The sequence below is a fragment of the Luteibacter yeojuensis genome, assembly GCF_000964085.1.
Lineage (GTDB): Bacteria > Pseudomonadota > Gammaproteobacteria > Xanthomonadales > Rhodanobacteraceae > Luteibacter > Luteibacter yeojuensis_A.
On record NZ_JZRB01000017.1, the window covers coordinates 1 to 56,742 of the forward strand.

The following is a 56,742-nucleotide window of genomic DNA, read 5'->3' on the forward strand; positions in this document are numbered from 1 at the left end:
CGCTCATGTCGGCCCCAAGGGCCTGCCCGCCCCCGAGTCGATACGCCTCGTATCGTGTGGCACAAGCCTGTGCCTCGTGGCGCTTCGCTACTTCGGCCTCCCGGCGTGCCCATGCGTGCATCTAGCCAGCCACGACGGATCACGGGCGCCCGGGATTCGTCGTGGCGCGGCGTCCGGGTCAGCCAAAGACGAGCTGCCGTTGGCGGTGGAGTAGTTTGGTTTGCTCATCTACGAAGCGCGAGGGAAGGCTCGCCTCGTCCCCTAGCTTCTGCTGCACGAAACGAGACGTGTGGACTCGGTGGCGGGTGGGCCCCTGGGGCCGACATGAGCGGAGGGCCGCGCAGCGTCAGGTCATTGCGATTGCGGAGCTACGGCCCGGTCCGAAGGTCCGCGACTGGCGGCCCCAGGGGCCCACCCGCCGCCGACCGCCGACACCCCACCAGCCTAAGGCGGCGCAAGCCGCTCAACGCATGCATTCGCGATAGCGAATGAACCGGTGCAAGTGCATCGCGCGCAAGCGCGCTCCCACAATAGTGCGGGGGTTAGGGATATACGGGGGCCCGCAAATCGGCCCTGCGTTGCAAGGCGCCACGCGCCTCACGCTCTTCATCCGGCGACAGCTCACCCAACAACACGAACTTCCCCGCCACCATCGCCGCCAACGGAATGCCATCGCGGATCGCGATGCGGTTGCCGATCACCGACGGCACCTTCGTCCCCGCGATGATGCCGCCGGTGAGGTTCAGCGGATCCGTGCCCGCGATGCAGGTGATTTCGCCATCGTGCTCGCGGTGGCGCACCTGCCGCAGGGCGGCCAGTGCCTCCGGCAGGGCGAACTGCTCGCCGACCAGGCCGTCGACGAAACGGCCGCCGCGGATTTCGCCGCGGGCTTCCAGGCGGTGGTACACGCGGCGCAAGTCGCGCCACGTCGGGAGCCAGTGGGCTTCGCGCTCGAGGATGCGCCAGCTGACCACGCCGTAGCGGCGTAGCAGCGTGCGGGCGATGTGGTCCAGGCCGTCGGCATCGTTGCGTTCCTCGCGCGGGCGGCGGGCGAGGGCCCAGCGGCCGGCGTCTTCGATGCCGCTGAGCATGTGCCGGCGCGTGCGGCGCGCGCGGCCGTTGTTGCGCTTGGCCGAGGGCAGCAGCAGGGCGCGCAGGCCGGCGAAGCTGTCGGCGGTGACACGGCCGGCGGCGACGAGTTCGCCGAGGGCGTCTTCGAGTTCCGTGCGCAGCAGGTGCGTGATCGATGCGAGCTCGTCAAAGAACAGGGCGCCTTCGTCGCGTAGCGCGTCTTCCACGGCCTGTGCGCGCGAGGAGAGCTTCATCTCGTCGGTTGCGGCGGGTGCCGCGGCGGACCACACGGGCAACTGCCGGCGTGGCAGCAGCACGATGGGCGTGGCGCGCACGGGGCCACCGCTGCCGGTGCCCAGGCGCAGGCGGCTCCAGACGATGCGGCCAGCGCGGCAGAGGTCGTCGAGCCAGCCGATGCTGTAGTCGTTGACACGCGATGGCAGCAGTTCGGATTCCCACGCGCCTGCCGCGGACTCGAAGCCCTCGAGCTGGCCGATGACACCTGCGAGGGCATCGGGGCCAGCGACCTGCGTGGCGCGCGTGACGTGCTGCCAGTCGAGGAGGAAGCGGAGGAAGTCGCGTGGCGCGACGGGTTCGATCTCCCGACGGAGGCGGCCGATGGTGTAGCGGTGGATGCGTGCCAGCAGGTGGCGTTCACACCACTCGGCCTCGGTGGCGCCGGGCGAGAACGGGCCACGCATGACGTAGCCTTCGCTTTCCAGCGCGACGAGCGCAAGGGTGGCATCGGACGCATCGACCCCGAGCAGCGGTGCGATATCGCGTTCGAGGACGACGCCGAGGCCACCGAGGCGACCGCGCACCACGTCGACCAGGGCAGCCTCGCGCGTCCACGCTTGCACCGCGTACTCGGCAGGTGCGGCGATTGCCGGCTGCATGCGTGCATCGGCGTGGATGGCCTGCCAGGTCGGCAGGCGCTCGGCGGCGACCCACAGCGAGGCGGAACCCGCTGTCAGCAGCGTGGCGCGGGCATCCTTCGCCAGCGCCTGCACGAGCTTCGCCCAGCCGTTGTCGCGCACTTCATCCGGCGTGACGGCACCCAGCAGCATCAGCGCCTCGTGCATCTCGTCGGCGCTGCGCGCTTCGGGCCATGCTTCGTCGCGGACACTGGCGATGGCGTCCGGATCGAGCCGGCCGAGATCGTCCGCGCTTTCGGCATCGTTCCAGCGGCGCGACTGCACGGCCTGCGTGCGCCGCTCTTCAAGGGGCGCGTCGTCGAGGAACGCGTAAGGCGCGGCGCTCATCACTTCGGCGGCCAGCGGCGACGGCGCGGCGAGGTCGCGGGCCACGACGCGGATGCTGCCGCTTTCCATGCCACGCAGCACCGCCAGCCAGCCTTCGGTATCCATCGCCTCGTGCAGGCAATCGTCCAGCGTCTGGTTCACGAGCGGGTGGTCGGGCACGTCGCGCTCGCCCACGATGTTCTCCAGGCAAGCCACCTGGTCGGGGAATACCGTGGCGAGCAGGTCCTCGCTCTTCATCCGTTGCAGCTGCGGCGCCACCTTCCTGCCGCCCGTGAAGCGCGGCAACGCCAGGGCCGTGGTGGCGTTCCAGCGCCAGCGCACGCCAAACAGCGGTGCGTCCAGCAGCGCCTGCACCAGCACGTGCTCCGCGCTGGCCGAGTGCAGGTAGCGTGCCACTTCTTCCAGCGGGAAGCTGTGGCTCGTCGACAGCGACAGCACGATGGCGTCTTCCGTGGCCGCGGCCTGGAGCTCGAAATTGAACTTACGGCAGAAGCGCTTGCGCAGCGCCAGGCCCCATGCCTTGTTGATGCGGCTGCCGAACGGCGTGTGGATGATGAGCTGGGTGCCGCCGCTCTCGTCGAAGAAGCGCTCCAGCACCAGCGTATCGCGCGTAGGCAGCGCACCCAGCGCGGCACGCGCGCGGAAGAGATAGTCAACGACCTGCTCGGCCGCGGCCTTCGCCACGCCCAGCTCGGCGCCGAGCCACGCCATGGCGGCATCGCGGCCGCCTTCGTCGAAACGCGCGGATACCTCGCTGCGCAGGCGCGCCACGCCGATCGACAGTTCATCGGTACGGCCCGGGGCCTCGCCCAGCCAGAACGGGATGTTCGGCGGCGCGCCCTGCGCGTCTTCCACGCGCAGGCGGCCCATCTCCACGCGCAGGATGCGGTAAGAGCGGTTGCCCAGCTGGAACACATCGCCCGCCAGGCTCTCGATGGCGAAGTCTTCGTTCACCGTGCCGACGGTGGTGGCTTGCGGTTCGAGCAGGACGTTGTAGTCGCCGGTTTCGGGGATGGTGCCGCCGGAGGTGACCGCGGTGAGCCGCGCGCCGCGCCGCTCGCGCAGGCGTTTGTTCACGGCATCGCGGTGGATGTACGAACCGCGTGGCCCCACGCGCGTGGTGAAGCCATCGGCCAGCATGCGCACCACTTCGTCGAAGGTCTCGCGCTGCAAAGCCTGGAACGGGTAGGCGCGACGGATGAGGTCGTAAAGGGCGTCCTCGTCCCACTCCTGGCAGGCTACTTCCGCGACGATCTGTTGCGCCAGCACATCCAGCGGCTGCGTGGGCATGACCAGCGCATCGAGCTCGCCGCGGCGCACGCAATCGAGCAGCGCGGTGCATTCCACCAGGTCGTCGCGCGAGGTGGGGAACAGCCTCGCCTTCGGCGTGCCGCCCACGGCATGGCCGGCGCGGCCGGCACGTTGCAGGAAGGCGGCGATGGAGCGCGGTGATGCGATCTGGCAGACAAGATCGACATCGCCAATGTCGATGCCGAGTTCAAGCGACGCCGTGGCCACCAGCGCGCGCAACGAGCCCGCCTTCAGCCGTTGCTCGGCATCCAGCCGCTGCTCGCGCGAAAGGCTGCCATGGTGCGCGGTGACGGCCTCGGCGCCCAGCCGCTCGGAGAGGTGCCGCGACATGCGTTCGGCCATGCGCCGCGTGTTCACGAACACCAGCGTGGTGCGGTGTTGCTCGATGAGGTTGCCGAGGCGGTTGTAGACCAGCTCCCACATATCGTTCGACATCACCGCCTCGAGCGGCACCGGGGGAACCTCCAGCGCGAGGTCGCGCTTGCGCGCGTGGCCGATATCGACGATGGCGCAGTCGTCGCCACCCGTGAGGAAGGCGGCGACCGTCTCGATGGGTTTCTGCGTGGCCGAGAGCCCGATGCGCAAGAGCCGGCGCTGCGCCAGCGCTTCAAGCCGCTCGAGCGACACCGCCATGTGGCTGCCGCGCTTGCTGGTGGCCACGGCGTGGATCTCGTCGATGATCACTTCGCGCACATCGCGCAACATGGCGCGCCCCGATTCGGAGCCGAGCATGACGTAGAGCGATTCGGGCGTGGTGACGAGGATATGCGGCGGCCGCTTGCGCATGCGGTTGCGATCGGCCGATGGGGTGTCGCCCGTGCGCACCGCGGTGCGGATCTCTACATCGGGCAGGCCCTGCTTGCGCAGTTCCTCGCGGATGCCGGCCAGTGGCGCTTCGAGGTTGATACGGATGTCGTTCGACAACGCCTTCAGCGGCGAGACGTAGAGGATGGTGGTGCGATCGCGCAGGCCGCCCGCTTCCACCCCCTCGCGCACCAGGCCATCGATGGCCGAGAGGAATGCGGTGAGCGTCTTGCCCGAACCCGTGGGCGCGGCCACCAGCGTGTGGCGGCCGGAACGGATCGCCGGCCACGCGGCCACCTGCGCCTCGGTGGGCGCCGGGAAGGTGGCTTCGAACCACGCGGAAACGGCGGGATGGAAGGCGCTGAGCGGCATCGACGTTTGTGAATTCATTCAACGACATAGATGGGGGCGCAGGGCGCCGCCGACAAGCGCTGACGGTACAACGGAAGCGTCTCGCGGGTTGCGATGAAAACGTTACTGGAACATCGTGGGCCGTTTTCATTTCCCCAGGAAGCTGATCATGGCCGATACCCTGCGCCGCACCGCCCTCGCCCTTGCCACCACCGCGGGCCTCGCCGGCCTTGCCGGCGCGGCCACGGCGGCCACCCCGGCGGCCCACCCGTGGATGGATCGCTCGCTGTCGGCGGATAAACGCGCCGAGCTGCTCGTCGCCGCCATGACCGACGATGAGAAATTCCGCCTTATCCGCACCGACTTCGGCATGAAGAGCGACAAGCACCCGCAGCCCGAGGGCGCGCTGGGCAATGCCGGCTTCATCCCCGCCAACCCGCGCCTGGGGCTGCCGGCCATCCAGGAGACCGACGCCGGCCTTGGCGTCACCAAGCCGGGCGTCGACAACAAGGGCGCCATCTCGCTGCCCGCCAGCCTCAGCGCGGCGGCCAGCTTCGACCCGGCCGTGGCCCATGCTGGCGGCCGCATGATCGGTAGCGAGGCGCGCGCGAAGGGCTACAACGTGCTGCTTTCCGGCGGCACCAACCTGCTGCGCGACCCGCGCAACGGCCGCAACTTCGAATACGCCGGCGAAGACCCGGTGCTGGCCGGCACCATCGTCGGTGCCACGATCAAGGGCGTGCAGGAGAACAAGGTGGTCGCCACCATCAAGCACTTCGCCGCCAACGACATCGAATCGGGCCGCAACACCATCAGCTCGCAGATCGACCCGGTGGCGCTGCGTGAATCCGACCTCATCGCCTTCCAGATCGGCATCGCCCATGGCGACCCGGGCTCGGTCATGTCGGCCTACAACCGCGTCAACGGCACGTACTCCGGCGAGCACGAGTGGCTGCTCAACGAGGTGCTGAAGAAGGAATGGGGCTTCAAGGGCTGGGTCATGTCCGACTGGGGCGGCGCGCACAGCGCGGCCAAGGCCGCCAACGCGGGCCTCGACCAGCAGTCCGCGGGCGAGGTGTTCGACGCCGAGCTCTTCTTCGACAAGCCGCTGCGCGAGGCCGTGGCCAAGGGCGAGGTGAGCAAGGCCCGCCTCGACGACATGGTGAAGCGCATCCTGCGCAGCTTCTTCGTGCACGGCGTACTCGACAACCCGGTGCCGGTGAAGGCCGGCAGCGTGCCGTACGAGACCGACCGCATGGTGGCCCGTAACGCGCTCGAAGCGGGCGCGGTGCTCCTGCGCAACGAGAACGCGCTGCTGCCGCTGGCCAAGGGCAAGTCGGTCGCCGTCATCGGCGGCCACGCCGACAAGGGCGTCATGGCGGGCGGCGGTTCGTCGTCGGTCACCGACGTCAACGGCAACGCGATGGAGGGCGCCGAGCCCACCGGCTGGCCGGGCCCGTTCAACTACCACCCGTCGGCGCCGCTCACCTTCATCGGCAAGCGCGCCAGCAAGGTCACGTTCGATGCCGGTACCGACCCGGCCGCTGCCGCGAAGGCCGCGGCCGGCGCCGACGTGGCCGTGGTGTTCGTCACCAAATGGGCCGCCGAATCGTACGATGCACCGGACATGTCGCTGCCCGACAACCAGGATGCCGTGGTCGCCGCGGTGGCGAAGGCCAACCCGCATACCGTGGTGGTGCTCGAAACCAACGGCGCGGTGAAGATGCCGTGGCTCGACCAGGTCGGCGCGGTGATGCAGGCGTGGTACCCGGGCTCGGCCGGTGGCGATGCCATCACCCGCCTGCTCTACGGCGACGTGGCCCCGAGCGGCCGCCTGCCGCTGAGCTGGCCCACGGACGAATCGCAGCTGCCGCGCGCCACCATCCAGGGCGCGGGCCTCAACAGCAAGGAAAAGCCCGCCGACACCATCGACTACAACATCGAAGGCGCCGACGTCGGCTACCGCTGGTTCGAGAAGACGAAGCGCAAGCCGCTGTTCGCCTTCGGCTACGGCCTCACCTACACGTCGTTCGACTACAGCGGCTTCGAAGTCGGCAAGGGCAAGGACGGCCGCCCCGTCGTGCACCTCACGGTGAAGAACACCGGCAAGGTCGCCGGCGCCGACGTGCCACAGGTCTACGCCACCGGGCCGCAGGGTGGCACCCGCCGCCTCGCCGGCTGGGCAAAGGTGACGCTGAAGCCGGGCGCCAGCCAGCGCGTCGACATCCCCCTGGAGCCACTGGCACTGGCCCGCTGGGACGATGCCGGCAAGCGCTGGCACATCGCCGCGGGCACGTACCAGTTGAAGCTTGGGCGCACGGCGGAAGACTTCGCCGGCGACGCCAAGCTTGAGTTGCCGGAGAGCTTCCCGGTCGTCAAAGCCCCCTGAGTGCCTGGGGGTGGGAGATGGGAAGTGGGGGCGCGATCCGGCTGTGCCGCCCCCACTTCCCGCCCCCCACCTCCCGTTGTTCACGCTCACAAACCCCGCACGCGTGCGTTGGCCACAATGCCCGCATGAACCTGCGCCCCGCCCTCACCGCCGCCCTGCTCCTCCTCGCCCCCGCCGTGGCCCTTGCCGATCCGCCGGACTTCGACCGCCCCGGCGCGGGCTTCGCCACCAGCGTGCTGCCCGCGGGCACCTTTGCCCTTGAGCAAGGCGTGCCCACGTACGAGCGCGAGCGTGCCGATGGCTTCCTCGACCGCACGTATACCGCCGACAGCGTGATTCGCATCGGCACGGGTGGCCCCGTGGAACTGCAGGTGGGGGGTTCGGCCTGGAACCGGCTGGAGGAACGTGGCCAGGGTTCGCGCCGCCATGCGGTGGGCCATGGCGATACCAGCGTGGCGATGAAATACGCGCCTGCCGGCAGTGACGCCGATGGGGCGTTCTCGTGGGCCGCGCTCGGCCAGGTCACGTTCGCCAACGGCGACGAGGATTTCGGCAACGGCGCCAGGCAGTACAGCCTTGGCACCACGATGCAGTGGAAGCCGAACGACACCCAGCAGAACACCCTCTATGCCAACGTCGACCGCCTCAAGGGCCGCGATACGTGGACGCTGGCGCCGACGTTCGGCCGCAAGTTCGGCGAGAACTGGATGGCCTACGTGGAAGCCGATGCCATCCACGACGCGGACGAGGGCAACGAGTTCCAGGCCGGCGGTGGCGTGGCCTACAGCATCGGCGACCACCTCCAGCTCGACGCGTACGCGCTACACCGGGTGGCAGGCCACGGCCCGTCGTTCATCGCGGGCCTTGGTGTCTCGGTGTTCCTGGGCCACGCGCAGTAACGCGCGCGGCTAGCGATTGCCGCGGCGCATGGCGCGGAACAGGAAGAAGGTAAGCACCAGGCCCACCACGAGCCCGATGCCCGCGCCGTAAACGGCGCCGGTCTTCTCGCCAGCGAACCAGCCGATGCCGCAGCCGAGGAGCAGGAAGATAGGAAGAGGTAGGCAGCCCATGGGCACATGATAAGACATGGCCCTCGCGCTCACGCGGAGGGCCATGGTGACCGTCCCTGGGTCGGGTGGCGGTTGCCACCAGAGACGCGGCCCGGCGTGGCCGGCGCGGCGTCACCGCCGATGAAGGGGGGGATCGATCCTGGCGCTAGGGACGGACGGCATCCTGCCGTCGGATCGGTCATCGGCGATATCGGGCCCGGCGGGCAGGTGCCGGGCACCGCCTAAGTCTTACTTAGGCGGAACCGCCGCGGATATAGGAGGATTCTTAAAATTAGGCCTGACTTACTATCCGGCGCTGCGCCGCATACGTACCGTTCAGGCTGGTGTAGGCGAAGGCCTACGCTGGCGCTCGGGCTGCTGCCTCGACGTGGTCGGGGCGCGTTGTGTGGTCGGGCGAGCCTGCGGTGGCACAGGCATGCCACGACTCGCGAGCGAGCGCAGCGCGGCACAATCACTCGTGCCGTAGTCGCGTTTACCCGGTTCTCGTTGCATGGCGCGTCTCCTGCGTTCCCGCCCGGACACCCAGATTGGGCGCCGGATGCGAAAATTTCGGTGGCACGCGGGTGAATGTTTGGTGACAGAAGCCGCCCGGGAAAACCGGCAAACGCGCGTTAAGGCGATGTGGAGGCGTTGGGCCCCAACGCTCGTGGCGGCATGCGCGAAATCAGCTCCGTGGCGAGCTGTTCGTAGTTTTCGTCAAAGTGGTGCTCGCCGGGCTTTTTGTACACCGTGACGAACGACGGCAGTTTCGGGTCGGTGCAACCGCTGTCGTCGGCGTCTTCGGCCCCGTAGTAGCACGCCATGGGCGGCTTACCGCCCAGTGCGGCGATGGGCGGGATCGCGTCGTAGTGCTGCACCGGGTTCAGCCACTGCAACAGGCTGTGCGTCGCCGTGGTCCACCACCCCTGGTGCATGTAGCCCTCCAGTTCGATCTCGAAGTTCACGTCGCGGCTGGCCGATAGCAGCACCAGCTGGCTGAGGCGCGCCCGGTTATCGGGCCGCATCTTGCCCACCAGGGTGGGCAGCACGTCGGCGCCGAACGAGTAGCCGACAAGCAGGATGCGGGTCTTGCCCCACTTCTTCGAGAAGGTATCGACGAGCCTGTCGAGGTCCTGCGCCGACTCCGCCGGCGCGCGGTAGCGCCAGAAGTACTTGAAGGTGCTGAGGCCGACGACGGGGATGCCGCGCTGGGTGAACACCGCGCCCAGCCGCTGGTCGAGATCCCACCAGCCGCCATCACCCGAGTAGATGATGACCATCAGGTCTTCCTCGCCGGTGGGCGGCGCCTTCAGCGCGGGCAGTTCCACCGTGGCGCTCTCGAGCGATGCATGCGTCCACGGGTGCCAGGCAAGGAACCCGAGGGCGAGCAGGAGCGCGATGGCGATACCGATATTGCGGAGCACTTTCCTCACCGGCGCACCACCCCGCCGATGCCGCCGGAGATGAGGCTCGCGACGTTGGCCAGCGCCAGGGGTAGCGCGATGCCGCCGGGCACCGCGATGTAGCGCGGCTCCCACTCCGGGTCGAACTTGTCCTTGTAGCGGTGCAGGCCGCGGAAGTTGTAGAAGCGCTCGCCACGGCCGAACACCATCGCGCCGAAGCGGCTCCACAGCGGCGCGGTGCGGCGGTTCTGCAGGCCCGATAGCGGCGCCATGCCCAGGTTGAACCAGCGGTAGCCGTTGGCTTTCGCCCACGACATGAGCTCGATGAACAGGAAATCCATGATGCCGGCGGGGCCTTCGGGCAAGTGGCGCATGAGGTCGACGGAGGCTTCCTCCATCGACTCGGTGAGGAACATGTTGGCGAAGGCCACGGGCACGTCGCCCTGCCAGACCACCGCCATGGGCGTGCGCGAAAGGTAGCGCTCATCCCACAGGCCCAGCGAGAAGCGCTTCTCGCGGACCTTCTTGTCGCGCATCCATGCCTCGGAGATAAGTTTAAGCCGCGGGAGCATGGCGGGCACGCCCTCGACCGGCACGATCTCCAGCCGCAGGCCGTCTCGGGCCAGCTTGTTCACCGTGCCCCGCAGGGTCTTCTTCGATTTGCCGTCGAGGTTGAAGGTTTCCAGCCGCACGCGGGCTTCCTCGCCGATCTTCAGCAAGTTCATGCCCACCTCGAGGTACAGGTCGAGGTCCTCCGGGCGCACCTGGTAGAACAGCGGCCAGCCACCGGCGCGCTCGCATTCCTCGCGGAAGCTCCACACCAGTTCGCGGCGCGCGTCCTCGTCTTCGCCAACCGGATCGCCCATGGCCACCCAGCTGCGGCCCTCGACGTCGTACATGATGAAGGCCTTGTCCTCCGGCGCGAACATCAGGGCCTTGTCGGCCACCAGGGCCAGGTGCGCCTGCGCCGAGCTGAACTGCTTCAGCAGCGGCATGGCGCGGGCCAGCTCCGCCTCGTTGGGGCGGGCGCGGCGGGTGCGGGCGGGGCGGATGAGGTTCGCCAGCGCGAACAGCATCACCACGGCGGCCGCGCCGACCAGGGCGCGCAGCGCGCGGGGCGCGCCGCCATGGCGGAAGCTGAATTCCCACCACAGGTTGTTGCTGTATTCGACGTGCTTGAAGCTGAAGAACACCAGCCACGTGGCGCAGGCGAACACGGCCGCGATGGCCAGCACCCAGCCGGGCGAGAAGGTGGCGCGGAACAGCGAGGCGCGCCGGTAGAAATGGCGGTGCGCGGGTGCCAGGGCCAGCGCCAGCAGGGTGAGCAGCGTGGCTTCCTCGTAATCGATGCCCTTGAGCATCGACAGCACCGCGCCCAGCACCAGCAGCACCAGGGTGAGCCAGTAGGCGGCGTCGAGCCGGCGCTGCAGGCCGCGGGCCAGGATCAGCAGCAGCATGCCCACCACGCTGGAGAGGAAGTGCGCGGCCTCGACGAGGGGCAGCGGCACGAAGCCGCGCAGCAGCTCCATGCGCCCCGGGATGGCCAGCGTGGCGCCCGAGAACAGCAGCACCGCGCCGCAGACCAGGGTCAGCCCGGCGAAGAACGGGGGCAGCAGGCCCGCGAACCAGGGCGTGATGAGGGCCGCGTGGCGCAGGGCACGCAGCTCGCGGACGATCACCATCAGCGTGGCCACGCACAGCGGCAGCAGGTAGTACACGGCGCGGTAGGCGGCGAGGGAGCCGAGGATGGGCGCCTCCAGCCCGTGGTTGCCGGTGGCGCCGAAGCCCGCCAGCATCACGGCCTCGAACACGCCCAGCCCGCCGGGCACGTGGCTGATGAGGCCGGCCATCTGCGCCAGCACGAAGATGGCCAGGAAATGGCCGAATCCGCCCACGATGGCCTCGGGCATGAGGACATAGAGCACGCCCGCCGCCAGGCCCCAGTCGAAGGCGCCGACCAGGATCTGCCGCGCCGCCACCAGGGGCGTGGGCGAGCTGATGGCCCACCGCCACACGCGGATGGGCCGGCGCACGAACACCGCGACGCCGAACCATGCCAGCGGTACCGCCGTGAGCAGCACCGCCAGCGGGATGCGCAGGCCCGACAGGGGCACTTCGGGCGGGATGGGCACGATGAGCAGGGTGACGCCGGTGAGCGCCGCCAGGCCCAGCCAGAAGCTGAGGGTGGTGTAGAGCACCACGCGGGCGATCTCGCCCGTGGTCAGGCCCGCCTGCACGTAGAAGCGGTAGCGGATGGAGCCCGATACCAGCAGCGACATGCCCAGGGCGTTGGAAAACGCATAGCTGATGAACGAGATGAGGCCCACCCGTTTCGCGGGCAGCCGCTTGCCGACGCTGGCCAGCCCGAACCAGTCGTAGAGGGTCATGACGGCGAAGCCGGCGGCGGTCAGCAGCACCGCGAGCGCGATATCGCCGTTCGGCAGGCCGTGCACATAGGCGCCGATCTGCCGGTAGGTGACCTCGCTGGCCATGGCATGCAAGGCCCACAGGGCCAGGCATAGCAACAGCACCGACAGCAGCGGCCCGCCCGCCCTGCGCAGCAGGGTGGCGTACAGCGCGCGCTTGCCCGGGGGTGGTTGGATCGGCGCTGGCTCCGTGCTCGATGCGTGCTCCACGGTGCCGCGTGCTCCTGGTCTGGCTCGTAAGGTCGTGTAGGTTGCCACAGAGCGGCGGCTGGCTGTAGGGCGCAGTTTCTTGCCGCTTTCGCGGGGCCGGCGAAAGCTCCCCCTAAGGTAAAAGAAAGGGCGACGTAAGCGCGGTTTCTTACGCTCTGGCGACATGCCGGCACGCGTGCCGGCGCGTCCCACCGCGAGGCCCCATGCAACTTTCCTCCCCGGCGCTGCGCCAGCGCTTCCGGCCCCTGGCCTGGTACGGCGTCCTGTTCCTGGCCGTGGCCTTCCTGGTCCGCGCCATCCTTTACGTAAAAACCGGCAAGGATGCGCCGCATGGCGTGGGCGACCTGCTCTATGTCTTCGGCGTGGGCCTGGGCTACGACCTGGTCACGTTCATCTACATGGGCTGGCCCATGCTGCTGGTGCTGTGGCTGCTGCCGCGCCGCGCCGCCATGTCGACCTGGGGCCGGCGCATCTTCCTCGGCTTCGCCTGGGTGCTGGCGTTCGCCACGCTGTTCGTCGGCGTGGCCGAGCTGGTGTTCTGGGGCGAGTTCAGCGCCCGCTTCAACTTCATTGCCGTGGATTACCTCGTCTATACCCACGAGGTGGTGGGCAACATCCGCGAGTCGTACCCCATCGGCACCTGGATCGCGATGATCGCGCTGCTGGCCGTGGGCATCACCTGGCTGTCGCGCCGCAAGCTGGCGCTGCGCGACGACGGCTCGCGCTTCGGCGGCCGCTCGCTGGTGGTGCTGGGCTGGCTGGTCGCCACCGTGGCCGTCAGCTTCGTGGTCGATGCCTCGATGAAGGATGGCCAGCGCAACCAGTACCTCAACGAGCTGGCGGGCGATGGCACCTACCAGTTCTTCGCCGCGTTCCGCGACAACGAGCTCGACTACGCCAAGTACTACCCCGCGCTGCCCAGGGACGAGGCCTTCGGCGAACTGCGCACGCTGCTGAAGACCCCCGATTCGACGTTCACCGGCAACGACCCGCTGGACATCACCCGCCGCATCGAAAACACCGGGCCGGAAAAGAAGCTCAACGTGGTGCTCATCAGCGTGGAAAGCCTCTCGGGTGACTACGTCGAGGGCCTGTCGGTGAGCAAGCACAAGCACCTCATGCCCAACCTCGACGCGTTGGCGTCGAAGAGCCTGTTCTTCACCGAGCTGTACGCCAATGGCACGCGCACGGTGCGCGGCCTCGAGGCGCTGGCGCTGTCGGTGCCCCCGACGCCCGGCGAGTCGATCGTGAAGCGGCCGAACAACGAGGGCCTGTGGTCGCTGGCCGACGTGTTCAATGCGAAGGGCTACAAATCGGAGTTCGTGTACGGTGGCTATGGCTACTTCGACAACATGAACCACTTCTTCGCGAGCAACGGCTACGAGGCGGTCGACCGCAACGTCATCGACGCGAAGGACATCCACGCCGAGAACGTGTGGGGCGTGGCCGACGAGGACCTGTACACGCTGGTGATGAAGCGCATGGACGACGCGTACGCCAAGGGCAAGCCGTACTTCGGCCATGTCATGACGACCTCGAACCACCGCCCGTTCACCTTCCCGGCCGGGCGCGTGCCGCTGCCGCAGGGCTCGCGCCGCGCGGCCGTGCAGTACACCGACTGGGCCATCGCCGATTTCCTCAAGCGTGCCTCGACCAAGCCGTGGTTCGACGACACCGTTTTCATCATCACGGCCGACCACTGCGCCACCAGCGCGGGCAAGACCAGCCTGCCGGTCGATCGCTACCACATCCCGCTGTACATCTATTCGCCCAAGCACGTGGCGCCGGGCCGCATCGATCGGCTCATGAGCCAGATCGACATCCCACCGACCCTGCTGGGCATGCTCAACTTCAGCTACACCTCGCGCTTCTACGGCTACGACCTGTTCAAGCTCGAGCCCGGCCGCGAGCGCGCGTTCATCAGCACCTACCAGGAGCTGGGCTACCTGCACGGCGGCATGCTCGCGTCGCTGGTGCCGCGCCAGCCGGTGAAGGAAATGGTGCCCGAGGAAGTCTCCGGCGACGCGACGCCGGTGGCGAAGTACGACGACAAAAACGCGAAGGACGCGGTCACGTACTACCAGACCGCCGCGTACCTGTTCACCAACGGCCTGATGAAACGTAAACCCTGATCCGGAGCCGGTAACCTTGTGGGAGCGCGCTTGCGCGCGATCGCGCGCAAGCGCGCTCCCACAGGTCAGCCGCAGGCTCCCTTACGCGGCCGTATCGACCAGCACCAGCTCGGCGTCTTCCGTCGCGGTGATGCGCAGCACGCGCTCCTCGCGGATGGCGGCGCCGTCGCCCTTCCCGAGCGCCTGGCCGTTGATCTCCACGGCGCCGGCAGCCGGCACCATGTAGGCGAAGCGGCCATCGCCCAGCGTGTACTCGGTGCTCTCGCCGGCCTTCAGGCTGGCGCCGAGCACGCGGGCATCGGTGCGGATGGGCAGGGCGTCCGTGTCGCTGTCGAAGCCGCTGGCCAGCGTCACGAAGTGGCCCGAGCGCTCGCCCTTGGGGAACGGGCGGGTGCCCCACGACGGTGCCGCGCGCTCGCCATCGGGGATGATCCAGATCTGGAAGATGCGGGTCGCGTCGGGCTCGGCGTTGTATTCGGCGTGGCGTATGCCGGTGCCTGCGCTCATCACCTGCACGTCGCCTGCCTCGGTACGGCCCTTGTTGCCCAGGCTGTCCTCGTGGGTGATGGCACCCTCGCGGACGTAGGTGATGATCTCCATGTCCGAATGCGGGTGGGCCGGGAAGCCCGTGCCGGCGGCGATCGTGTCGTCGTTCCACACGCGCAGCGCGCCCCAGCCCATGCGCTTCGGGTCGTGGTACGAGGCGAAGGAAAAGTGGTGCTTCGCATCGAGCCAGCCGTGGTTGGCCCCGCCAAGGGTGTTGAAGCGGCGGATGTCGATCATGGGGTGCTCCTCCGGGGTTGCCGGGTGGGTTGAGTGGATGGCGCTATTTTCCGCCTCCAAACTGGCGCGTGGAGCATCAGTGGGCCGAACGGATTGTTTCCCGCAGCGACCCAACGCGGCGTGGTGCCGCGCTAGGGTTCAACCTCGCGAACGACGCGCACGACGGGGCACCATGCGCTGCCATGCAGCTTCGCCCCTGCCAGCACCCGCTGGGCCTGGACACCGGGTGGCACTGTCGAGCAGCGGGCCACCAGCGCATCGGCGGGAAGGATGCCGTGGCGCTCGGTGTAGAACGGCCAGGCCAGGTTCCATCCCGCCGGGCGTTGCACGATGCGCCCCGTGAGGCGCACGGGGCGCCCGGCGCGCAGGGCGAGGGTAAACACGTCGGCGCGGGCCTGCTCGCTGATCCTGACCACGAACTCGGCCTCGCCAGGGCCGGCTTGGGCGGGGCGGACGGCAAAAAAGCGATCTGCCTGCACGCCAGGCGTGGCGGCGGCGGGTGTGGCAAGGGCCAGCATGGCGAGGATGACTAGCGATTTCATGGGCGCCTCCGTGCGCGTGGGGGGTGGGTGCCAGCAAAGCATGGGCACGGCAGGCTGTCATCGGCGCATGGCCCAGGCTCGCTGTCGGCGTTCGCCTACACGGTTGCCTTTGGCCGAATGCCGCCCATATGGAAAGGATCGGCGCCGCACCGCGCCCCAAGGATTCCCCTGCCCATGATCCCGTTCTCCGTCCTCGACCTGGCCCCGGTACCCCGCGGCAGCACGCCCGGCGATGCCTTGCGCCACTCCCGCGACCTCGCCATCCACGCGGAAAGCCTCGGCTTCCACCGCTACTGGCTGGCCGAGCACCACAACATGACGGGTATCGCGAGCGCGGCCACGGCCGTGGTCATCGGGTATATCGCCGAGGCGACGAAGACGATCCGCGTGGGCTCGGGCGGCATCATGCTGCCGAACCACGCGCCGCTGGTGATCGCGGAGCAGTTTGGCACCCTGGCCTCGCTGTACCCCGGCCGCATCGACCTCGGGCTGGGCCGCGCGCCGGGCACCGACTACGCCACGGCACGGGCCCTGCGCCGCTCGCTCGGCCCCAGCGACGACCGCTTCCCCGACGACGTGGTGGAGCTGCAGCAGTACCTCGGCCCGCTGTTGCCGGGCCAGACGGTGCGTGCCGTGCCCGGCATCGATACGAAGGTGCCCCTGTGGTTGCTGGGCTCGAGCCTGTTCAGTGCGCGCCTGGCCGCGGAGATGGGCCTGCCGTTCGCGTTCGCCTCGCACTTCGCGCCCGATCTGATGATGCAGGCACTCGAGGTGTACCGCGGCATGTTCCGTCCTTCCGATGTGCTGGCGAAGCCCTACGCCATGCTGGGCATCAACGTCGTCGCCGCCGACACCGACCAGGAGGCCCGCCGCCTGTTCACCTCGCAGCAGCAGGCGTTCTGGAACCTCCGCCGTGGCGCGCCGGGCCAGCTGCCGCCGCCGGTCAACAGCATGGAAGGCATCTGGACGCCGATGGAGAAGGCGCAGGTGGACCACGCGCTGTCGAGCGCCGTGGTGGGTTCGCCCGACACCGTGCGCGACGGGCTCGCCGCGTTCATCGACCGCACGCGCGCCGACGAGCTGATCATCACCGCGCAGGTGTTCGACCCCGCGGCCCGCAAGCACTCGTACACCCTCGTGGCCGAGCAACACGCGAAGCTCGCCACGGGCGCCGCCGCGTGACGTTGCGCGTGGTCCTGGACACCAACGTGTGCCTGGACGCGTTCGTCTTCGCCGACCCCCGTGCCGCCGCGCTGGTCGCGGCCATCGAGGGTGGCGAAGTGGAGGCGGTGACGCGTGACGATTGCCGCGTGGAGTGGCTGGCGGTGCTCGATTACCCCGCGCTGAAACTCGACGACGCGCGCCGCGCCGACGCCGTGTCACGCTTCGACGCCCTCGTGCGCGTGCTGCCCGATGCGCCCTGCATGAAGGCTCCGCCGCGCTGCAAGGACCCCGACGACCAGAAGTTCCTCGAACTGGCCGCGTCCACCAGCGCATCGATCCTGTTCTCGCGCGACGCCGAGGTGCTGCGGCTGGCGCGCCGCACGAAGCGCGAAGGCCTCTTCGACATCATGCGCCCGGAAGACTGGCCCGATTTCCGCGACGCCGATTGACGGGTGCCTTACCTGACTACTGTGGGAGCGCGCTTGCGCGCGAAAGCGGGAGGTGGGCATCGGGAAGTGGGGGCGTGACCCGACGCCCGGTCGAGGGTGCCGGCGGCGCCACGCCGGCGCCACACCAGCGCAGACTCTCCACCAGCCTCACGCACCCGCCGGCCCGACCACCCCCGCTTCCCACCTCCCACCCCCGCTCTTGTCGGAGGCGCGTGCACGCGAATGCCGGGGACCAAACGCCTGAGCCCTCAATCCACCGGCACGAGCGCGATGAAGTTGCGCAGGCTGTAGTAGCGCTCGTGCTGGGGCCATTCCACCGAGGCGATGGCCTTGTGGCCCGCGGCCCAGGGCTCGTTGTCGAGAAGCACCTCCACCTGGCTCTTGCCGTCGCCCGTGTTGCCGTAGAACACGCGGATCCAGTGGATATCCGCGGTGAGCGGCGCGGTGCTGATGGCGGCCTCGAGCGCCGACAGGCCGTCTTCGGGGATCTCCATGGGCGCATCGTCCTCGCCGCGCAGGGTGAAGTCGCCGATGTAGACGGCGAAGCGGTGCGCACCGGCGGTGAGCTCGCGCACGGCGAGTTTCTTGCCGTTGACGACGTGCCAGCAGGCGGCCAGCACCACGTGGAAATCGTTGCGCGCGAAGCTGTCGAGCGCGTCGCGGCAGCCGGCCTTGCCGGCGCCGATGCCGCCGAAGCTCTCTTCGATGGTGCGTTCTTCGTCCAGCACGATATCGATGTCGAGGCGGCCCAGGCCGCCGTTGTTGCCTTCGTGCCAGATGCCGCGGATGGCCGGGAAATCATCGCCTTCGGTCAGCAGCCAGTCCTCGTCGGGTTCGAGGCCCACGCCGTGTTCGGCGAAGAGGTCCATCAGGGTGTTCTGGATAAGTCGGTCCATGGGGGTTCCGCGTGTGGATCAGTGGGTCGGATTATGCGGTGCCGGCGAGCTTGCCGAGCGCCATCGCGGCGGCAGGGTTGCGCTCTTTCGCCGCGGAGATGAAGAAAACGAAGACATCCCTCGGCTTGCCCGTGGCCTGCGGCTTGCCGACGTGGGGCAGGCCGGCGGGGTCGCCGCCCCCGGCCCAGGCGGCCGCCGTCGCCGCGATGTCGCCCAGGCCCTTCGCCGTGTAGCCGGTCTTACGGCTGGCCACGCTGCGCATCAGCCGCGCGTAGGCAAACGGGCCGGTGAGGTCGGCGAGGTTGGGGTGGTCGGGCGAGTCGGTATACACGGTGGCGACGCCGCGGGCGCGGGCCAGCTCAACCCAGCGCGGGTCGAGGAAGCTTTCATGGCGTACTTCCACCGCGTGGCGCAGCGCCACGCCGCCGACGGTTTCCGGCAACAGGTCGAGGAAGCCGGCGATGTCGTCGGGGTCGAACTTCCGCGTGGGCATGAACTGCCACAGCACGGGGCCCAGGCGGTCGCCAAGCGCCACCGCGCCTTCGAGGAAGCGCCCTACCCGTTCGCCCGTGGATGCCAGCGCCTTCGTCTGCACGATGTGCCGGGGTGCCTTCACCGAGAACACGAAGCCATCCGGCACCGTCCCGGCCCACTGGCGGTAAACCTCGGGCGCGGGCGCGCGGTAATAGGTGCCATTGATCTCGATGGCGCTGACGTGGCGGCTGGCGTATTCGAGTTCGCGCTTCTGCGCGAGGCCCTCGGGGTAGAACACGCCGCGCCAGGGCGCGAAGGTCCACCCGCCCATGCCGGTGCGGATCGTGCCGGGTTTCGTGCGTTTCGTGGCCATTGGCTTCGCATGCTCGCAAGGGTGGGGTGGAGGCGGTGTCGTCGCGATCGTCCATAATCCCCGCCATGCCCACCATCCGCATCCTGACCGTCGACGACCACCCGCTGCTGCGCGAAGGCATCGCCGCCGTGCTCGAGGGCCAGCCCGGCCTAGAGCTGGTCGCCGAGGCCAGCACGGGCGAGGAAGCCGTCGAGCGCTATCGCGCGCTGCGCCCCGACCTCACGCTGATGGACCTGCAGATGCCCGGCATGGGCGGCATCGCCGCCATCGAGGCCATCCGCGCCGAGTTCCCCGATGCCCGCATCCTCGTGCTCACCACGTACCGCGGCGACGTGCAGGCCCTGCGGGCGTTCCGTGCCGGTGCCCAGGGCTACCTGCTGAAAAGCGAGCTGCGCAAGGACATGCTGGCCACCATCACCCAGATCATGGCCGGCAAGCGCCGTATCCCCGACGAGATCGCCCACGAGATGGCGGGCCACGCCGACGACGACGAGCTGAGCCCGCGCGAAATCCAGGTGCTCACCCGCGTGGCCACCGGCTCGGCCAACCGCGACGTCGCCAGCGCCCTGGGCATCGCCGAGGAGACGGTGAAGGCGCACATGAAAAGCATCCTGGCCAAGCTCCAGGCCAACGACCGCACCCACGCGGTGGCCATCGCCCTGCGCCGGGGCATCATCGAGCTCTAGGCGGCTGTCATACGCCGTGCCGAATTTGATCTGATAATCGTTCGTATTACGATATCGGGCTTTCGCACGATCCAAAGGCCGCAACACATGCCCTTCCGCCCCTCTCTCCTGGCCCTCGCGCTGGCCGGCGCCCTTGGCGCGCCTTGCCTGGCGGCCGCCCAGGACACCACCCCGCCGCCATCGCCCACCACCCTGGAGGGCGTGAAGGTCGTGGGCGACTGGCTTGGCGAGGCCCAGCAGAACACCGTGCAGAACCACCCCGGTGCCCGCACCGTGGTGCGCCGCGAGCAGTTGCGCGAGGCGGGCGCCACCAACCTGCGCGATGCCCTGCGCCGCATCCCCGGCGTGCAGGTGCAGGAGAGCAACGGCACCGGCGGCAGCGATGTCTCGCTCAACGTGGGCGTTCGTGGCCTCACCTCGCGCCTGTCGCCGCGCTCCACCATCCTGCTCGATGGCGTGCCGCTGGCCGTGGCGCCCTATGGCCAGCCGCAGGTCTCCATGGCCCCGGTGGGCCTGGGTAACCTGCAGGCGGTGGACGTGGTGCGCGGCGGCGGTTCCGTGCGCTACGGGCCGCAGAACGTCGGCGGCATCATCAACTTCGTGACGCGCGACATCCCCGAGGCCTTCGGCGGCAGCGCCGGCGTGCAGTTCCAGGGCAGCGAGCACGGTGGCATCCGTACCAACAGCAATCTTTTCCTCGGCGGCACCACCCAGCAAGGCCTGGGCGTGGCACTGCTCTACAACGGCCTGCACGGCCCGGGCTACCGCGAGAAGCAGGATAACGAGAGCATCGACGACCTGATGCTGAAGGCGAAATACGCCATCACGCACGAGGACACGCTCACCGGCAGCATCCACCACTACGACGGCCAGGCCGGCATGCCGGGCGGCCTCACCCAGGCCGATTACGACGCCGACCCGTTCCAGTCGCGCCGGCCGTACGACGATTTCCACGGCCGTCGTACCGATTACGTGGTGAAGTACAGCCACGTGGAGGATCGCCGCTCGTTCGAGGTGCAGTCGTACTACTCCGACAGCTTCCGTGGCAGCCACATCGAGACGATCACGCAGAACGCCAACGGCAGCTACGCGCACCAGCTCAACGCCTACCCGCGCAACTACCACGTGTTCGCCATCGAGCCGCGCTACTCGGAGCTGTTCGACTGGGGCCAGGCGACGCACGAGATCGGCGTGGGCTACCGCTACACCAACGAAGCGATGCACGAGCGCACGCTGCGCAACAACAAGTACACCTCGAACCTCTGGTACACGCCGTTCACCGGCGACCCGTACAACGGCCCCTACGTGCTGTCGGGCAACAACACCGGCAGCAACGAAGCCCACGCGCTGTACATCGACGACACCATCAACGCGGGTGACTGGACCATCACGCCGGGCCTGCGCTACGAGCGCATCCGCAGCCAGTGGCAAGCGCACCCGGATGCCACGGTGGTGGTGAAGGGCCCCACCGCGCGGCGCGAGTCGTATTCCAAGCCGCTGCCATCGCTCAACGTCATGTACCACCTGAGCGAGGCGTGGAAGCTCTACGCCAACGCCGAGACCTCGTTCGGCTCGCTGCAGTACTTCCAGATCGGCCAGAAGGACTCGACGAACCAGTTTGCCCAGGGCCTGGAGCCCGAACTGGCGCGTACCTTTGAAATCGGCACCCGCTACGACACCAAAGCGTGGGGTGGCGAGGTCAGCCTGTTCCGCATCAACTTCGACCACGAGCTGCAGCTGGTGGGCAAGCTGCCCAACGTGCCGGATTCGTACGAAGGCTGGACGAGCCTGGGCGCGACCACGCACAAGGGCATCGAGACCTCGGCCCACCTCGATTTCGGCGCGTTCAACGATGCGCTCGATGGCCTCACGCTGTGGGGCACGGCCACCTACACGCACGCGTTCTCAAAGAACGGCTCGTTCGCCGGGAAAGACCTGCCGTTCTACTCGCGCCGCACCGCGAACCTTGGCCTGCGCTACAACGTGGCCGCGTGGACGTTCAACCTCGACGCGTTCTCGCAATCGCGCCAGCACTCGCCCGGCTCGCCGAGTTTCGATCCCGCGAACCCCACCGCGTACGTCACCGAGCCATCGGCCAATGGCGATCTCGGGAACATCCCCGGCTGGACTACCTGGAACGCGCGCGGCGAATACGCCTTCGGGCCGTCGTTCTCGAACCTTCGCGTCGGCCTGGGCGTGAAGAACCTCTTCGACCGCCGCTACTACACGCGCAGCACCGACAACAACGACGGCTTGTACGTCGGCATGCCGCGCACCTACTTCGTCCAGGCCTCGGTGGACTTCTGATGACCCCTCGCCCGCGCCGCTTCCGCACCACCCTGAAGACCCTGCACCTGTGGCTGGGCCTCAGCCTGGGCCTGTTGCTGGCGCTGGTGACGCTCTCCGGCAGCGTGCTGCTGTGGGAGCAGCCGCTGCTGGTGGCCGGGCACCCGGAACTGGCGGCGCGGCCGCTGCCCGATCTCGCCACGCAGGCGCGCTCGCTCGAGGTGGTGCTGGCCTCGAAGGAGGCGAAGGGGCTGCGCGGCTTGTCGCTTCCCGACGCCGGGCTGCCGGTGTGGGAAGCACAGGCACGCGGTGGTGACCGTTACTACTTCGATGCCACGACCGGCGCCTTGCTGTTGACCCGGCACAAGAGCGGTGACGGCTTGCTCACCTTGCTCGACTGGCACACGCACCTGCTGACGGGCGAAGTGGGCGAAACGGTGCTGGGCGTTGTCGCGTTCGCGGGCCTTTTCATGCTGTTCTCCGGCGTATGGCTGTACTGGCCGGGCCGCCAGCGCGCGCTGAAGCACCTCAAGCCGCATGCGAACCCGCCGGTGCTGCGCTGGGCCAGCTTCCACCGTGCCGTGGGCGTCATCGCCCTGCCCTTGCTCATCGTCATGATCGGCACGGGCACCACCATGGCGTACCGCGGCGCCGTGCGCACGGGGCTCGCGGCCGCACTCGGCGAGAAGGCACCGGCGAAGCCACCGAAGACGGCGCCGCTGGAAGGCACGCCCGATTGGGCGGCCGTACTGGCGGCCGCCCGCGCCGCGGCGCCCGATGCCGAACTCACCCGCGTGATGCTGCCCGGCAAGGACAGCGGCACCATCGTGATGCGCGTGCGCCGTGCCGGCGAATGGAACCTCGCCGGCCGCAGCACGCTGTTCATCGACGGCCACGATGCGGCGGTGATCGGCGGCGAAGACGCGACGAAACTAGGTACGGGTGGCCGCCTCGCCAACGCGCTGTTTCCCATCCACTCGGCGGCCGTGGGCGGTATAACGTGGCGCGTAGTGGCCTGCATCACCGGCCTGCTGCCGATGTTCTTGCTGGTGACAGGTTTTCTTTTTTGGCGTGCAAGAACGCGCAGGCGTTCCTGACCCTCTGTAGGAGCCCACACTGTGGGCGATGCGGCCGCAAGGGGGTCGCCCACAGGGTGGGCTCCTACAACGGCGCGCCCCTGCCAGCGTATTGCCACACGGCGGGCCCGGGCCGCGCCCGCCAGCGCCGCTAAGCTGCGCATCCTGCCAACGCCGGGACACCCTCATGCGCCTTGCCCTGCCCTTGCTCGCCGGCCTCGCCGCCCTGCCCGCCTTCGCCGCCGCGCCTACCGCGCCCGTGCCGGCATGGAGCGAACCCAGCCCACCGCATGCCATCTACGGCAATGCCTACCAGGTGGGCAGCAAGGGGCTGTCGTCCATCCTCATCACCTCGCCGCAGGGGCACATCCTCATCGACGGCACGTGGACGGGCAACGCGCCGCTCATCGAGGCCAACATCCGCAAGCTCGGCTTCCGCGTCGAAGACATCAAGGTGATCCTGAATTCGCACGCGCACTTCGACCACGCGGGCGCCATCGGCGCGCTGCAGAAGGATAGCGGCGCGCTGGTGCGCGCCACGGCGGCGGGTGCGAAGGCGATGACGCTGGGTGGCCGCGACCCCGACGACCCGCAATTCGATTCCACCACGAAGGATGCCTTCCCCACGTTCCCCGTCACCGGCGACATCGTGGACGGCACGGTGGTCACCGTCGGCCCGCTGAAGCTCACCGCGCACATCACGCCAGGCCATACGCCCGGTGGCACCGCATGGACATGGGATAGCTGCGAAGGCAGCACGTGCAAGCACATCGCCTACGTCGACAGCCTTTACGCCTTCGCCCTCGGTTCGTACCGCTACAGCGACCACCCGGCCTACGTGGCCGCCTACTGGAAGACGTTCGACCGCGTCGCGTCGCTACCGTGCGACATCCTCGTCACGCCGCACCCCGAGCAGGGCGCGGGGAAAACCTGCAAGGCCTACGCACAGGACGGCCGCGACCACCTCAAGCAGCAACTGGAAGACGAAAAAAACGGCACGTAGGAGCCCACCCCGTGGGCGACATCTCTTCGCGAACACGCAACAGGCCTTGTAATGCCTTCGCGAAAAGCGTCGCCCACAGTGTGGGCTCCTACGCGCGCTTTAGCGCGAACCGGCAGCCAGCATGGCGCCGATGCGCTCGTCTTTCTCGGTCCACAGCGTGTTGATCCACGCCTGGAAGCGTTCGCGGAACGCGGTGTCGTTCTCGTAATCACCGCGCATGCCGCCCGGGATGGGCAGCTTGCGGACATGGATGCGGATCTCGCGGATGCGGCCGGCGATCATGTCCATCATGGTGCCGGGGCCATCGGGGTAGACGATGGTGACGTCGAGCATGTGGCGGATGGCATCGCCCATGGCATCGATGACGAACGCCACGCCGCCGGCCTTGGGGCGCAGCAGGTGGCGGTAGGGCGATTGTTGCGCGTCGTGCTTCGCCTGCGTGAAGCGGGTGCCCTCGGTGAAGTTCATGATGGCCACCGGCACGTGGCGGAACTTCTCGCAGGCGCGGCGCGTGGCGTCGCGATCCTTCGTGCGCAGTTCCGGGCGGCGCGCCAGTTCCTCGCGCGAATGCCGCTTCATGAAGGGGAAATCGAGCGCCCACCAGGCCGGCCCCAGCAGTGGCACCCATATGAGCTGGCTCTTCAGGAAGAAGCGCATGAACGGGATGCGCCGGTTGAACACCTTCTGCAGGGCAGGGATGTCGATCCAGCTCTGGTGGTTGCACACGACCAGGTAGTTGTCGCGTGGCACGAGGCCGTCGGTGCCTTCCACCGTCCACACGGTGCGCGTGAAAGCGCCCCATAGCCAGCCATTGACGCTGAGCCAGCTCTCCGCGATATGCACCAGCGCCGCGCCGCACGCATCGCGCAGCCCCTTCAGCGGCAACACCAGGCGCACCAGCGTGAGCAGCAACAGCGGCGCGACGTGCGCGACGGTGTTGGCCAGCAGGAAGAGGCAGGCGAGGGTGACGCGGAGGGCTTTGGGCAGCGAGGCGAACATAGGGCACGGGCTGGTCAGGGAACGCCCAAGTCTACAGGCCCAACTGCTCCATCACCTCATCCAGGCCCTGTTTCACGGCGTCGATGCCTTCCCAGGGGTCTTTCTTCTGCCGGGCCAGCCGCTTAGGCACGGTGTGGATCGTGAAGTCCGCGCCGGACTTGAGCTTGCCCAGGTCGTCCCAGCGCACCGGCACCGCCACGGGCGCGCCCGCGCGGGCCCGCAAGGAGTAGGACGCCACGGCGGTGGCGCCGCGGCCGTTGCGCAGGTAGTCGAGGTAGATCTTGCCGCCGCGCACCTTCTTCGATGCCGTGGCCACGAACTCCAGCGGGTGGGCCTCGGCCATCGCCTCGGCAAAGCCACGCGCGAAGGTGCGTACCGTCTCCCACTTCGCCGCGGGCGCCAGCGGCACCACCACGTGCAGGCCCTTGCCGCCGGTGGTGCGCACGAACGATTCGAGCCCCAGCTGCTTCAGGAAGCCGCGCACCATGCGCGCGGCCGCGATGACGCGCTTCCATGCCACGTTGTCACCGGGGTCGAGGTCGAAGATGACCCGGTCGGCCTTGTCCGGCGTCTTGACGTGCGAGCCCCACGGGTGGAACTCGATGGCGCCGAACTGCACGAGCTCGAGCAGGCCGGCCTCGTCCTTCGGGTAGAGGTACACCGCCTGCGCGCCGGTCTCTTCCTTCAGCTTCGCGGTACCCACGTGGTGCAGCCCGGCCATGGTGTGCTTCTGGAAAAAGCAGTGCTCGCCGATGCCGCCGGGGCAGCGCAGCATGGGCATGGGCCGGTCGGCCACGGGCGGCAGGAACCATGGCATGACGGCCTTGTAGTAATCCGCCACATCCTGCTTGGTGATGCCGTCGTTGGGGAATACCACGCGGCCGGGGTGGGTGATGGTGATCTCGTCGCTGGCCATGGGGGTTTTCCTCGCGGGCTTCGCAGGCGCCCGGTCGCTGTCATGCAGGTCGGCCGGGGCCTTGTCGATGCGCAGCGCCTTCAGGCTGGGCTGGCGCAGCAGGCCCTGGTTGCCGATGCCACGGAAATACACCTCGGCCACGGCGCTGGGTTCCACCCACAGCGCGCCGCGGAGCAGGGGGTCGATCTTGTCGAGCGGCATGGGCGGCTTCGGCTTGCCGCGGGTGGCCAGCGTCTTGCCAAGGTCGCGCAGCATCTCGTCGGTGAAACCCGTGCCGACCCGGCCGACGTAGGTCCAGCGGCCCTTCGCGCCCGGCTTCGCCAGCAGCAGCGAGCCGAACGCCACGCGCGAGCCTTTCGCGGGCGTGTAGCCGACGACGGCGAATTCATCGGCCTCCAGGCGCTTGATCTTCAGCCAGTCGTCGTTGCGGCCGCTGTGGTACGCGCCATCGACCCGCTTGGAGATGATGCCTTCCAGCTTCTGTTCCATCGCCATGGCGAACACGCCGTCGCCGTCGCCCACGTTGTGGCCGCTGTAGCCAAGGTGCGCGGGTGCGTGGGCGAGCAGGCGTTCGAGCAGCGCCTTGCGCTCGTGCAGCGCCGTGCGCGACAGGTCTTGGCCTTGCAGGTAGGGCAGGTCGAACAGCATGTACACCAGGGGCGCGTTGGCCTCGCCGGAAAGTGTCTTCTGCAGCGCGTTGAAATCGCTGCGGCCCTGCGCGTCGACGGCGATCAGCTCGCCATCCAGGCGCGCGCTGTCCAGGCCCAGCGCCTCGATGGCCTGCACGATCTCGGGGATGCGCTCGTTCCACGGCAGCGCGTTGCGCGACCACGTGTTCACCTCACCACGGGCGATGCTGGTGAGGATGCGGTAGCCATCCCACTTCACCTCGTGCAGCCACTGGTCGCCCTGCGGTGGCGTCTCGCGCAGCCGGGCCAGCTGGGGCGCGAAGAAGGCGCCGTTCGGCTTGCGTGCCTTCGCGCCGCTTATCGCGGCGGCGGCTTTCGCCAGCGCGGCCACGGGCGTGCGCCGGGCCCTGGGCGCCGCCTTCTTCCGCGCGGTGCTCTTCTTCGCGGCGGCCTTGGTCGCTGGCGTCTTCGCCGCCTTGCGCGTGCTGGCGCGCATCTTCGCATCGAGCATGTCGTCGGCCTCCACGTCGCCGGCGTAGGCATCATCCGCCTTGATCAGGAACCATGCGGGCTGGCGCTCCTTCCTGCCGCTGCGCACCAGGTGCCACGCGCCTTTCAGGCGCTTGCCGAACAGCTCGAAGCTGAGGTGGCCTTTCTGCAGTTGCGCCTCGATATCGCCCGCGCTGGACCACACGCCGCGGTCGAACGTATCGACGTGGCCCTTGCCGTAGCCATGCTCGATATCGCCTTCGAAATCGGCGTACGACACGGGGTGGTCTTCCACCTCGACCGCGAGCCGCTTCACCGCCGGGTCGTAGCTCGGGCCCTTCGGCACCGCCCAGCTGCGCAGCACGTCGCCCACCTGCAGCCGGAAATCGAAATGCCGCCGCGAGGCATGGTGCAGCTGCACGACGAACAGCGCACGGCCCTTGCGAGCGGTGCCCTCGGGTGCAGGCTCCCGTGTGCGGCTGAAGTCGCGCTTCTTCCGGTAGTCCTGCAGGCTCATGCCACCGATGATTGGAGCGGGCCGGTGAACAGGCCGTGCAGCCCGCGAGGAGCCTTCTCCAGAGTTGTCGGGCCGCGGCCGGCCTCGGTACGCTCACGCTCCTCCCCACGCCCGGATGTTCCCCGCCATGCACGGCCCCGGCCCCTTCGACCCAACCCGCCGCCGCTTCGTCCAGGGGCTGGCCGTGGCCGGCGTGGGCCTTGCCACGGGCGTGGTGCGCCCAGCCTGCGCCACGGCGCCGATGCCACGCCCCGCGACATGGCAGGGGCCCGCGTTCCAGCTGGCGGTGCGCGAAGCGGCGGTGGACTTCACCGGCCGCGCCCGCACGGCCGTGACGCTCGACGGCAGCGTGCCCGGGCCGACGCTGCGGTGGCGCGAGGGCGACGAGGTAAGCATCGCCATCGACAACCAGCTCGATACGGTGACCTCGCTGCACTGGCATGGCCTGGTGGTGCCCGCGAACCAGGACGGCGTGCCGGGCCTCAGCTTCGACGGCATCGCGGCGCGGTCGCGCTTCACCTACCGTTTCACCGCGAAGCAGGCGGGCACGTACTGGTACCACGCGCACAGCCGCTTCCAGGAGCAGAGCGGCCTGTACGGCGCCATCGTCATCGAGCCGCGCGCGGGCGAGCGCTACCCGGCCGATCGCGAGCACGTCATCCTCATCAGCGACTGGAGCGACGAAGACCCCGAGCGCCTCTATGCCCGGCTGCGCACCCGACCGGACATCTACAACTACGGCCAGCCCACGCTGGCGGGCTTGCTGCGCGATGCGCGGGCCAAAGGCTTCCGCGATGCCGTGGCCATGCGCCGCATGTGGAACCAGATGCGCATGAACCCCACCGACCTCGCTGACGTCTCCGGGGCCACGTACACCTACCTGGTGAACGGCATGGCCCCCGCGGCGAACTGGGTGGGTGCGTTCAAGCCGGGCGAGCACGTGCGCCTGCGGCTGGTCAACGGCTCGTCGAACTCCATCTTCGACCTGCGCATACCCGGCCTGCGCATGCAGGTGGTGGCGGCCGACGGCCAGGACATCGTGCCCGTGGACGTGGACGAGCTGCGCCTCTCCGCCGCCGAGACCTACGACGTCATCGTCGTGCCCACCGAGGACAAGGCCTACACCGTGTTCGCCCAGTCGATCGACCGCTCCGGTTACGCCCGTGCCACGCTCGCGCCGCGGGCGGGCATGCAGGCGGCGGTGCCCGCGCTGGATCCGCGCCCGCGCCTCGCCATGCGCGACATGATGGGTGCGATGGGCGACGACGCCACCGACGGCGGCATGGTGATGGCACACCACGCCAGCACCGAATACGGCCCCAACACCGACATGCACGTGGACATGCCGCGCACGAACCTCGATGACCCAGGCGTGGGCCTGCGCGAGCGCACGCATCGCGTGCTCACGTACGCCGACCTGCGCACCGTGGGTGGCGCACTGGATACGCGGGAGCCCTCGCGCACCATCGAGCTGCACCTCACCGGCAACATGGAGCGCTTCGCATGGGGCTTCGACGGGCAGAAGTATTCCGACGCCAAGCCGATACATTTCCGCCAGGGCGAGCGCCTGCGCATCACCCTGGTGAACGACACGATGATGAACCACCCGATCCACCTGCATGGCATGTGGAGCGAGGTAGAGGATGCGCACGGCGCGTTCCAGGTGCGCAAGCACACGGTGAACGTGCAGCCCGCGCAGCAGGTGAGCTACGCGGTCACCGCCGATAACCCCGGCCGCTGGGCGTTCCACTGCCACATGCTGTACCACATGGAAGCGGGGATGTTCCGCGAGGTGGTGGTGTCGTGAGGCGTTGGCTTGCCCTTGCCGTACTGGCCGCATCCGCGCCCTCCGGCGCCGCGGCGCAGCAGATGCCGCCCATGGAAGGCATGGACCATGCCGCGATGGACCACGCCACCATGCAGCACGATGCGCCGAAGCAGGGCGCACAACCGGCACCTGCGCAGGATCCGCACGCTGGCCACGACATGGGCGCCATGCACGACATGGGCTCGATGCCGATGGGCCCCATGCAAGGCGGCAGCGCGCCTGCCGGCGCGCGCAGCCCCGATTACTCCGATGGCATCGCGCCCGCGATGATGCACGGCATGGCCATGGACGACATGGACGACACGGCGCCTAGCGCGATGCTGCTGCTCGATCGGCTTGAGTCATTCGCGGGGCAGGGTGGCCACGGCCAGTCGTGGGAGGCCGAAGGCTGGTACGGCAACGACACTAACAAGCTGTGGCTGCGCAGCGAGGGCGAACGCGAAGGTGGCCGCCCGCATGACGGCGACGTGGAAGCGTTCTGGAGCCACGCCATCGCCACGTTCTGGGATACCCAGCTCGGCGTGCGCAGCGACTTCGGCCAGGGCCCGAAACGGCAGTGGGCGGCATTCGGCGTGCAGGGCCTGGCGCCGTACTGGTTCGAGCTGGAGGCCACGGCGTACGCGGGGCAGGGCGGGCGCACGGCGGCACGCGTGCGCGCCGAGTACGAACTGCGCATCACGCAGCGCCTCATCCTGCAGCCCGAGCTCGAGGTGAATGCCTATGGCAAGGATGACGAACGCCGCATGCTGCGCGCGGGCATCTCGTCGGTGGAAGGTGGCCTGCGCCTGCGCTACGAGTTCACCCGCGCGTTCGCGCCCTACGTGGGCGTGGCGTGGGAGCACCTCACCGGTGGCACCGCCGACCTTGCCAGCGCGCAGGGCCGCCGTGTCACCGAACGCCGCTGGGTCGCCGGCGTGCGCCTGTGGTTCTGACGCGCCACTACCAGGGCAGCGTACCGCCGCGGTACGTGACGAAATGCGCGCCGGCCTTGCCGGCATACGAGGCGATGGCGTCGACGAGGCGGGGGATGCTTTCGTCGACCGACAGCGTGGCCGCATGGCCACCCATGTCGGTCCGCACCCAGCCGGGGTCCAGCGCCAGCACCGCGCGCCGGTCACCCGCGCGCTCGTTGGCGAAGCTGCGCAGCATCTGGTTCAGCGCGGCCTTGCTCGCGCGGTAAACGTTCCAGCCGCCCTGCGTGTTGTTTTCGACGCTGCCGAGGCCCGACGACATGGCGGCGAGCACGCCGCTTGCCGGCACCAGCGATTCGAAGGCCTCCAGCACGCGCATGGGGCCGAGCACGTTGGTCACCATTACGTCGATGAACTCCATGTCCGACACCGTGGCGGCGTTCGCGTCGCGATCCTCGGTGGCGATGGCGGCATTGGCCAGCACCAGGTCGAAGCGCTCGCGCGCCAGCCGCTCGCGCAGGGCGTCGATCTCGGTTTCCTGCGTGATATCCACGCGCTCGACGCGCAGGCGCCCGCCGTGGCCGTCGCCCAGGGCTGCGGGCGGTTCGCCGCGGACGGTGGCCACGACATGCCAGCCCCGCTGCAGGTAAACCCGCACCAGGGCGAGGCCCAGGCCACGCGAGGCGCCGATGATGAGAGCGGTGTGCTTTGCCATGGGAAGCGATCCTATGCCCGCATGGGCATTGACGATATGCGCCGGGGCGCAGATCTTTCTTGACCAAACGTCACGAGTTATCCGTCCATGCCCAACGATGGCCGCCTGCTAGGCAATCTCAGCGTCCTGGTTTCCGTGGTGGAAACCGGTAATTTCGCCCGCGCGGCCGATGCGCTGGGCCTGTCACCCTCGGGCGTGAGCCGCGCCATCGGCCGCCTCGAGGCGCACCTCGGCGTGCGCCTGCTCCAGCGCACCACGCGCTCGGTGCACCTCACGGATGAAGGCCAGCGGCTGGTCGAGCAGGTGGGGCCATTGCTCACCGGCATCGAGGAAGCGGCGGTCTCCGCGGCGGGCGATGCCCAGGCCGTCCGCGGCCGCCTGCGCGTCAGCCTCGACCCGATGTTCTCGCGGCTGGTGGTGGCGCCGAAGCTGGCGGCGTTCCTCGCGCAGCACCCGCAGCTGGAGATGGAGATCGTGACGCGCGACGAGCTGGGCGACCTCATCGGCGAGGGCATCGACGTCGCCGTGCGCTTCGGCGTGCCGGAGGCCTCGTCGCTGGTGGCGCGCAAGCTGCTCGATACCCGCGTGCTCACGGTGGCCGCGCCGTCGTACATCGCCGCGCACGGTGCGCCGCGCACGCCGAAGGACCTGGCATCGCACGATTGCATCCAGTTCCGCGACCCTGCCACGCGGCGGCCGTACGACTGGGAGTTCCACCGCAAGGGCAAGGTCACTACCGTGGCGACGAAGGGCCCGCTGCTTGTCGCGGATTCGGCCACCATGTACGGCCTCTGCGTGGCGGGCACGGGCATCGCGCAGGTGCTGGAGGTAAGCGTGCGTGACGCGCTGGACGATGGCCGCCTGGTGGAGCTGTTCCCCGACCATGCCGAGGAGCTGTTCCCGCTATACGCCTTCTACCCGTCACGCCGCCACGCGCCGCCCAAGGTGCGCGCCTTCGTCGACTTCTGCGTGGCCATCGCCCGCCGCGCGTGAACGCGGCGTTGACGCCGCCGGTGGTTCGCTCGGCGGACCACCACCCGGGGAGCGCGGCCATGCCACCTCGCGATACCTACGACGAGCCCACCACGGGCTCCGGCGACCCCACCCACGGCCAGCCGCCAGGGCCCGTCGAGCCCGTCACCACCGGCTCGGGCGACCCGCAGCACAAGCGCGATGGCGATGGCGATGTCGAAAACGACGAGGGCGGTTCGACGTAAGGGTGAACCCCACGAAGGAGCCAGCGCCATGAGCCGTCCATTCCGCCGCATCACCCCGTTCCTCTGGTTCGATACCCAGGCCGAAGACGCTGCGCAGTTCTACACGGCGATTTTCCCGAACTCGCGGATCAACGCCGTGAACCACCATTCGGCAGCCTCGGCCCAGGCATCGGGCCGGCCGCAGGGTTCGGTCATGACCGTTGATTTCGAACTCGACGGCGAGCGCGTCACCGGCATGAACGGCGGCCCCGTCGTGGCGTTCAACCACGCCATCTCGCTGGTCGTGCACTGCAAGGACCAGGCGGAGATCGACTACTACTGGGCCAGGCTTTCGGCGGGTGGCGACGCCCAGTTCCAGGCCTGCGGGTGGCTGAAGGACAAATACGGCCTGTCGTGGCAGGTCTGCCCGGACGACATCGACGAGCTGGTGAAGAACCCCGGCTCGGTGGCGGCCCTCATGCACATGACGAAGATCGACATCGCCGCGATGAAAGCCGCCGCGACCTAGGTCAGCCCAGCAGCTCGCGCACGAACGCCTGGTACGTACGTGGCTCGCGGCCCAGCAGGGTGCGCAGCGTGCCGCGTGCGGCGGGCTTGGCGCGCATGCCCTCGCGGTGGAAGCGGGCCAGCATCAGCCGCAGGTCGTACGCGGCCCATGCCGGCGCGCGCTGGGCGATGGCCGCTTCGGCCGCGTCGAGGTCGTCACCCACGTAGGCCACCTCGCTGCCCAGTGCATCGGCCCACACCTTCGCGGCCGATTCACCGGTCATGGCCTCGGGCCCCGCGATCTCGATGACTTCCCGCGGCAGCGGGCCGCTGGCCCGGGCGCGACGGAGCAGGGCGGCGGCCGCGATGTCGGCGATGTCGCGGATATCGATCATCTCGATGCCGACGCTGCCCAGCGCCATGGGGTACAGGCCGTGGGCGGCGGCGTCCTTCAGCGGCGCGTCGTTCTGCATGAAGTACGAGGGGCGGAGCACGGTGGCCGGCAGGTCGAACTGCTCGATGGCGCGCTCGATCGTGTACTTCACCGTGAAGTGCGGCACGTCGGTGAAGTTCTCGGCGTTGAGCACCGAGAGGTACACGAAGCGCTGGATGCCGGCGTCGCGGGCCAGGGTGAGCAGGGTCAGGCCCTGGGTGAGTTCGTCGGCGGTGACGGCATTGAGCAGGAACACGGTGTCGACGCCCTGCAAGGCGGCACGGATCGCGCTCGGGTCGGTGCCGTCGCCGGCCACGGCGCGGACGCCGGCCGGGCCCTTGTAGGCGTTGGGGTTGCGGGTGAGGGCGCGCACGTCGGCGCCCGCGGCGGCGAGGCGTTCGATGACAGCGGAACCGACGGCGCCGGTGGCGCCAGTGACGAGGATGCTCATGGGAAACACCTGTGTGGTTGGGATGGACACAGGTTGCGCGTCTCGCATGCGGTACGATAGCCCGCGAATCGGGACATGGCGTCTCGCCAATGGAACACCTGCCTTGGACCTACTCGCCCTCGCCGACTTCAACGCCGTCGCCACCCACCGGGGCTTTGGCGCCGCCAGCCGCGCCACCGGGCGGCCGAAGGCCACGCTATCGCGGCGCGTGCGCGAGCTGGAAGATGCCCTGGGGGTGCGGCTGGTGGAACGCGGCGCGCGGCCGTTCCGGCTCACGGAAGAGGGCGGCGTGCTGCACGCCGAAACGGCCGGGGTGCTCGGCCATATCGAGCACGTGGCGGCGGACCTGGCGGCAGGCGCCGGTGGCCCACGCGGGCGGCTGCGGGTCAGCGTGCCCGTGTTGTTCGCGCAGCGTGGGGTGGGGCGGCTCGCATCGCGTTACGCGGCGATGTACCCCGCGGTGGAACTGGAGATCGTCGCCGACGATCGCTTCGTGGATCCGCTTGCCGAAGGCTTCGACCTCATCGTGCGCGCCAACCCCAAGCCGACCACCGAGCTCGCCGGCCGCTGCTTCCTCCGCGACCGCTACATCGTCGCAGCGCGGCCGTCGGTACCGAAGCCGCGCGACGGCGAAGCGTTCCCCGCCATTGTGTTGCCCGCCGTCTCGCGTGGCGACACCTGGCCACTGGTCGATGGGAAGAAGCGCCTTGCCATCGCACCACGCGCGGTACTGCGCCTGTCGTCGATGTCGATGGTGCACGATGCCGTGATGGAAGGCGTCGGCGCGGCGATGCTGCCCGCCTCGCTCATCGCCGCCGCGCTGGCCGATGGCACGCTCACGGCGTGGGGCTACGTCGAAGGCGGCATCACTGAAGTGTGGGCGCTCTACCCGCCGCAACGCCACGTCGCACCCAAGGTCTCCGCCTTCGTGAACCTGCTCGTGGACCACTTCAAGGACGCCTCGCCCACGCACTTCGAAGAGCTCACCGGCTCGACCTGAGATTGCGTATTGTCAATTCTGTGGGAGCGCGCTTGCGCGCGATAGCACGTTCACGCAAGACACATCGCGCGCAAGCGCGCTCCCACGAACTCGTGTTTGACAGCGCATGCAACGAAGGGTGAAAGTCGCTCGTCATGCCATCGTGGGGAGAGCGTGTTGAACCGACGGGAATTTGCCAAGGCGCTGGCGCTGGCCAGCGTGGCTGGGAGCGGTTTGTGGCCGGCGAAGAACGCCTTCGCACAGGCACCGAAGACGACGAAGGGTGTAGCGGTCGATCCCGCGAAGCTGCGCGACCTGCAGCAGGCGTTCCTCGAGCTTCGCTTCGGCATGTTCATCCACCTCAACATGGCGACCTTCGAGGAGCGCGAGTGGGGCGACCCCCTGCTTTCGCCCAAACTCTTCAACCCGAGGCACCTCGACCCCGCGCAATGGGCGCGGGCGGCGAAGTCCGCTGGCATGGGTTACGCGTGCCTCACCACGAAGCACCACGACGGTTTTTGCCTGTGGCCGACGAAGACAGGCAGCGCCAACGTCATGCAATCGTCGTACCCACGCGACGTGGTGCGCGCCTATGTCGATGCATTCCGCAAGGCCGGCCTCAAGGTATGCCTGTATTTCTCCATCCTCGACCTGCGCCAGGATATCCGCGCGCGCACCGTCACGCCTGAGAAGATCGCGCTCATCAAGGCGCAGATCACCGAGCTGCTGACGAACTACGGCCCCCTCACCGCGCTCATCCTCGATGGATGGAACGCGTCGTGGTCGCGCATCAGTTACACCGAGTTGCCGTACCGCGAGATCTACGACCTGGTGAAATCGCTGCAGCCCGATTGCCTGCTCACCGACCACAATGCGGGAAGTTACCCAGGCACAGCGCTGTATTACACCGACATCAAGCAGTACGAGCAGCACGCGGGGCAGAAGATACCGCCCGATAGCCCGGTGCCGTCGCAATCCGGCACCACGCTGCAAAGCGACTGGTTCTGGAAGCAGGCCTACCCCACGGCCGAGCTCGCTTCGGCAAAGACCATCGTCGAGGACTGGCTGCAACCCTTCAACGCCAACCACTGCAACCTCATCCTCAACGTGGCGCCCAACCGCGACGGCCGCTTCGACGACAACGCGGTGGCACGCCTCGCCGAGATCGGCCGCCTGTGGAAGCCCGGCGGCAAGGTCGCCACGATCGAGCGCCAGGTGACGATCACCACGCCCGACCTCGCGGCGGGCAAACCCGCATGGGCCAGCGCCAGCGATGAAGCGGTGGGCCCCGACCTCGCCTTCGACGACAACTTCCGTACCTACTGGCTGGCCGACCGCGGCAAGACCGAGGGCTGGATCGAAGTGCGGTTCGACGAGGCAACGACGTTCAACACAGTGTCGATCGTCGAGCCGCGCGCCGACAAGGATTACGGCGAGGCCAGCCGCATCACGGCGTACAAGGTGCAGGTGGAAGACGGCGGGACGTGGCGCGATATCGCCGGCGGCGGCACGCCCCTGCCGTACCAGTTCCACGAGTTCACGCCGGTGACGGCGCGGCGCGTTCGGTTGTGGGTTCAGGGCCGCCAGCCGGGCATCACGGAATTCGGGCTCTACCACGAGCCGCGCCTTTAAATTCAGGAAGTTGGCCTTATCTTTACCTCCTTGGGCCAAGCCCGGGAGGTGTGAGATGGCAACCGGTTGGGCGGGCGATACCGCCGTGCAAGACCAGATCGACGCCACCGTGGACGACGCGGTGAAGCGCGCACGCAGCCAGATGAAGCAAGGCCCCGGCCTCACCCACTGCGAGGAATGCGAGCAACCCATCCCCGAGGCACGCCGCAAGGCCGTGCCCGGCGTACGCCTTTGCGTGGCCTGCCAGGCCGCCGCCGATAGCGAGGCATCCGCGCACAGCGGCTACAACCGCCGCGGCAGCAAGGACAGCCAGCTGCGCTGAGCCTTTAGAATGCGGGGCTCCCCGCGCAGGAACCCCACGATGCTCGAACACCTGATCATCTGCCGCCACGGCGAAACCGAATGGAACATCGAACGCCGGGCGCAGGGCCGGGCCGATAGCCCGCTCACCGCCGCCGGCCTGGAACAGGCCCGCGCACTGGGGCGCGCCCTTGCCGCGCGGGGCATCGAGCACATCGTCTCGTCCACCCTGGGCCGCGCCTTGCACACCGCCGAGATCGTGGCGGGCATCACGGGCTGCACGGTGTCGGTCGACGACCGCCTCGTGGAGCGCGCCTTCGGCGAACTCGAGGGGCAGCGGTTCAAGGACATGGCCCTCGACCCGGTGTGGACCGCCGTCGTGAACTGCACCGACCCCGACGCCACGGCGCCCGGCTCGGAATCCCTGCGCGAGGTGGCGGCGCGCGTGCTCGCCGCGCTCGATGACGCGCGCAAGCTGCCCTACCGCAGCGTCGCGGTCATCACCCACGGCCAGTCCATTTCGGCGCTGCTGGGCACGCTGCACGACACCACCGATTTCTCGCGTTTCCGGCACGGCAACTGCGGCTACACGCCCCTGCACGTGCAGGCGGGCGGCTACGGCATCGACGCGTGGAACCTCGACCCGCTGGCGGTGGCCGAAGCGGAGTCGGTGAGCGCTGTCACAAATCAGAAATAATTGATTTAGAACGAATTATTAAAGATAGGATGGCGGGCTGCCGATACACATGGCAGGTCACCGGCCATCCCCATGCCCCAGCAGTCCGCCCCCGGCCGCGAGCCGTCGCCCATCGAGCAGGCCCTCTCAGGGGCCGCGCTGTCAGCCGTGTTCCAGCCGGTTATCCGCGTGGATACCGGCCAGGTGGTGGCGCACGAAGGCCTCATCCGCTGCGCCATCCCGCACCTCGAGCTCACCCCCATCGATCTCCTCGACCTGGCCCGTGCCCGCGGCCGCCTGGGTGAGTTCGAGCTGATGGCCGCCCGCCGGGTTGCCGAGCGGTTCGTGGCGCTGGGGCTGGACGGCCGGCTGCTCGTGAATCTCAGCGCGCAGGCGGTGATGCACGAAGGCCTGCTCGCCGACGACGTGATCGACGCGCTCTCGGTGCCCGGCCTCGACCTTGGCCGCGTCACCATCGAGCTCACCGAGCGCGACATCGTCGAGAACGCCGCCAAGCTCGCCCATGCGCTGGGTTTCCTTCGCGCCCGTGGCGTCCGCGTCGCACTGGACGACTTCGGCAACGGGCACTCGAATTTCGAGATGTGGAACGAGATCCACCCCGAGGTGGTGAAGATCGACCGTTACCTCATCAACGGGCTGGCTCGCAGCGCCGAGCGCCTCGCCATCGTCCGCGCGCTGTGTTCCGTCGCCGAGACGCTGGGCGCCGACCTGGTCGGCGAGGGCGTGGAAGAGGAAGACGACCTGCGCATGCTCCGCGAGCTTGGCATCCCGTATGCCCAGGGCTACCTCATCGCGCGGCCGTCGGCGGAGGCGCCCAGGGACGTCACGGCACGCGTCGCCGCCGCGCTGCACCGCAACCACGTGCCCGTGCCGCCACGGCACAGCGGGCCGGTGTCGGCGCGCCCGCTAACGGCCGGTCACATGCTGATCGACGCGCCCTGCGTGGCGCCGAAGCAAAGCAACGACGACATCGCCGACATCTTCGCCGAGCACCCGCGCCTGCATGCCGTGGCCGTTGTTGATCATGGTGTGCCGGTCGGCATCGTCAACCGCCGCACTTTCACCGAGCGCATGGCGCAGCCGTTCGCCCGCGAGCTGTTCGGCCGCAAACCCTGCACCAGCTTCATGCACGCCGAGCCGCTCGCATGCGACGAGGACATGCCGCTGCAAAGCATGGCCGACATCCTGCGCGGTGAAGACCAGCGTTACCTTAGCGACGGCTTCATCATCACCTCGGGCGGCAGGTACCTGGGCCTGGGAACGGGCGAATCGCTGGTGCGCCGCGTGACCGAGATCCGCGTGGAGGCCGCACGCTACGCCAACCCGCTCACCTTCCTGCCGGGCAACCTGCCAGTGACCGAGCACATCACCCGCTTGCTGCAGGCGGGACGCCCGTTCGCGGCGGCGTATTTCGACCTCGACAACTTCAAGCCCTTCAACGACCAGTACGGTTACTTCCGCGGCGACGAGATGATCCGCCTGCTGGCCAGCGTGCTCACGGGCGACCTGCGCCACGACGCCGACTTCGTCGGCCACATCGGCGGCGACGATTTCATGGTGGTGTTCCAGGGCAATGACTGGGCCACGCGCTGCGAGGAGATGCGCCAGCGCTTCAACGCCATGGCCGCTAACCTTTTCGATGACGTGGACCGCGCGCGGGGCGGCATTGAAAGCGACGACCGCCACGGCCACCGCCGCTTCTTCCCCATCACCACGGTGGCCGTGGGCGTGGCGCGTTTTGGCGACGCGTTCCCGGCCGATGCCGAATCGGTCGCCAGCCTCGCCGCGTCGGCGAAGCGCGTGGCGAAGAACGCGGGCCTGGGTTTGCATAGCGTCACGTGGGCAAACGACGACGATATGCTCGCGTCACGACACAGTCAAGCCATTGAAATAAAACAGTAATTTTTGAGAATTTGCTAAAGTTGCCGAAAATGTGGCCGATCTGGAGGTGTCCCCAACCCCTCCAGAGCCACCCATGCGCCTTCCGAAGATCGCCCTGCCGACGCTGAATCTGCGCGCCCGCCTCGCCCTGCGCCTGGCCGGTACCATCCTGCTGCTGCTCGCCCTGTGGATCGTCGGTGGCGTGCAGCTGCGCCAGGCCAATGGCCGCCTGCAAAACGTGGTGGGCGAGACGCTGGCGCCCGTCGCCAACGTCGGCCGCATCCAGAACGATTACAACGACCTCATCGACGCGCTGGTGCATGCCACCCTGATGCGCCTGCCCTCCGCGTACGACGATGCCGCCACGGCGATCGGCGCCAACCGCCACGACATCGACAGGCAGTGGAAGGAACTCGAGGCCAGCGGCCTGGGCCAGCAGCAGAAGAAGCTCGTGGCACTGGCCGCCGAGCACCGCAAGGCGGCCGACCAGACGGTCGACGCCGTGATGGAGCTGCTGAAAGCCGAGCAATACGACATCGCGCAGCTGCAACTCTCCAACGACGTGCAATCCGCCGTGGGGCCGCTGAAGAGTGACTTCGCGAACCTGTTCCAGCTCGCCCTCGCCGGCGGCAAGGCCGAGGCCGAAGCGCAGCAGGTGGCGATCCACCGCGGCGCCATCGTCTCGAGCCTGCTGCTCGGCATCGCGCTGCTCATCGCCAGCGTCTGGGATATCGCCATCATCCGTTCACTCGGCCGCCGCCTGCGCCAGGCCACCGAAGTGGCCGCCGCCATCGCGCGCGGCACGCTGGGCGCGCGCATCGACGTGGGCCGTGCGGACGAGATCGGGCAGCTGTTGCAATCCCTCGCCGCCATGGACGCGCAGCTGGGCAACGTGGTGGTGCAGGTGCGCGATCGCGCCGACCACGTGGCCCACGCGGCCACGGGCATCGCCCGCGGTAACGATGCGCTCAATGAACGCACCCGCACGCAGGCGGAACACCTCGAACACACCTCCACGTCGATGCGCGACATGGCCGCTGCGGTCCGTGGCGGGCTGGGCCATGCCACGGCCGCCAACCAGGCCGTCGTAGAAGCACGCGCCATGACCGACGAGGGCCACCGCGTGGCCATGGATGCCATCGGCACGATGCGCGCCATCCGCGGCACCAGCGAACGCATGGGCGAGGTGCTCGACCTCGTCGACCAGGTGGCCTTCCAGACCAACCTGCTGGCGCTCAATGCCGCGGTGGAAGCGGCGCGCGCTGGCGAACACGGGCGCGGCTTCGCGGTGGTGGCGCATGAAGTGCGCGAGCTGGCGCAGCGCTGCGGCACGGCCGCGCGAGATATCCGCGCCCTGATCGTCGACAGCGACGAGGCCGTGCAGGCGGGCGTCGAGTCCGTGGACCGCGCAGGCGCCGTGCTGTCGGGTATCGGCGAGCGCGTCAATGCGCTTTCCGCGCTGGTCGCCGACGTGATGTCGGCGACGCAGGGCCAGACCACGGGCATCGAACGCGTCAACGGCGCCATCGGCGTCATCGACGAGACCACCCGCGAGAACGCCGCGCTGGTAGAGCAGGCCGCCTCGGCGAGCCGCGCGATGCGCGAGAGCGCCGAGATCCTCCGCCGCGAAGTGGCTTATTTCACGCTGGAAGCGGCATGACGCGTGCGTCCGCGGGGAAGGCGCAAGCCACCGCGCGGCGCATCATCACCGGGCTGATGTAGTGCCGGTGCACGCCACGGATGGCGCGCCGTGGTTCAGTAATCCAGCTTCGGGTACCAGTCCGCGCGCCGGCCCTCAGGCGTGCAATCAAGCACGGTCCACAGCGGCATCAGGTCGGGGGCGCCGCGTGGGTCCTGGCCGGGGTCGGAGCTGTCGAAGCCCATTTCGCCGGCCCAGAAGTGCCGCGGCGTGCCGTCGCGGCGCGTGAACACGTTGAGCGCGGGCATCTCGTCGTCACCCACCAGGGCGTGGTAGTCGCGGCTGAAGTGGCCGTTCGCATCCGTGAAGAACCGCAGGTGCCGCCACCCGCGCTCGCGCGCGAAGGCCTGCATGCGTTCCACGGGCGAGCGCGAGATGACGACGAGCGCCACGTTCTGCTCGATGTCGCGCGCTTCGCCATCCCATGCGGCAAGCAGCGAGGAACACATGGGGCACGGGCGTTCGCGGTGCGGGCCATACATCCAGCTGTAGGTCACCAGCGTGGATTTGTCGCCGAACAGGCCGTTGAAATCCACGGGGCCGTCGGCGCCGATGAACTGGTAATCGCCGGTGACCTCGCCACCGGGCGGCAACGCACGGCGCAATTCGGCGACGCGCTCGATCTGCCGGCGCAGTTCGATCTCCTCGGCAAGCAGCGCGGTGCGCGCGCTGCGGTAGGCGGCGCTTTCGTTCGGCATGCGCGCCGTGCTGCGGCGGGCCAGTTCGGTAGCGGGGGTAAGCGGTTGGGCACTCATGGTGGCTCCTTGTCAGTCGCGGTCGGGCGCGCCGAGGGGGAACAGCACGCGGTAGGGGCGCGCCTCGTCGACGGCCCGCGCGAACGGGGCCCAGGCAAGGAGGTGGCGCCGGTAGGCATGGACGCGCTCGAAGCGCGGGTCGATGGCGTGGGTCCAGTCGGCATAGAACAGTGATGGCGCCGCGGCGCAGTCGGCGAGGCTGGGGCCGTCGCCAACGGCCCATGTGCGGCCGTCGAGGTAGCCATCGAGCCACGCGTACGCGGTTTCCAGCTGGCCGCGGTACTGGCCCACGCCGTTGGGGTCGCGCTGGTGGGGCGTGCGCAGCGCGTCGTCCACGATGCGCTGCAGGGGCGTGGTGATGTAGTTGTCGAAGAAGCGGTCGAGGTTGCGGACATCCAGGGCCGCCTTCGGGTCGTCGGGCAGGAATCGTGCGTTACCCGGGTGGTAGAGCTGCAGGTACTCGATGATGGTGCTGGCCTCGGTCACCACGCGCTTGCCGTCCACCACGATGGGGAACCGGCGCAGCGGCCAAAGTTCGGCGAACTCCGCGAAAACCTCGGGCTTTTCAGCCGAAAGCAGCTTCCACTCGAACGCCGTGCCGTTTTCGTACAGCGCGATCAGCGCCTTCTGGCAGTACAGGGAGAAGGGGTGGGCATAGAGCTTCAGCGTCACGGGCGGCTCCTCGCATGGACGGGGGGTTCTCTCTCCTCGTCGAACGGGCCGGGGCGTTTTCGACAAACCGCCTTGGTATGCTCGGCGCCACACGGAGGAGCCATGAAGATCGCGATCGTCGGCTATGGAACGGCAGGGCAGGCCAGCGCCATCCTGCTCTCGGCGCAAGGCCATGAGGTTACCGTTTTCGAGAAGAGCCCGTCGCTGGGGCCGGTGGGGGCGGGTTTCCTGCTCCAGCCCACCGGGCTGGCCGTGCTCGACCGGCTCGGCCTGGGCGGGCAGGCGCTGGCCCTGGGCCAGCGCATCGACGAACTGCAGGGCCATACGCCGCGCGGCCGGGCCGTGATGGCCATGCGCTACAGCGACCGGCGCGCCGGGTGCTTCGGCCTGGGCATGACCCGCGGCGCCTTGTTCGAGTTGCTACGCGGCGCGCATGCCGGGGCCGCCCGCGTGCGCACCGGCGTGCGCATCACCGGGTACGACGCCGACACGCACGAGCTGCACGACGACGACGGCGGCTTCCACGGGCCGTTCGACCTGGTGGTCGCGGCCGATGGCGCGCACTCGTCGTTGCGAAGCGATTGCGGGGCGAGCCAGGTTCGCCGTGCCTCGATGTACGCGTGGGGCGCGGTGTGGTGCCTGCTGCGCATCGACGACTGGGCGACGCCCACAACACTGCGCCAGCGCTATGCGGGCACGCGCTCGATGATCGGCATGCTGCCCGTCGGCACGCGGCCCGGCCACGACGGCAAGTGGGTCACCTTTTACTGGAGCCTGCCGGGCCATGCGGTTGACGCGTTCGACGATGCCGGCGTCGCCGCGATGAAAACCGCGGTGCAGGGCATCTGGCCGGAGATCGCCTTCCACGTCGCACACCTGAAGCACGCGGGCGAGCTGAACCGCGCACGTTACCGCGACGTGGTGTTGCGCCCGCCGCACCACGGCCGCATGGTGGTCATCGGCGACGCCGCGCACGCGATGAGCCCACAGCTGGGGCAGGGCGTGAACATGGCGCTGCTCGACGCCGCGGCACTCGCGGATGCACTGGCCGCGCACGCCTCGCTCGACGGCGCGCTGCGTGCCTACCGCCACGCGCGCCACGCCCATGTGCGCCTTTACCAGCGCATGAGCCGCTGGCTCACGCCGCTGTTCCAGTCCGACGCCACCGCCCTGGGCTGGTGCCGCGATGCCGTGTTCGGCCCGCTGGGCCGCATGCCCGGCGCGCGCGGCGCCATGCTCAGCATCCTCACCGGCGAGGCGGGCCACCGCCGCACCCTACCTACGGATGAAGGCACGCCGGCCCCGGTTACAGGTAACCTCGAGCTCGAACGTCATACGGAAACCGCCGCATGAACCGTCTGTTCGCCAGCGTGGCGTTGTCCCTCGCGCTCGCCACCGCTGCCAGCGCCGCCGTGCCATCGTGGGGGGCGAAGCAATCCAGCCCCGCCGATACGGTGCCCTCGGCCCTGAAACCCGGTGAATGGATCTGGGGTGGGCGGGCCACCTCGCCAGGGCCCATGGCCGTCATCGTCAGCCTCACCGAGCAGCGCGCGTACGCGTACCGCAACGGCATCCTCATCGGCGTCTCCACCGTTAGCACCGGCAAGAAGGGTTACGAGACGCCCACGGGCGTCTTCACCATCCTGCAGAAAGACAAGAACCACAAATCGAACAAGTACAACAGCGCGCCGATGCCCTACCAGCAGCGGCTCACGTGGGATGGCGTGGCCTTGCACGCCGGCGGCCTGCCCGGCTACCCCGAATCACACGGCTGCGTGCATCTGCCCACCGAGTTCGCGCGCCTGCTGTTCGATGCCACGAACATGGGCATGACGGTGGTCGTGGCCGAGGAAGGCACGGCGCCTGTCACCGTGGTGCACCCCACGGCGGTGATCCCCATCGACCCGCGCAACGGCAAGGACCTCGCCGTGGCCCCGCTGCTCAATGGCGACATGTGGAGCTGGAACCCCGATGCCTCGCCCACCGGCCCCATTTCGATGGTGCTGAGCGTGCCCGACGAGCGCGTCATCGTGTTCCGCAACGGCATCGAGATCGGTCGCAGCAAGGTGGAAGTGGCGAACCCGCTGGTCGGCACGCACGCGTACATCGTGGCGCAGGGGTACATGGCCGCCTCGACGAAACGCGAAGGCCTGCAGATGCCGAACTGGATCACCATCGGCATCCCCGGCCACGGCGACGAAGCCGGCAAGGTGGTGGACGAGGCCCTGGTTGATCGCGTGGCGGTGCCGCGCGACTTCATGGCGAAGATACTGCCCGAGCTGAAACCCGGCGCCGTGCTGCTCGCCACCGACGAGCGCATCCTGCCGTCGACGACGGGGCCGAAGGTGCAGGTGATCGATTCGGCGCCGCCGGAGCGCGCGCCCTGACGGCACGCGCCCGGCGCACGTTCAGTTCGGCAACGGCAGCGAGATCGGGTTCGACTTGATGCTGCTGCTGAGGGCCGGGAACGGGTCGACGCCCGTTTCATCCTCGATGGCCTCGATGGAAACGACGGTGCAAACCGGCGTATCGACGTTGGTGCAACGCCACGCGGCGGCGCCGCCGGCGGCAGGGTCGTAGATAGCCTTCCACGTGTAGTTCGGCACGATCACGGCGTCGTCGCCGATCGTATCCGGCGTGGCGCCATCAAAGCCCGGGCCGGTGACGACGTAGATCTCGCCGTCGTCGAGCACCATGTTGCGCAGGCTCGTTTCGATGCGTTCCCACTTGCCGGTGTTCAGCGTGTGGTTCTGCGGCACCATGTTCGCGAGCGAGAAGCTGTCGCGCTGCGCGGTGGCATTGGGTTCATCGCCGCTGGGCGTCATGTGGCCACGGTCGAAGCCGCTGCCCTTGTAGTCGGCGAGTTCGGAGCGATCCTCCTCCGGGATACCGGTTTCCGCATGGAAGGCATCCTTGCGCGGCGTGTTCTGCGCATCTTCGATCTGCTCGGCGGTGAGGTGTTCGGCGGACCACAGCGGGCCCTTGGTCACGCCCGAGGCGATGAGCGAATACGCGTTGAAGCACAGCGCGGTGGTGCGTTCGGCAAGCGAGCTATCGACGAGATCCGGTGCTTCCGACCCCTGGAAGAACTGCGGGCACGAGGTATCCGAGGCGTGCGCCGCACCGGCGACTACAAAGAAGACGACGGCGCAAAAGGCGCGCACATGACGATTGAACATGGTTGTGTTTCCCCAAATAGACGCGGAACTCCCCTGTCCACGAGCCCGGTCATTCTCGCCATGTTGCGTGACGCATGCGGTGCACGCGCGCGGTGATTAGTGCGACCGTGGTCACGCTTCGGCGCAAATCAATCGTTTGTTCAGCGAGCGCCACCGTTTTCGCCCATGGCCTCGGCGAGGTAATTCACGAACGATGCGATGCGCGCGGAGATGGCCGTGTTGCGGTAGTACACGGCGTTGATCGGTTGGCGGTGCTCGGTGACATGCCTGGCCAGCACCTCGACAAGCGCGCCGCTGCGGCGGTCTTCCCCCGTCATGAAATCCGACAGGCACACGATGCCATTGCCCGCCAATGCGAGGTGGCGCAGCGTTTCGCCGCTCGACGACGCGATACTGGGGCGGATGTGCACCGGCTGGCGTTCCGTATCCAGCAGCGGCCATTCATTGAGTGAATCGGGCTCGGTGAAACCAAGCAGCGCATGCTTCGCCAGGTCGGCCACCTTGCGCGGTGTACCGTGCGCCGCAAGATATTGCGGGCTGGCCAGCACGCGGATGCGGCTGCTGCCGATGGGCCTGGCATGCAGCGTCGAGTCCTTCAGCCGGCCAATGCGCAAGGCGACATCGGTGCGGCGCTCGAGCAGGTCGATGTAACCTTCGCTGGTGTGCAGTTCGAGGTCCACGTCGGGGAAGCGCTCACGGTAGCCCGCGACCAGCGGCGCCACCACGTGCAGCATGAACGGCGTGGCCGCGTCGATGCGCAGCCGGCCGGCAGGGCGGGCCTGGCGCGTGGCCATGGCCTCCTCGGCGCCTTCCACCGCCGCGATGATGTCGCGGGCGCGCTCCAGGAACGCCTCGCCTTCGTCGGTCAGCTCAATGCGCCGCGTGGTGCGGCGGATAAGGGTGGTCTTGAGCTTCTGTTCGAGCCGCCCCAGCGTGCGGCTGGCGGCCGATACCGTCTGGTCGAGCTGCTGCGCCGCGCTGGTGATCGACCCGGCGTCGACCACGGCGATGAAGTTCTGGATCTCGTCGAGCGTGATGTTCATCGTTGCGCTGGCGGAAAGGGTATTCCGCTTATACGCGGCTTTTGGGGTAAGGGCGAGCCGGCCCTACCAGTGCGCTGGCTTCCGCGCACGGTGTGACCCCAGAGTGTGCGCGCCTCTGATGTTCAGTACGGCAGCGGTATCCCCACAAGTGTGCCTGGCACAAATGAAGACACCGGCCGAAGCCGGTGTCTTAGCCCCAAGCGAAGTCGCAATGCTGCGGACACAAGGGGAGAGTAGTGCGTGAAGTTTGGCGTACTTTGTCCGGTATTGCAATCGGTCAAAGACTACACGCCGTGTAGTCGTTTTCTTACGCAGATTTCAGAATCCATCCTCTATGACCTGCGCTCAGGCAATGGGTGAGAGCGAGGCCGCCGATGAACGGCATGTCGTGCGACGCGACAATCAAAGCCCCCCGGAATTCACGGAGCATCGCCTCAATGGCCTGGACGGATTGAAGGTCAAGATGGTTCGTGGGCTCATCGAGCAGGAGAAGCCGTGCAGGCGGCGACGCCATGACGGCCAAGGCAAGTGCCGCCTTCAGCCGCTCACCGCCGCTGAGCAGGCCTGATGGGGTCGTGGCCGTCGCTGCGTCGATACCGGCCAGCGCCAAGTGTGACCGCCATTCGCCTTCGGCCACGCCAGGAGATGTTTCCTGCAACTGCGCAACGATGGACCGCCCTGGATCAAGCTGCGACAGGCGCTGGTCGAGGCGAGCGAAGGGGACGAAGGTTTCGGCGGTTCCGGCTTCCGGAAGGATGTCGCCAGCCAGCAGGCGAAGCAGCGTCGACTTGCCACAGCCATTGGGGCCGACGAGGCCGATACGCTGCGAGCTTGTCACCGTCAGGTCGATGTGCCGCAGATGAGCCGGGCCCCACGGAAGCGTGACGTCGGCAAGACGCGCCACGCGCCGTGAGGCGCCTGATGGCCGTGGTGCCCGCAGCGCGAGCGGCGCCGTGCTGTCGACAGCCGAAGCGGCCTGGCGAACACGCGCTTCGAGGCGTGCGCTCGTTTCGTCACGCTGGTCTGCAAGTCGGCCAGCTGTCCCTTCGCTGCGTTCCCTGCGCCGCCCGAGGAGGATGGGTGCCTGGTTCTCGGTCTTCCCCGCACGTGCCCCACGTGCCGTGCGCCGCGCTTGTCGTTCGGCCTGGTCACGCATGTCGCGCTCGCCACGGCGTCGTTCGGCCTTCGCGCTTGCCAGCTCATCCAGCGCGGCAGCCCGTTCCACGGCCTTCTGCGAAGCGTAGAACGTGTAGCCGCCGCCGTAACTGCGAAGCCCTTGCGCGGTGAGTTCAATGGTGCGCTCCATGGCATCGAGCAGTGAGCGGTCGTGACTGATCACGAGCAAGCCTCCATCCCACGTTTGTAGCCATGCCATCAGTTCGGCGCGTGCCACGACATCAAGATGGTTGGTCGGCTCGTCGAGGATGAGGAAACGGGCCCGTGCCAGCCGGGCTCCAAGCAATGCGACACGCATGGCCTCGCCACCGCTCAGCCGTTCGGCGGGTGTCATTGCGTCGAGGTGCCCGAGGCCTGCATCGGCGAGCGCCCCGGCGAGGCGATCCGGCATGTCCCACTGTTTACCGACGCCATCGAAGTCACGGGTGTCGACGCTACCGTCGGCAATACGCGAGAGGGCATCGAGTACGCCATCGACACCCGCGAGGCTCGCCACCGTGCCATCGGCGACGTCGACCTGCTGCGCCAGGTAATACACATCGCCCGCACGATCGACGCGCCCCGACGTTGGCGGCACCACGCCGGCACATATTCGGCCAAGCACCGATTTACCGATGCCGTTCGCACCCACGAGGCCCGTGGGCCGCGTGTCGAAGGTTTCATGGATGTCGTGAAAGAGAACCCTGCCGCTGGGCAGGACGAACGAGACGCCTTGCAGCGTCAGCAAAGATGCAGTCATGGATATCACCTGGCATGCCGGGCACTCCCCGCGATCACGGGGCGGGAGGAGGGCTGGCCGTCGAAAGACGGCGGCATTACTGGCGCATCGGACGCATACCTATGCAGGACGGAACGAGGGCGCATTGTAGCGCATGGCTCCGCAGGCGCATGCTAGCCGCTTGCCCCAAGGGATGCCCACCATGCGTGCCATCGATTTCAAGGAGTTTGGCCCCGCGTCGGTGCTCGGCCTTGCCGAGCTTCCCGACCCCGTGGCGCGCCCGCATGATTTGCTCGTACGCGTGCGGGCCGCCGGGGTGAACCGCGCGGACGTGCTGCACCGTGAAGGCCACTATGGTCGTTCCGATTTCGGCGATTCCACCCTCATGGGCCTGGAAATCGCGGGCGACGTGGTGGCGATGGGCAGCGAGGTGCGGCAGTGGCAGCTTGGCGACCGGGTGATGGGCATCGTGGGCGGCGGTGCATACGCGGAGCTTGCACGCATCGATTACCGCATGGCCATGCCGATACCGGGCGGCCTCGATTACGCGCATGCCGCCGCGATCCCCGAGGTGTTCGTCACGGCGCATGAGGCACTGGTGCACCTCGGCCGCCTTGTCGCGGGCGAAAGCGTGCTTATCCACGCCGCGGCCAGTGGCGTGGGCTCCGCGGCCGTGCAGCTGGCCAAGGCCTGCGGCGCGCGCGTCTTCGCCACCGCGAAGGGCGCGAAGTTGCAGCGCGTGCGCGAACTGGGTGCCGATGTCGGCATCGACTATACGACCACGGATTTCGCGCAGGCCATCCAGGAAGCGACGGCCGGCCATGGCGTGGACCTCATCATCGATTTCATCGGTGCCATGTATTTCGACAAGAACCTGGCGTCGCTGGATTTCGGCGGGCGCCTGGTGCAGGTGGGCTTGCTCGGTGGCGGTGCGCCGCCCGTGCTCGACCTGCAGCGCCTGTTGTACCGCCACCTGCATATCTTCGGCACGGTGATGAAATCCCGCTCGCAAGCCGAGAAGCAGGCCATGACCAAGCGCTTCCGCGATACGTGGCTCGACCACTTCTCGAACCGGGAACTGGGCCCCGTCATCGACAGCGTCTTTCCCCTCGCCAGGGCCTCCGAGGCGCACCAGCGCATGGAAAGCAACGAGAGCGTCGGCAAGATCATCCTGGCGATGTGACCGGCCGGCGCCTCACGCGCAGGCAACAGGGCGGGGCGCATCTTTGGGTTTCCACCCAGAGGACCCCGCCATGACCGACCACGTGTACAAGACCGTCGAGCTCACCGGTTCTTCCCCCGAGGGCACCGATGCCGCCGTCCGCTGCGCCATCGAGCGTGCTTCCAAGACCATCCGCGACATCCGCTGGTTCAAGGTGACCGAGACCCGCGGCTACGTCGAGGACGGGAAGGTGGCCCACTGGCAGGTCACGCTGAAAGTGGGTTTCACGCTGGAGGATTAGCCTCGTCCACGAGCCGGCCCACGGCTTCCTGCAGCGCCGCCGTCGTGGGGTTGTAGACCATCAGCGTGAGATCGGGCCGGCCCTCCACCGCGAAGGTCGAGAACTCGAGCTCGATCGGCCCGAGCACGGCGTGGTGCAGGCGTTTCAGGCCGTCGCCCGAACTCACCACATCGGTGTTGCGCCACAGCCGCTCGAACTCCGCGCTGCTGCGCGAGAGTTCTTCCACCAGCTGGGTGATCTCGGCCGTGGCGCCCGCGCGCGCGGCATCGGCGCGGAAGGCGCCCACCACGTACTGCGCGACGCGCACCCAGTCTTCCTGCGCGGCGCGGATGGGCCCGTGCAGGAACATGAGGCGGAGGATGTTGCGTTTCTCGCGCGGCAGCTTCGAGTAATCGGTGAGCAGCGCAGCGGCCGCGCGGTTCCAGGCCACCACGTCCCACGTGGCCGTGCGCAGGATGGCCGGGCTGGTGCGCAGCGCATCGAGCACGCGCTGCAGGCGCGGCGTGATGCCCTCCGGTTCGCGGTAGCGCGGCTCCGGCGGGTGGCCCAGCGCCAGGATGAACATGTGCTCGCGCTCGGGCTCGGTGAGCATGAGCCCGGCGGCCAGGCGGTTGAGCACCTCGGCGGAGGGCGCGCCACCGCGGCCCTGCTCCAGCCACGTGTACCAGGTGGGGCTGATGTTGGCGCGCTGGGCCACTTCCTCGCGGCGCAGGCCGGGGGTGCGGCGGCGGCCACCGGCCAGGCCGAACGTGGCCGGATCGATGCGGGCGCGGCGGTCGCGCAGGAAGGTGCCGAGGGTGTGGCTGGCGTCGAGGGGCATGGAGAGGGGTGGTGCCTATACCATGATAATGTCCCTACTTTAACATGGAAGCCGGGGTCTCCAGACTGGTGCGCAGCCACCCACAGGAGTCACCCCCATGCGTATCTTCGTCACCGGTGCCACCGGCTTCATCGGCTCCCGCGTCGTGCCCCAGCTGCTGGCCGCGGGCCACCAGGTGCTCGGCATGACCCGTTCCGACCGCGGCGCGGCCTGGCTGGCCTCCGTCGGGGCCGAGGCGCACCACGCCACGCTCGAGGACCTCGACAGCCTCCGCGCGGGCGCCGCCAAGGCCGACGCCATCATCCATGCCGCCTTCGACCACGATTTCTCCAACTTCGTCGCCAACTGCGAGAAGGACCGCCGCGTCATCACCGCCCTGGGCGAGGTGCTGAAGGGCTCGAACCGGCCGCTGCTCATCACCTCGGGCGTTGGCCTGGGCCTGGCGCACGGCAGCACGCTCGCCACCGAGGACGTGCAGAACTTCGAGCACGGCAACCCGCGCGTCACCTCCGAGCTTGCCGGCAAGGCGTTGCTCGATGCCGGCGTGAACGTCTCGGTGATGCGCCTGCCGCAGGTGCACGACACGGAGAAGCAGGGCCTCATCACCCCCTACATCGACATCTCGCGCGCCAAGGGCCTCGTCGCCTACGTGGGCGAAGGCACCAACGCATGGTCGTCCGGCCATGTCGACGACGTGGCGCTGCTGTACCGCCTCGCCATCGAACGCGCCGAAGCCGGTGCCCGCTACAACGCCGTCGCGGAGGAAGGTGTCTCGGTGCGCGACATCGCCACCGTGGTCAGCGAAGGCCTGGGCCTGCCACTCAAGGCGCTGCAGGGCGATGAGGTGCAGGCGCACTTCGGCTGGCTCGGCATGTTCGCCGGCCTGGACCTGCGGGCCTCGAGCGAAATCACCCGCAAGACGCTTGGCTGGAACCCGCAGGGCCCGGGCCTGATCGAGGACCTGCGCAACATGGATTACACCGCGACGGCGGCCTGACCCTTCGGACCGAAGGTGGGGCGGCGTTACGACGAGGGGTGCTGCAGCACCTGTCCCGGCACGCCGCCCACGTCGTCGGTGATGACGATGTAGCGGCGCGTGCCCGTAACGGGCTTGTCCACGAGCTGGCGGATCGGCCCCGCGGCGTTGACGATGGCCGCGCCCGCGGGGTTGCTCATGAACTTCGCCAGCGGCTGCAGGTTGCCACCCGTGGCGCTGTCGGCCAGCGCGATGAAGTAGGGCTTCTTCGGTGGCAGGCCCGTCACCGCGGCCTGCAGCACTTGCACCAGCCCCTGGTCGAACAGCGTCACGTGCGTGCGCTCTCCGCTGCCATCAACGAGGGTAAGGGCGTAGGTATTGCCGGCGATGCCCAGCTGCGCAAGGCCTTTGTCGGCCGCTGCGCTGGCCGCGGCACCGGAGACGAATGCAAGCGCCTGCGGTGCCTGGCCGATCGCTACGTTCGCGACCACGGTGTTGCTGGCGGTGTCGATCACCGCCAGCTTGTCGTCGTTTTCCAGGCCGACATAGACGCGCGAGCCATCCGACGACGGCCATACGCCGTGCGGCATGGCGCCGACGGGAATGGTGGCCACCGTGGCGTAGTCACTGACGCGCAGCACTTTCACCACGCCCAGGCCGCCCACCGTCACGTATGCGAGTTGCTGACCTTTCACCGTCGCGAAGTTCACGTGGTTGGCGATGGGGCCCATGGCCATCGTCTTCAGCACGGTAAACGGCGGCAGCGCCGAGAACGCAACGAGCTGCCCCGTATCTTTCAGCGTGAACCACACCTGCCTGCCATCGGGCGTCACGGCGATGTTCGGGCAGAACGGGCTGGGTTGTTTCACTTCGCCCACTTGTTCACGGCTTGCGACGTCGACGACCACCGTCACCGGGTTGAACGACGAACAGATGTACGCGTACTTGCCATCGGGCGAGAAGATCGTCATGCCCGGGCCGCCCGGCGTCTTCACGCGCGCCACCTCGTTGTACGTTTTCGCATCAAGTACCGCGACATAATCCTCGCCGCGCACGGTCACCCACACGGCGGTGCCGTCGGGCGTGAAGAAGGCCTCGTGCGGCGAGCGGCCCACATACGTCGTGTGCTTCACCGTGTTGGTGGCCGTATCGATGAAGCTGATGCCATTGGAGCCGATCGACACCACGGCGAGGGTCTTGCCGTCAGGCGAAAAGCCCAGGCCGTGCGTCAGCACCTGGCCCTTGTACAGCGGCGCGAAATTCATGGGTTGCGGGTCGCCGAGCCGGATGACGCCGAGCAGCTTGTTGTCCACCGGGTCGGTGACGGAAACAGTGTTGGAGAACTGCTCCGCGGCGTACACACGATCGGCATGGCTGATCGGTGTGTCGGGTCGGCCCCAGGGTGCCTGCTGCGCGTGTGCCGTGATGGCGAACGCGAACAGCGCGCCCCATGCGGCGATGCGGACGAAGGCGTTCACGGCAACTCCTGGCGGGCGGGTGGTTGCCCGGGCATGGCAGTGGTGGGCGCGGGCGCGGAGGGCGGCAACGGCTGGCCCAACGCCAGGCGCATGGCCGCGATCTCCTGCTGCTGGTCGACGATGATCTCCTGCGCGATGCGGCGCAGCCGCTCGTCCTTGCCGTAAGTGAGCTCGGCCATCGCCATGTCGATGGCGCCCTGGTGGTGCGGCACCATCATCGCCACGAAGTCGTGGTCGACATCGCCGGAAGGTGGCACGTCCATGCCTTTCATCATGGTGGCCATCGCGTGATCGGAGACGGCGCGGAAACCATCACCCTGGGGGCCGGCGTTGGTGCTGCCTGAGCCACCGCAGAGCGCGACGAGGAGTGTCAGTGCGACAACGCAAGATCTCGCGGTGTACATCCCGGATCACCCCCGACCAAACCCCAGTAGCGGAATTCTCATCCCGCGCCCGGCGAGTTACTTGCCGTGAATGCATTCGGCTTGTTGAAACGTGCTTGCGACGCCAGTCGCTCGATGTAGCCGGTCAGGAAAAATGTTCCACGTCGTCGCCCGCGATGGCCAGCCACGGATGCATCGACTCCTCGTACACCGAGATCCGCGGCGGCGGGAAACCCGGGTCGGCGAAGGTGCCCACTGGCACGGCGATGAAGCCGGGCATATACGTGCTCGTGAAGGCCACCGTGGTGCCGCAGGCGGGGCAGAAGCGGAACGTCGCCGTGTTGCCGCTATCGCCCACGCGGCTCCAGGTGTTCCATTCGCCCTGCAGGGCCACCGCGTCTTCCGGCCACCGTGCCTGTAGCGCGAAGGCGCTGCCCGAGCGGCGCTGGCAGGCGCGGCAGTGGCAGGCGGAGACGCGGATGGGGTCGCCCTCGCATTGCAGGGTCAGTTGGCCACAGGGGCAGGACGCGGTTCGCATGCGTGGACTATAAAGCACCCGGGGTCGCGGACACGGAGAGTGTCCGCGGACACTCGCCATGCCACCCGCTGGCGCGCGTAAGTGCCTGATGCAGCGGGGCGTGGCACGTGGCCGGGCACTTGGCCCGTGTCTTGCTGTAACACGGGATCGAACGAGGGAAGGGACCACCGCGGATGTTTGGGTACTACGTCGAGCTGGCCGTACGAAGCCTGAAACGCAACCCCGTGCTCACGGCGTTGATGGTGCTCGCCATCGCCGTGGGCATCGGCACGAGCATGACAACGCTTACGGTGATGCACCTGCTCTCGGGCGATCCCCTCCCGGGCAAGAGCGATCGCCTCTTCTATGTGCAGGTCACGCCTTACCCCTCCGACAAGGTGCCCGCGCACGCCAATGCGGTGATGGACTACCGGTCGGCCATGGACCTGTGGGGTGCGAAGCGCGCCGACCGCCAGGCCTTGCTGGTGGGTAGCAGCATCCGCTTGCACGTGCCGGGTTCCACCGCGCCGCCACTGCTGCTCGAGATGCTCTCCACCCACGCGGACTTCTTCTCGATGTTCGACGTGCCGTTCCAGTACGGCAGCGCCTGGACGCCCGACGACGATGAGCGCCACGCGCGCGTCGCCGTCATCACGGCGGACCTCAACAACAAGCTGTTCCGCGGCGAGAACAGCGTCGGCAAGACCCTGCGCCTGCGCGACAGCGACGTGCGCATCGTGGGCGTGCTGAAACCGTGGCGGCCGTCGCCGCTGTTCTACAACGTCACGGGTGGCTGGATGGCCGCGGGCGACACGGCCGATTTCTATGGCAAGAGCGAAGACGTGATGACGCCGTTCCAGGCGGGCCTGGAGATCAATGACGGCAATTTCAGCCAGTTCACCTGCTGGCACCTGCCACCGAACCCGGGCCACCTGCAGGATTCCCCATGCATCTGGGTGAAGCTGTGGGTGCAGGTGGACGACAGCGCCAAGGTGGCGGCGTACCGCCGCTTCGTCGCGGACTACTCCGCGCAGCAAAAGGCGCAGGGGCGCTTCAGGCAGGATGTATCCGCGGTGTCATCGCTCATGGATTGGCTGACGATCAACCAGGTGGTGCCCGGCGACGTGCGCCTGCAGGTGTGGCTGGCGTTCGCGTTCCTCGCCATCTGCCTGTGCAACACGGTGGGCCTGCTGCTCGCCAAGTTCCTGCGTCGCGGTGGCGACTTCAGCGTGCGCCGCGCACTGGGTGCCACGCGTGGCGCGGTGGTTACGCAATGCCTCGTCGAATCGGGCGTGATCGGCCTCGCGGGTGGCTTCGTCGGCCTGTTGTTCACGCTGGCGGGCCTGTGGCTGGTGCGCAGGCAGCCCGTGCCGTACGCCGACCTCGCCCACCTCGACATCCCCATGTTCCTGGTGACCTTGCTGCTGGCGGTGGCCACCAGCCTGCTCGCCGGCGCGGTGCCTGCCCTCCGGGCGGGGCGCGTCGCGCCGGGCCTGCAACTCAAGACGCTGTAAAGGACGGCACGCCATGCGGATGCACCCTATTTTCGCGGCGCTTAGGCACCACCGCCTCGCCACCACGCTCATCGTGCTGCAGATCGCGCTGGCCTGCGCCGTGATGTGCAACGCCTGTTCGCTCATCGCGGCACGCTGGCATGCCACGCAGCTGGTCACAGGTATCGACGAGGCGTCGCTGGGCACGTTGTACCTCGATGGCTTCGAGCCTGGCCGCGCCAACGACCTCAACGCGCGCGTGCTCGAGGGCCTGCGGGCCATCCCGGGCGTGACCGCCGCCAACGTCATCAACACGGTGCCTTTCAGCCATGGCTCGGGCACCGTGGGCGTCACGCTCGACCCCGAGCACCAGCGCGAGGGCGGCGTGGTCGATGTGTACCTGGGCACGCCCGGCACCTTGCAGACGCTGGGCATCCGCATCGTGGAGGGCCACGCGCCCACGCCCGACGACTACCGCCCGGCGGGCGAATTCTTCCCGGCCCAGGCCAATGTCCTGGTCACCCGCTCGGCCGCCAACCACATGTGGCCCGGCGAGAGCCCGCTGGGCAAGGCCATTTACATCGACAAGACGATCTTCCGCGTCATCGGCGTGATGGAACACCTGGCCATCGCGCGCAGCCCCGAAACACCGGGCGGCGAGGATTGGTCCATCTTCGCGCCCGCGTTGCCCGGGCCGACGCTGGCAGGCACCTACGTCATCCGCGCGAAGCCTGGCGACATCGATGCCGTGATGCACAAGGCGCGCGAGGCCATCGCGACGCTGGCGCCCGACGCAGTGCTCATCCGCGACAAGAGCGCCACGCTACAGGAACTGCGCACGGCGCGCTTCGCCAACGACAAGGCGATGATCGGCATCCTCCTCGGCATCATCGTGGCGTTGCTGCTGGTGACGGCGCTGGGCATCGTTGGGCTGGCCAGCTTCTGGGTGGCGCGCCGGCGCAAGCAGATCGGCATACGCCGCGCCATCGGCGCCACGCGGCGCGACATCCTGCATTACTTCCAGATCGAGAACTTTTTCATCGTGAGCCTGGGCATCGGCGCGGGCGTGGTGCTCGCGTATGCCGCGAGCCTCACGCTGATGCTCTACCACGAGGTGCCGCTGCTGCCGCCGTGGTACGTGGCGCTGGGC

The 56,742-nt window shown here is 68.4% G+C and carries 48 protein-coding genes (1 of these 48 only partly in view); 27 read left to right on the top strand and 21 right to left on the bottom strand.

Annotated features, from left to right (window positions below; genetic code table 11):
- Positions 1 to 542: 542 nt before the first annotated feature.
- Positions 543 to 4,820 carry a DEAD/DEAH box helicase gene (locus VI08_RS08770; RefSeq protein WP_045829203.1) on the bottom strand — a complete coding sequence of 1,426 codons (4,278 nt, stop codon included), beginning with the start codon at positions 4,818 to 4,820 and terminating at the stop codon, positions 543 to 545.
- A 148-nt stretch (positions 4,821 to 4,968) separates the two neighbouring features.
- Here VI08_RS08770 and VI08_RS08775 point away from each other — a divergent pair, with 148 nt between their 5' ends.
- A complete protein-coding gene (locus VI08_RS08775) occupies positions 4,969 to 7,188 on the top strand; it encodes a glycoside hydrolase family 3 C-terminal domain-containing protein (protein WP_045829204.1) in 2,220 nt (739 codons plus the stop codon).
- A 125-nt stretch (positions 7,189 to 7,313) separates the two neighbouring features.
- Complete coding sequence (locus VI08_RS08780; protein ID WP_045829205.1) at positions 7,314 to 8,087, top strand: transporter; 774 nt, start codon at positions 7,314 to 7,316, stop codon at positions 8,085 to 8,087.
- A gap of 9 nt (positions 8,088 to 8,096) precedes the next feature.
- On the opposite strand, the gene VI08_RS21690 is transcribed toward VI08_RS08780, so the two are convergent.
- The 3 genes from VI08_RS21690 to mprF form a co-directional block, all read right to left on the bottom strand.
- Positions 8,097 to 8,258, bottom strand: a complete 162-nt coding sequence (locus tag VI08_RS21690; protein ID WP_198148885.1) for a hypothetical protein — start codon at positions 8,256 to 8,258, stop codon at positions 8,097 to 8,099.
- Between the two features lie 611 nt (positions 8,259 to 8,869).
- Positions 8,870 to 9,670, bottom strand: a complete 801-nt coding sequence (locus VI08_RS08785) for an AcvB/VirJ family lysyl-phosphatidylglycerol hydrolase (RefSeq protein ID WP_045829206.1) — start codon at positions 9,668 to 9,670, stop codon at positions 8,870 to 8,872.
- A complete protein-coding gene (gene mprF / locus VI08_RS08790; RefSeq protein ID WP_232309506.1) occupies positions 9,667 to 12,276 on the bottom strand; it encodes a bifunctional lysylphosphatidylglycerol flippase/synthetase MprF in 2,610 nt (869 codons plus the stop codon). The genes VI08_RS08785 and mprF overlap by 4 nt, the downstream gene beginning before the upstream one ends.
- Positions 12,277 to 12,479: 203 nt before the next feature.
- On the opposite strand from mprF, the gene VI08_RS08795 reads away from it, so the two are divergent.
- Complete coding sequence (locus VI08_RS08795) at positions 12,480 to 14,408, top strand: LTA synthase family protein (protein WP_045829207.1); 1,929 nt, start codon at positions 12,480 to 12,482, stop codon at positions 14,406 to 14,408.
- An 81-nt stretch (positions 14,409 to 14,489) separates the two neighbouring features.
- On the opposite strand, the gene VI08_RS08800 is transcribed toward VI08_RS08795, so the two are convergent.
- On the bottom strand, positions 14,490 to 15,191 hold the full coding sequence (locus VI08_RS08800; RefSeq protein WP_045829208.1) for a pirin family protein: 702 nt from the start codon (positions 15,189 to 15,191) through the stop codon (positions 14,490 to 14,492).
- Positions 15,192 to 15,322: 131 nt separating this feature from the next.
- The gene (locus VI08_RS08805; RefSeq protein WP_045829209.1) at positions 15,323 to 15,733 is read right to left on the bottom strand and encodes a hypothetical protein; all 411 of its coding nucleotides are present in this window, start codon (positions 15,731 to 15,733) and stop codon (positions 15,323 to 15,325) included.
- A 174-nt stretch (positions 15,734 to 15,907) separates the two neighbouring features.
- Here VI08_RS08805 and VI08_RS08810 point away from each other — a divergent pair, with 174 nt between their 5' ends.
- Both VI08_RS08810 and VI08_RS08815 read left to right on the top strand, forming a co-directional pair.
- Positions 15,908 to 16,915, top strand: a complete 1,008-nt coding sequence (locus tag VI08_RS08810) for an LLM class flavin-dependent oxidoreductase (RefSeq protein ID WP_045829210.1) — start codon at positions 15,908 to 15,910, stop codon at positions 16,913 to 16,915.
- Entirely contained in the window at positions 16,912 to 17,346 is a 435-nt protein-coding gene (locus VI08_RS08815; protein ID WP_045829211.1) for a putative toxin-antitoxin system toxin component, PIN family, read from the top strand. The genes VI08_RS08810 and VI08_RS08815 overlap by 4 nt, the downstream gene beginning before the upstream one ends.
- A gap of 248 nt (positions 17,347 to 17,594) precedes the next feature.
- On the opposite strand, the gene VI08_RS08820 is transcribed toward VI08_RS08815, so the two are convergent.
- Together VI08_RS08820 and VI08_RS08825 are read right to left on the bottom strand one after the other, a co-directional pair.
- Positions 17,595 to 18,242 carry a DUF6348 family protein gene (locus VI08_RS08820; protein WP_045829212.1) on the bottom strand — a complete coding sequence of 216 codons (648 nt, stop codon included), beginning with the start codon at positions 18,240 to 18,242 and terminating at the stop codon, positions 17,595 to 17,597.
- 31 nt (positions 18,243 to 18,273) lie between these two features.
- Entirely contained in the window at positions 18,274 to 19,089 is an 816-nt protein-coding gene (locus tag VI08_RS08825; protein ID WP_045829213.1) for a DUF72 domain-containing protein, read from the bottom strand.
- Positions 19,090 to 19,154: 65 nt separating this feature from the next.
- On the opposite strand from VI08_RS08825, the gene VI08_RS08830 reads away from it, so the two are divergent.
- From VI08_RS08830 to bla, 4 genes are all read left to right on the top strand, one after another.
- On the top strand, positions 19,155 to 19,775 hold the full coding sequence (locus tag VI08_RS08830) for a response regulator (RefSeq protein ID WP_045829214.1): 621 nt from the start codon (positions 19,155 to 19,157) through the stop codon (positions 19,773 to 19,775).
- An 87-nt stretch (positions 19,776 to 19,862) separates the two neighbouring features.
- Positions 19,863 to 22,082, top strand: a complete 2,220-nt coding sequence (locus VI08_RS08835) for a TonB-dependent receptor family protein (RefSeq protein ID WP_045829215.1) — start codon at positions 19,863 to 19,865, stop codon at positions 22,080 to 22,082.
- Entirely contained in the window at positions 22,082 to 23,158 is a 1,077-nt protein-coding gene (locus tag VI08_RS08840; RefSeq protein ID WP_045829216.1) for a PepSY-associated TM helix domain-containing protein, read from the top strand. Before VI08_RS08835 ends, VI08_RS08840 begins: the two co-directional genes overlap by 1 nt.
- Before the next feature lie 166 nt (positions 23,159 to 23,324).
- Positions 23,325 to 24,140: a subclass B3 metallo-beta-lactamase gene (bla, locus tag VI08_RS08845; RefSeq protein ID WP_052697787.1), complete on the top strand. Its 816-nt coding sequence runs from the start codon at positions 23,325 to 23,327 to the stop codon at positions 24,138 to 24,140.
- A 99-nt stretch (positions 24,141 to 24,239) separates the two neighbouring features.
- Here bla and VI08_RS08850 read toward each other — a convergent pair whose 3' ends face one another.
- Both VI08_RS08850 and ligD read right to left on the bottom strand, forming a co-directional pair.
- The gene (locus VI08_RS08850) at positions 24,240 to 25,139 is read right to left on the bottom strand and encodes an acyltransferase (RefSeq protein WP_045829217.1); all 900 of its coding nucleotides are present in this window, start codon (positions 25,137 to 25,139) and stop codon (positions 24,240 to 24,242) included.
- A 31-nt stretch (positions 25,140 to 25,170) separates the two neighbouring features.
- Positions 25,171 to 27,690 carry a DNA ligase D gene (ligD, locus tag VI08_RS08855; RefSeq protein ID WP_045829218.1) on the bottom strand — a complete coding sequence of 840 codons (2,520 nt, stop codon included), beginning with the start codon at positions 27,688 to 27,690 and terminating at the stop codon, positions 25,171 to 25,173.
- A gap of 127 nt (positions 27,691 to 27,817) precedes the next feature.
- Between ligD and VI08_RS08860 the strand changes: the two genes are divergently transcribed.
- Together VI08_RS08860 and VI08_RS08865 are read left to right on the top strand one after the other, a co-directional pair.
- On the top strand, positions 27,818 to 29,497 hold the full coding sequence (locus VI08_RS08860; RefSeq protein ID WP_157006495.1) for a copper resistance system multicopper oxidase: 1,680 nt from the start codon (positions 27,818 to 27,820) through the stop codon (positions 29,495 to 29,497).
- On the top strand, positions 29,494 to 30,450 hold the full coding sequence (locus tag VI08_RS08865) for a copper resistance protein B (RefSeq protein ID WP_332308627.1): 957 nt from the start codon (positions 29,494 to 29,496) through the stop codon (positions 30,448 to 30,450). The genes VI08_RS08860 and VI08_RS08865 overlap by 4 nt, the downstream gene beginning before the upstream one ends.
- Positions 30,451 to 30,457: 7 nt before the next feature.
- Here the strand turns inward: VI08_RS08865 and VI08_RS08870 are convergent, their stop codons facing one another.
- Complete coding sequence (locus tag VI08_RS08870) at positions 30,458 to 31,144, bottom strand: SDR family NAD(P)-dependent oxidoreductase (protein ID WP_157006498.1); 687 nt, start codon at positions 31,142 to 31,144, stop codon at positions 30,458 to 30,460.
- An 87-nt stretch (positions 31,145 to 31,231) separates the two neighbouring features.
- On the opposite strand from VI08_RS08870, the gene VI08_RS08875 reads away from it, so the two are divergent.
- Genes VI08_RS08875 through VI08_RS08880 form a run of 3 tightly spaced genes read left to right on the top strand, consistent with a single transcriptional unit; the run spans position 31,232 to position 32,869 of the window.
- The gene (locus VI08_RS08875) at positions 31,232 to 32,137 is read left to right on the top strand and encodes a LysR family transcriptional regulator (RefSeq protein WP_045829221.1); all 906 of its coding nucleotides are present in this window, start codon (positions 31,232 to 31,234) and stop codon (positions 32,135 to 32,137) included.
- 59 nt (positions 32,138 to 32,196) lie between these two features.
- Entirely contained in the window at positions 32,197 to 32,361 is a 165-nt protein-coding gene (locus tag VI08_RS21695) for a hypothetical protein (protein WP_157006501.1), read from the top strand.
- Positions 32,362 to 32,389: 28 nt separating this feature from the next.
- A complete protein-coding gene (locus VI08_RS08880; protein WP_045829222.1) occupies positions 32,390 to 32,869 on the top strand; it encodes a VOC family protein in 480 nt (159 codons plus the stop codon).
- A 1-nt stretch (position 32,870) separates the two neighbouring features.
- Here the strand turns inward: VI08_RS08880 and VI08_RS08885 are convergent, their stop codons facing one another.
- Positions 32,871 to 33,731: an NmrA family NAD(P)-binding protein gene (locus VI08_RS08885; protein ID WP_045829223.1), complete on the bottom strand. Its 861-nt coding sequence runs from the start codon at positions 33,729 to 33,731 to the stop codon at positions 32,871 to 32,873.
- A gap of 103 nt (positions 33,732 to 33,834) precedes the next feature.
- Between VI08_RS08885 and VI08_RS08890 the strand changes: the two genes are divergently transcribed.
- The 6 genes from VI08_RS08890 to VI08_RS08915 all read left to right on the top strand — a co-directional run bounded on the left by VI08_RS08890 (position 33,835) and on the right by VI08_RS08915 (position 40,880).
- A complete protein-coding gene (locus tag VI08_RS08890) occupies positions 33,835 to 34,731 on the top strand; it encodes a LysR family transcriptional regulator (RefSeq protein WP_045829224.1) in 897 nt (298 codons plus the stop codon).
- Between the two features lie 156 nt (positions 34,732 to 34,887).
- Entirely contained in the window at positions 34,888 to 36,342 is a 1,455-nt protein-coding gene (locus VI08_RS08895) for an alpha-L-fucosidase (protein ID WP_198148886.1), read from the top strand.
- 55 nt (positions 36,343 to 36,397) lie between these two features.
- Positions 36,398 to 36,664 (top strand): DksA/TraR family C4-type zinc finger protein, encoded by a 267-nt coding sequence (locus VI08_RS08900; RefSeq protein ID WP_045829226.1) that lies wholly within the window; start codon positions 36,398 to 36,400, stop codon positions 36,662 to 36,664.
- Positions 36,665 to 36,703: 39 nt separating this feature from the next.
- Positions 36,704 to 37,339 (top strand): histidine phosphatase family protein, encoded by a 636-nt coding sequence (locus VI08_RS08905; protein ID WP_052697788.1) that lies wholly within the window; start codon positions 36,704 to 36,706, stop codon positions 37,337 to 37,339.
- Between the two features lie 72 nt (positions 37,340 to 37,411).
- Entirely contained in the window at positions 37,412 to 39,241 is a 1,830-nt protein-coding gene (locus tag VI08_RS08910; protein ID WP_045829227.1) for a GGDEF domain-containing protein, read from the top strand.
- A gap of 73 nt (positions 39,242 to 39,314) precedes the next feature.
- Entirely contained in the window at positions 39,315 to 40,880 is a 1,566-nt protein-coding gene (locus tag VI08_RS08915; protein ID WP_045829228.1) for a methyl-accepting chemotaxis protein, read from the top strand.
- 95 nt (positions 40,881 to 40,975) lie between these two features.
- Here VI08_RS08915 and VI08_RS08920 read toward each other — a convergent pair whose 3' ends face one another.
- Together VI08_RS08920 and VI08_RS08925 are read right to left on the bottom strand one after the other, a co-directional pair.
- Complete coding sequence (locus VI08_RS08920) at positions 40,976 to 41,674, bottom strand: DUF899 family protein (RefSeq protein ID WP_045829229.1); 699 nt, start codon at positions 41,672 to 41,674, stop codon at positions 40,976 to 40,978.
- Positions 41,675 to 41,686: 12 nt separating this feature from the next.
- Complete coding sequence (locus VI08_RS08925; protein ID WP_045829230.1) at positions 41,687 to 42,346, bottom strand: glutathione S-transferase family protein; 660 nt, start codon at positions 42,344 to 42,346, stop codon at positions 41,687 to 41,689.
- 102 nt (positions 42,347 to 42,448) lie between these two features.
- Here VI08_RS08925 and VI08_RS08930 point away from each other — a divergent pair, with 102 nt between their 5' ends.
- Positions 42,449 to 43,699, top strand: a complete 1,251-nt coding sequence (locus VI08_RS08930; protein ID WP_045829231.1) for an FAD-dependent oxidoreductase — start codon at positions 42,449 to 42,451, stop codon at positions 43,697 to 43,699.
- Positions 43,696 to 44,733 (top strand): L,D-transpeptidase, encoded by a 1,038-nt coding sequence (locus VI08_RS08935; RefSeq protein ID WP_045829232.1) that lies wholly within the window; start codon positions 43,696 to 43,698, stop codon positions 44,731 to 44,733. The genes VI08_RS08930 and VI08_RS08935 overlap by 4 nt, the downstream gene beginning before the upstream one ends.
- Positions 44,734 to 44,754: 21 nt before the next feature.
- Here VI08_RS08935 and VI08_RS08940 read toward each other — a convergent pair whose 3' ends face one another.
- The 3 genes from VI08_RS08940 to VI08_RS08950 all read right to left on the bottom strand — a co-directional run bounded on the left by VI08_RS08940 (position 44,755) and on the right by VI08_RS08950 (position 48,483).
- Positions 44,755 to 45,525, bottom strand: coding sequence for a DNA/RNA non-specific endonuclease (locus VI08_RS08940; RefSeq protein WP_045829233.1), 771 nt, complete (start codon positions 45,523 to 45,525; stop codon positions 44,755 to 44,757).
- 140 nt (positions 45,526 to 45,665) lie between these two features.
- Positions 45,666 to 46,568 carry a LysR substrate-binding domain-containing protein gene (locus tag VI08_RS08945; RefSeq protein ID WP_045829234.1) on the bottom strand — a complete coding sequence of 301 codons (903 nt, stop codon included), beginning with the start codon at positions 46,566 to 46,568 and terminating at the stop codon, positions 45,666 to 45,668.
- Positions 46,569 to 46,875: 307 nt separating this feature from the next.
- Positions 46,876 to 48,483, bottom strand: a complete 1,608-nt coding sequence (locus VI08_RS08950) for an ABC-F family ATP-binding cassette domain-containing protein (protein ID WP_045829235.1) — start codon at positions 48,481 to 48,483, stop codon at positions 46,876 to 46,878.
- A 181-nt stretch (positions 48,484 to 48,664) separates the two neighbouring features.
- Here VI08_RS08950 and VI08_RS08955 point away from each other — a divergent pair, with 181 nt between their 5' ends.
- Positions 48,665 to 49,645 (top strand): NAD(P)H-quinone oxidoreductase, encoded by a 981-nt coding sequence (locus tag VI08_RS08955; protein ID WP_045829250.1) that lies wholly within the window; start codon positions 48,665 to 48,667, stop codon positions 49,643 to 49,645.
- A gap of 70 nt (positions 49,646 to 49,715) precedes the next feature.
- Positions 49,716 to 49,925, top strand: a complete 210-nt coding sequence (locus tag VI08_RS08960) for a dodecin (RefSeq protein ID WP_045829236.1) — start codon at positions 49,716 to 49,718, stop codon at positions 49,923 to 49,925.
- On the opposite strand, the gene VI08_RS08965 is transcribed toward VI08_RS08960, so the two are convergent.
- On the bottom strand, positions 49,909 to 50,745 hold the full coding sequence (locus tag VI08_RS08965; protein WP_045829237.1) for a helix-turn-helix transcriptional regulator: 837 nt from the start codon (positions 50,743 to 50,745) through the stop codon (positions 49,909 to 49,911). The genes VI08_RS08960 and VI08_RS08965 overlap by 17 nt on opposite strands.
- Positions 50,746 to 50,842: 97 nt before the next feature.
- Here VI08_RS08965 and VI08_RS08970 point away from each other — a divergent pair, with 97 nt between their 5' ends.
- Entirely contained in the window at positions 50,843 to 51,742 is a 900-nt protein-coding gene (locus VI08_RS08970) for an SDR family oxidoreductase (protein WP_045829238.1), read from the top strand.
- A gap of 26 nt (positions 51,743 to 51,768) precedes the next feature.
- Here VI08_RS08970 and VI08_RS08975 read toward each other — a convergent pair whose 3' ends face one another.
- The 3 genes from VI08_RS08975 to VI08_RS08985 all read right to left on the bottom strand — a co-directional run bounded on the left by VI08_RS08975 (position 51,769) and on the right by VI08_RS08985 (position 54,120).
- Positions 51,769 to 53,199, bottom strand: a complete 1,431-nt coding sequence (locus tag VI08_RS08975; protein WP_045829239.1) for a YncE family protein — start codon at positions 53,197 to 53,199, stop codon at positions 51,769 to 51,771.
- A complete protein-coding gene (locus VI08_RS08980; RefSeq protein WP_045829240.1) occupies positions 53,196 to 53,603 on the bottom strand; it encodes a DUF305 domain-containing protein in 408 nt (135 codons plus the stop codon). The genes VI08_RS08975 and VI08_RS08980 overlap by 4 nt, the downstream gene beginning before the upstream one ends.
- A 124-nt stretch (positions 53,604 to 53,727) precedes the next feature.
- Positions 53,728 to 54,120, bottom strand: a complete 393-nt coding sequence (locus VI08_RS08985; protein ID WP_045829241.1) for a GFA family protein — start codon at positions 54,118 to 54,120, stop codon at positions 53,728 to 53,730.
- A 173-nt stretch (positions 54,121 to 54,293) separates the two neighbouring features.
- Here VI08_RS08985 and VI08_RS08990 point away from each other — a divergent pair, with 173 nt between their 5' ends.
- Positions 54,294 to 55,613, top strand: a complete 1,320-nt coding sequence (locus VI08_RS08990; protein WP_045829242.1) for an ABC transporter permease — start codon at positions 54,294 to 54,296, stop codon at positions 55,611 to 55,613.
- 13 nt (positions 55,614 to 55,626) lie between these two features.
- Positions 55,627 to 56,742, top strand: the 5' portion of a protein-coding gene (locus VI08_RS08995; RefSeq protein ID WP_045829243.1) for an ABC transporter permease. Its footprint extends 96 nt past the window's final position; 1,116 of the gene's 1,212 nt are visible here — the first part of the coding sequence; it begins with the start codon at positions 55,627 to 55,629; its stop codon lies beyond the right edge, outside the window.

What these genes read in the sequence shown, in the direction of transcription:
- VI08_RS08770 (WP_045829203.1), bottom strand. Translation starts at nt 4,820, where the DNA reads ATGCCGCTCAGCGCCTTCCATCCCGCCGTTTCCGCGTGGTTCGAAGCC.
- VI08_RS08775 (WP_045829204.1), top strand. Translation starts at nt 4,969, where the DNA reads ATGGCCGATACCCTGCGCCGCACCGCCCTCGCCCTTGCCACCACCGCG.
- VI08_RS08780 (WP_045829205.1), top strand. Translation starts at nt 7,314, where the DNA reads ATGAACCTGCGCCCCGCCCTCACCGCCGCCCTGCTCCTCCTCGCCCCC.
- VI08_RS21690 (WP_198148885.1), bottom strand. Translation starts at nt 8,258, where the DNA reads ATGGGCTGCCTACCTCTTCCTATCTTCCTGCTCCTCGGCTGCGGCATC.
- VI08_RS08795 (WP_045829207.1), top strand. Translation starts at nt 12,480, where the DNA reads ATGCAACTTTCCTCCCCGGCGCTGCGCCAGCGCTTCCGGCCCCTGGCC.
- VI08_RS08800 (WP_045829208.1), bottom strand. Translation starts at nt 15,191, where the DNA reads ATGATCGACATCCGCCGCTTCAACACCCTTGGCGGGGCCAACCACGGC.
- VI08_RS08805 (WP_045829209.1), bottom strand. Translation starts at nt 15,733, where the DNA reads ATGAAATCGCTAGTCATCCTCGCCATGCTGGCCCTTGCCACACCCGCC.
- VI08_RS08810 (WP_045829210.1), top strand. Translation starts at nt 15,908, where the DNA reads ATGATCCCGTTCTCCGTCCTCGACCTGGCCCCGGTACCCCGCGGCAGC.
- VI08_RS08820 (WP_045829212.1), bottom strand. Translation starts at nt 18,242, where the DNA reads ATGGACCGACTTATCCAGAACACCCTGATGGACCTCTTCGCCGAACAC.
- VI08_RS08825 (WP_045829213.1), bottom strand. Translation starts at nt 19,089, where the DNA reads ATGGCCACGAAACGCACGAAACCCGGCACGATCCGCACCGGCATGGGC.
- VI08_RS08830 (WP_045829214.1), top strand. Translation starts at nt 19,155, where the DNA reads ATGCCCACCATCCGCATCCTGACCGTCGACGACCACCCGCTGCTGCGC.
- VI08_RS08835 (WP_045829215.1), top strand. Translation starts at nt 19,863, where the DNA reads ATGCCCTTCCGCCCCTCTCTCCTGGCCCTCGCGCTGGCCGGCGCCCTT.
- VI08_RS08840 (WP_045829216.1), top strand. Translation starts at nt 22,082, where the DNA reads ATGACCCCTCGCCCGCGCCGCTTCCGCACCACCCTGAAGACCCTGCAC.
- bla (WP_052697787.1), top strand. Translation starts at nt 23,325, where the DNA reads ATGCGCCTTGCCCTGCCCTTGCTCGCCGGCCTCGCCGCCCTGCCCGCC.
- VI08_RS08850 (WP_045829217.1), bottom strand. Translation starts at nt 25,139, where the DNA reads ATGTTCGCCTCGCTGCCCAAAGCCCTCCGCGTCACCCTCGCCTGCCTC.
- ligD (WP_045829218.1), bottom strand. Translation starts at nt 27,690, where the DNA reads ATGAGCCTGCAGGACTACCGGAAGAAGCGCGACTTCAGCCGCACACGG.
- VI08_RS08860 (WP_157006495.1), top strand. Translation starts at nt 27,818, where the DNA reads ATGCACGGCCCCGGCCCCTTCGACCCAACCCGCCGCCGCTTCGTCCAG.
- VI08_RS08870 (WP_157006498.1), bottom strand. Translation starts at nt 31,144, where the DNA reads ATGGCAAAGCACACCGCTCTCATCATCGGCGCCTCGCGTGGCCTGGGC.
- VI08_RS08875 (WP_045829221.1), top strand. Translation starts at nt 31,232, where the DNA reads ATGCCCAACGATGGCCGCCTGCTAGGCAATCTCAGCGTCCTGGTTTCC.
- VI08_RS21695 (WP_157006501.1), top strand. Translation starts at nt 32,197, where the DNA reads ATGCCACCTCGCGATACCTACGACGAGCCCACCACGGGCTCCGGCGAC.
- VI08_RS08880 (WP_045829222.1), top strand. Translation starts at nt 32,390, where the DNA reads ATGAGCCGTCCATTCCGCCGCATCACCCCGTTCCTCTGGTTCGATACC.
- VI08_RS08885 (WP_045829223.1), bottom strand. Translation starts at nt 33,731, where the DNA reads ATGAGCATCCTCGTCACTGGCGCCACCGGCGCCGTCGGTTCCGCTGTC.
- VI08_RS08900 (WP_045829226.1), top strand. Translation starts at nt 36,398, where the DNA reads ATGGCAACCGGTTGGGCGGGCGATACCGCCGTGCAAGACCAGATCGAC.
- VI08_RS08905 (WP_052697788.1), top strand. Translation starts at nt 36,704, where the DNA reads ATGCTCGAACACCTGATCATCTGCCGCCACGGCGAAACCGAATGGAAC.
- VI08_RS08910 (WP_045829227.1), top strand. Translation starts at nt 37,412, where the DNA reads ATGCCCCAGCAGTCCGCCCCCGGCCGCGAGCCGTCGCCCATCGAGCAG.
- VI08_RS08915 (WP_045829228.1), top strand. Translation starts at nt 39,315, where the DNA reads ATGCGCCTTCCGAAGATCGCCCTGCCGACGCTGAATCTGCGCGCCCGC.
- VI08_RS08920 (WP_045829229.1), bottom strand. Translation starts at nt 41,674, where the DNA reads ATGAGTGCCCAACCGCTTACCCCCGCTACCGAACTGGCCCGCCGCAGC.
- VI08_RS08930 (WP_045829231.1), top strand. Translation starts at nt 42,449, where the DNA reads ATGAAGATCGCGATCGTCGGCTATGGAACGGCAGGGCAGGCCAGCGCC.
- VI08_RS08935 (WP_045829232.1), top strand. Translation starts at nt 43,696, where the DNA reads ATGAACCGTCTGTTCGCCAGCGTGGCGTTGTCCCTCGCGCTCGCCACC.
- VI08_RS08940 (WP_045829233.1), bottom strand. Translation starts at nt 45,525, where the DNA reads ATGTTCAATCGTCATGTGCGCGCCTTTTGCGCCGTCGTCTTCTTTGTA.
- VI08_RS08945 (WP_045829234.1), bottom strand. Translation starts at nt 46,568, where the DNA reads ATGAACATCACGCTCGACGAGATCCAGAACTTCATCGCCGTGGTCGAC.
- VI08_RS08950 (WP_045829235.1), bottom strand. Translation starts at nt 48,483, where the DNA reads ATGACTGCATCTTTGCTGACGCTGCAAGGCGTCTCGTTCGTCCTGCCC.
- VI08_RS08955 (WP_045829250.1), top strand. Translation starts at nt 48,665, where the DNA reads ATGCGTGCCATCGATTTCAAGGAGTTTGGCCCCGCGTCGGTGCTCGGC.
- VI08_RS08960 (WP_045829236.1), top strand. Translation starts at nt 49,716, where the DNA reads ATGACCGACCACGTGTACAAGACCGTCGAGCTCACCGGTTCTTCCCCC.
- VI08_RS08965 (WP_045829237.1), bottom strand. Translation starts at nt 50,745, where the DNA reads ATGCCCCTCGACGCCAGCCACACCCTCGGCACCTTCCTGCGCGACCGC.
- VI08_RS08970 (WP_045829238.1), top strand. Translation starts at nt 50,843, where the DNA reads ATGCGTATCTTCGTCACCGGTGCCACCGGCTTCATCGGCTCCCGCGTC.
- VI08_RS08980 (WP_045829240.1), bottom strand. Translation starts at nt 53,603, where the DNA reads ATGTACACCGCGAGATCTTGCGTTGTCGCACTGACACTCCTCGTCGCG.
- VI08_RS08985 (WP_045829241.1), bottom strand. Translation starts at nt 54,120, where the DNA reads ATGCGAACCGCGTCCTGCCCCTGTGGCCAACTGACCCTGCAATGCGAG.
- VI08_RS08990 (WP_045829242.1), top strand. Translation starts at nt 54,294, where the DNA reads ATGTTTGGGTACTACGTCGAGCTGGCCGTACGAAGCCTGAAACGCAAC.